The following is a 56,935-nucleotide window of genomic DNA, read 5'->3' on the forward strand; positions in this document are numbered from 1 at the left end:
ATTAAACAGACTCTAAATGATATCCGTGTTTTTTTGTATTTTTGTAAAAATGTAAAGGCATGAGATTCTATATCTTCTTTTTATTCGTATATCTGTGTTGTTCGCTTCGTGCCCAACCTTTGTGTCGGATTCAGCATTATTCGGTGAATGATGGTTTATCGCAAGGTGTTGTTCAGCGTGTTATCCAAGATCATAGAGGATTTATCTGGTTAGCTACATGGAACGGCTTGGACCGGTATGACGGTTATGGTTTTAAAAATTATAAGATGTCAGCTGACGGGAAAGACCCTTTGACTTCCTATCGTATGGTTGATATTGTGGAAAACAGCAAAGGTGATATTTGGTGTCTTACTTATGATGAACGGGCTTTTGTATTCGATACGGAAGAAGAATGTTTTACCGATGTGCTCTCTTCTTTGGAAAAACGTTTAAAGAAGCGTTTGTATGTGACTGATATTGTTACTTTATCAGGAGGAATCTCTTGGATTCTATGTAAAAACGGATATGCTTGCAGGGTTGACGAGAATAAGATGCCGGAAGAAGAAGGGCTGGTTTTGTATAGTACTGCTGATGTATTGAAAGGCGAGCAGATTTACACGGTGTTCAAAGATTCGGAGGGGGATGAATGGATTCTGACAGATAAAGGAGTCACGATTTTAGGAAAGAAGAACGTAGAAAGTGATTGCCCGTTTAAATTTATCATGGAATCGGAAAAGCGGATATATTTGATTTCTACTTCGGATAAATTGGCGATTTATGACATGCAGATTGGAAAATTGTCTTTTTTCCAGCCTTCGTATGCTTTGGGAGAAATTTCCGGTTTGGATAAGCTTTCTGCTGATACATTGGCACTTTCTACCGAGCAAGGCTTGACGCTTTATCTGGCAAGAGAGAAGCGTTTCATTCATCTTGATATAGGAGAACGGGGAACTTTGTCGAATGCGGTGCGCAATCTTTATCTGGATTCTTCTTATCATTGTTGGGTGATTCCGCAAAACGGAGGAGTGGTAAAGATTGATTTGCATTCTTTAGCGCAAAAGGTCTATCATATTGATGCGACGGTACCTGTCCAGCCTGACCGCAAGCCTACTACTTTCTTCTATGAGAAGGAGGGAGTATTATGGATATTGCCTTCAAATGGTCAATTATGCTACTACGATTATATGGCTGACAAACTCTCCTATTATTATCAGGATGAAAAAGAGAAGTCTTCGGCTTACAGCCCCTTTGTGCGGTATATGACGGTAGACCGTCAAGGCAATATGTGGCTGGTTTTGGATTGGGGGGTAGATCAGGTGATTCAACTTCCCTATAAGATGCAATTGTACGATATTGATAGCGGAATCGAATTGCGTGCTTTCCTGATTGATGACGAGCGGCGTTTGTGGGTCGGTTCTAAAATGGGAATCATCCGTTTGTATGATGAACAAAAGCGTTTTATAGGCTATTTAAGTCCGAAAGGAAAGATAGTGCCTGTTGAAACTTCATTTGCAGGGGGGATTTATGCGTTGTTTCAAGACAAAGACGGCGATATTTGGATTGGGACAAACGGTGATGGATTGTATTGGTTCAGAAAAGACGGGAAAGGGGGCTATGAGGCATCTCATTACCGGCATGACGATGCCGGCCGGTATAGTGTGTCGGGAAATCGGATATTTTCTTTCTTTCAGGACAGCCGTCATCGCTTGTGGGTAGTATGTTATCAGAACGGAATCAATTTGGTGAAGAAGGAAGCCGATGAGAAACTTTCGTTCTTGAATTATAATAATGAGATGAAAAGTTATCCGATGGAGATTGGTGCCAGGGCACGCTGCATGGATGAGTCGGATAACGGTACATTGCTGGTGGGTACGACAAACGGCTTATTGTCTTTTAGCGGTGATTTTCGCCAGCCTGAAGAAATCAAGTTTTATCACAATGCTAAACATGCCGGGTGCGACTCTTCGCTGGTGGCGAATGATGTGATGGATATTGTGAAAACGAAACAAGGCAATCTTTATCTTTTCAGTTTTACTGGAGGCATGAGTTGCGTTGCTTCCCGGAATTTGTTGTCCGATGAATTGCGGTTCAAAACCTATACGCGGAAAGACGGACTGATTTCCGAACTGGTGCAGGCGGCGGTAGAGGATAGCTTGGGAAATATTTGGATTATACAAGAAAATGCAGTGTCGAAATTCGACCCTGTAACCGGTCGCTTCGAGAATTACCGTAGCAATTTGTTTCGTACAGCGATGAAGTTTTCAGAAGCGGTGCCAGTTATTGATGCCCGTCGTAATTTGATAGCTGGCACGAATTTGGGCATGCTCGAACTGGATATTTCCAGGTTGAGGAAAGCGGCGTATGTCCCTCCGATTAATTTTACGGACATACGGGTGCAAGGCGGAAGAACAGTAGCCTGGTCTGACAATAAGCGGGAATTGGTCTTGCAGCCAGAAAACCGGAATGTGACTTTCCGGTTTGCCGCAGCCGACTATATTAATACAAAAGACATTCAATACGCTTATCGTCTGAAAGGATTGGAAAAGGAATGGAACGATGTCGGTCATGGACGTTCTGCACGTTACATGAATATTCCGGCAGGTTCATACGTGTTCGAAGTGCGTTCTACAGATAGCGATGGTGTGTGGCTCAACAATGTCACTTCGTTACGTGTGACGGTTCGTCCATGGTTTCACGAAACTTTTTGGGCATGGTTGGTGTATGCTTTGACGGCTTTCATTTTCATTGGCATAGTCGTTTATATATTGTTTTATATTTATCGCCTGCGCCATAGCATCAAGGTCGAACAGCAGTTGGCAGATATCAAATTGCGCTTTTTTACCGACATATCCCATGAGTTGCGCACACCGCTTACTTTGATTATTGCGCCCTTGTCGGCGGTGCTTGCTCACGAGCAATTGTCGGAGAAGGCGCGTCAGAATCTTGTGACCGTAGAGAAAAATGCTCAGCGTATGTTGCGTATGATGAATCAGATATTAGATTTCCGGAAAATCCAAAAAGGGAAGATGAAGCTCTTTATGGAGCGTATCGAAATCGTTGGGACATTGCGTTCTGTTTTAGACAATTTCTCATCGCTGGCAACCGAGAAGCACATCCGGATGTCCTTGCAGGCCGATGCGGACGAGATGTATATATGGACAGACCCTGATAAGTTCGATAAGATTTTCTTTAATCTTTTGTCCAATGCGTTCAAGTATACTCCCGAAGGTAAATGTATTACCGTCTGTGTGAAGTTGGAGAAAGAATGCTTGCAAGTCCGGGTTTCAGATCAAGGCGTGGGCATAGACGATTCGGTAGTGAAGAATATTTTTAACCGTTTCGAGACTTTGGGGACACTTATCGGTCAACCTTCTTCGGGCATCGGCTTGGCGTTGGTAAAAGACATGGTGCAATTGCTTCACGGTACGATTCAGGTCGAAAGCCGGGTAGGGAAAGGGAGCGATTTTATCGTGACGCTTCCGTCTGATAAACAAGTTTTCTCGGACAATAAGCAAATAGAATGGGTTTTGAAAGACGAATGCGATAAGGCTGTGCCTGCTTCAATGTCTGCAGGGCTTGAAAAAAAATCCGAAGAAGAGATGCAGGACGGTCGCCTCTCTATTCTGATAGTAGAAGATAACGATGAGTTGCGCACCTCTCTCGCCGATATTTTATCCGTCCGTTATCGTGTCCTGACCGCCGTTAATGGAGAAGCCGGATGGGATATGGCACGCAAGGAATTGCCGGACATGATTCTTACCGATGTCATGATGCCTGTGATGGACGGGTTGGAAATGGTCCGGCAGTTGAAAAACGATGCTGAAGTCTGCCATATTCCGATTATTGTATTGTCTGCCAAAGCATCGTTGGACGACCGCATTCAGGCGTTAGACCAAGGCATTGATGACTATATTACCAAACCTTTCAGCGCTGCTTACCTGGAGGCGCGCATCGGGCAGGTTTTCAGGCAACGCGAACGTTTGCAGGAGGCTTATTTTTCACGCTTTTCCGGGAAAAAGGAGGACGAAAAACAGAAGTCTCTGCTTGAGTTGGCTCCTTCTCAGCCTCAGGTGACCCGTTTAGATGAAGCCTTCATGCAAAAGGTGGTCGACTTTATCGAATGTAATATGGACAATGCCAATTTGGAAATCGAGGAAGTGGCAGCCCATGTATGTTTGAGCCGTACCGTATTCTATCGGAAACTGAAGTCCATTGTAGGGATGACTCCGGTCGAATTTATTCGTGGAATCCGCCTCAAACGTGCCGAACAGTTGATAGTGTCCTCCGATTACACTTTTTCTCAGATAGCCTATATGACCGGCTTTGCCGACCCGAAATATTTCGGCAAATGTTTTAAGAAAGCCACCGGAATGACACCTTCCGAGTATAAACAGGCAAAAAGTGAATGACGGAGCTTTTGAAGTTATGTTGTTTTTGCATCGAGTATCAAGTTTTTTTCATACCTTTGTCCCATTCATTTACAATAAATAAAAAAGCAAGAGACGATGAGTATATTTTCAAAGCTTTTCAAGAAGAAAACAACGGAAGAAGAAGCTGCGGCCGTAGGCGGAGTAGAAGATTTTATGACTTTGATACGGGTGTATTATCAGGCGGTTATGGCAGCGCAACTGGGTATCAGTAATATTAATGCCTTGCCCGACATGGCTGTGTTTAAGCGTACGCTGAAAATCCCTACCCAAAATAACAAGTTGGGGCTGGCGGAACGTTCGCGGTGTAAGAAAATGCTGACAGACATTTACGGCATCAATGATTTCTTCTTCAAAGAGATAGACGCATCCATCAAGAAACATTGCAAGAATGTGAATGCGGTCCAAAATTATTTTTTCATGTTCCAGGGATTCAGCCAGGACCTGATGATGGTGGTGGGCAATCTGATGCAATGGAAATTCCGTATGCCGGGCATTTTCAAAAAAGCCCTGCGCGGCATGACCGAAAAGACCGTTCACGATATTTTGACCCGCACGAACTGGAAAGACGATAGTGTGCGCAAGACTTGCCTTAACATCCGCCAATACCAGCATGCGCTGGGATATAGCGAAAGCTGGATGTCAGAATACGTCTATAACATCGTTGTACTGGCGAAGAAAGAGCCGAAACCCAAAGAGTAACGGATGGAAGGCATTGTTGAAAGCCATCCGCTTGAACCGTTCCTTCCCGGCAACGCAGTCTTGTTGATGCTGGGAAGTTTTCCGCCCCAAAAGAAACGCTGGAGCATGGATTTCTTTTATCCGAATTGGAACAACGATATGTGGCGGATTTTCGGTCTGGTCTTTTTTAATCAGAAAGACTATTTCGTCTTGCCTGATAAGAAGTCATTCGACAAAGAGCGCATTGTTGGATTTTTGGTAGAAAAGGGAATCGCGCTCTACGATACGGCATGTGTGGTGAAACGCCTGCAGAATAATGCTTCGGACAAATTCTTGGAGGTGGTAGAACCAACAGATGTTGATTTGCTCTTGAAACGGCTTCCTGCATGTCGGGCAATAGCCGTTACGGGGCAGAAAGCTACTGATACGATTTGTGCGCGAATGCGGATTGAAGAGCCGCCTATGGGAGGTAAAAGCCGGTTTGAGCATGGAGGCTTGCCTTTTCACCTTTACCGGATGCCTTCTTCCAGCCGTGCTTATCCGCTTAAATTGGAGAAAAAAGCCGAAATCTATCAGACGATGTTTGAAGAAACCGGGATTTTATGAACCGGATAAGATAAAAAATCCTTGAAGCATTTGGAAGATTCAAAAAATATCGTACCTTTGCACTCGCAATTACGGGAATAGCTCAGTTGGTAGAGCATCGGTCTCCAAAACCGAGTGTCGGGAGTTCGAGTCTCTCTTCCCGTGCAGAATGAGCTGTAACTGATTTCAAGTTGCAGCTCGTTTTTTGTCTGAAAACGTCCAAATTCTAACTTTTTCAAAAATAAAAGCGCAAAAATTTTTGTATTTATATTCAATCCATTATATTTGTGTAGAATTTGGTAAAAATGACAGAAGAAGACAAAAGGCTATTGAAGACGTTCGAAGGCAAATTGCAAAATCTGATTTATCTGTTCGGGGAACAAAAGAAAGAAATAGCAATGCTGCGTCAGCTTCTTGTAGCAAAAGAAGCGGAAATCGTGCGTCTGGAAGAAAGCCGGAAAGAATTGGAGTCAAAATATGCCAACTTGAAAGCGGCCCGCATAATCAGTATCAACGATAACGAACTCCGAGATACCAAGAAACGGTTGGCGGACCTCGTGCGTGAAGTCGACAAATGCATCGCTTTGCTGAATGAATGACATAAAGGTGAACGAGTCATGGAGGACGACAAATTTAAAATACATCTGCTGATTGATAATGAACGGTATCCGTTGACCATCTTCCGGAAAGACGAGCAACTGTACCGCGATGCAGCCAAACAGATTGACTATAAACTAAACAAATACCGGAGTATGTATCCGAGCTTCAGCGCGACGACACATTGGGCGATGGCAGCCTTGGAGTTGTCGTTCGAGAATATCTCGATGAAAGACCGGAACGATACCCAGCCGTACACAGAGAAAATCCGGCAGCTGATGGAAGACGTAGAAACGTGTATCCGTCCGCAAACGGACGAATAAAGTGTTAGGAACGTTTAGTTTTGTTGAATAAAGAAAGATTTTGCGCACAAACCGATATGCCCGTGTACGGCTGGCGGTCTGTGCGTTTTTGTTTATATATAAATTTAATTTGTAATAATGAATACAGTAATATTTACGGTCATTGCCTTCCTGATAGGAGGAGCACTTTCGTACGCATTCTTCAAGTATGGCTTGAAATCGCGTTACGATAAAATTATAAAGGAAGCTGAAACTGAAGCAGAAGTCATTAAAAAAAATAAGCTGCTTGAAGTAAAGGAAAAGTTTCTGAACAAGAAAGCTGAGTTGGAAAAAGAAGTGGCTGCACGCAACCAGAAAATCCAGCAGGTCGAAAACAAACTGAAGCAGCGCGAAATGGTGTTAAGCCAGAAGCATGAAGAACTTCAGCGCAAACGCAACGAAACGGAAGCCATCCGTGAGAACCTGGATGCTCAGTTGGTAGTCATCGACAAAAAGAAAGAAGAGTTGGACAACCTTCAGATACAAGAGCGCAAAAAACTGGAAGCTTTGTCGGGGCTTTCGGCGGAAGAAGCCAAAGAACGCCTTGTGGAATCGCTTAAGGAAGAAGCCAAAACGCAGGCACAATCGTATATCAATGACATTATGGACGATGCCAAAATGTCTGCCAACCGGGAAGCCAAACGCATCGTGATACAAACCATTCAGCGGATTGCCACTGAAACGGCTATCGAAAACTCCGTAACGGTGTTCCATATCGAGTCTGATGAAATAAAAGGACGCATCATCGGGCGTGAAGGACGCAACATTCGTGCCCTTGAAGCTGCTACAGGAGTGGAAATCGTAGTAGATGACACCCCCGAAGCCATCGTCCTTTCGGCGTTTGACCCTGTGCGTCGCGAGATAGCGCGGTTGGCGCTTCATCAACTGGTGACCGATGGGCGTATCCATCCCGCACGTATTGAAGAAGTCGTGGCGAAGGTGAAGAAACAGGTGGAAGACGAAATTATCGAAACGGGAAAGCGTACCACCATCGATCTTGGCATTCATGGCTTGCATCCCGAACTTATCCGCATCATAGGAAAGATGAAATACCGTTCGTCGTACGGGCAGAACCTTTTGCAACATGCACGTGAGACCGCTAACCTCTGCGCCGTCATGGCTTCTGAACTGGGATTGAATCCAAAGAAAGCCAAACGTGCCGGCTTGCTTCATGACATTGGTAAGGTGCCTGATGAAGAGCCCGAATTGCCACACGCATTATTGGGTATGAAATTGGCAGAGAAATACAAGGAAAAGCCTGATATATGCAATGCCATTGGCGCTCACCACGATGAGATAGAAATGACCAGTCTTTTAGCGCCTATCGTACAGGTATGCGATGCTATTTCAGGAGCACGTCCAGGTGCACGCCGTGAAATTGTAGAAGCTTATATCAAGCGTTTGAACGACCTGGAACAACTCGCTATGTCTTATCCAGGTGTTACGAAGACATACGCTATTCAGGCAGGGCGTGAACTCCGTGTCATCGTAGGAGCTGATAAGATTGATGATAAGCAGACAGAAAGCTTGTCCGCCGAGATAGCAAAGAAAATTCAAGACGAAATGACTTATCCGGGACAAGTGAAGATTACGGTTATTCGCGAAACGCGTGCTGTAAGTTTTGCGAAATAAGACGTTTTACTACATTAGAGAGTAAAGTCAAGATAAAATTTGATTATTAAAAAGTAATGTCATAGAAATGGGATGGCATTACTTTTTTTGTATCTTTAGGGATTCAATCTTTGGTGAAAATAAAGAAAAAGCGTATCTTTGAGCGTTTTAAATAAAAAAAACTCTCATGAAACGAATTTTTTCCACTTTATGCTTTGTGGCAATGATGGTAGCAGTGCTTGCGGCTGGTACTGCTGAAATTAAATTCGACCAAACTTCGCATAGCTTTGGTTCTTTCTCTGCGGATAGTCCTAAAGTGACTTGTAAATTTAAGTTTACGAATACTGGGAATGGCCCCTTGGTAATCCATCAGGCTATAGCCTCCTGCGGATGTACGGTGCCTCAATACCCCAAAGAACCGATCAAGCCAGGCGAAAGCGGGGAAATTACCGTGACCTATAATGGTGCGGGCAAGTTCCCCGGACACTTCCGCAAAAGCATTACGTTGCGTACCAATGCCAAACAAGAAGTTGTTCGTCTTTATGTCGAAGGCGACATGACTCCGGCTTCTGATATTGACTAGAAGATAACGCCAAGACGGAAACCCACGTTGTTTTGCCCGTCTATGCCTTCGCCGGTTAAAGTTTGGGCCTGGTTGGTCATATAACTGTAATAACCGGCTACATGGAATCCCATGCGCTTGTTCGTGAATGGGAAAATCTTCAGGCCTATTTCGGGTGAGGCATAAAATCCCCACGGGTTATCATATACGCCTCCGGTTCCGTAATAGGTCGTATAGCGGGTATAGACCGCACCCGCTTTCACGCCAATGTAAGGCTTTACACCCTTGCTCGGGTAAACGTTGTATGCGGTGGTAATGCCGAAGGGCAATTGATAAGCAGAACGCTGTTGGTCGGTTGTAAGCGATTCGGTAGGCGAGAGGGAGATGGTTTGTCTTCCTATATACTTATGGTTGGTATGGAAGTTGATGAATGCACCTACCGACCAGCGTGGAGCAATATCATACGTTCCTTCAAAGTTCATTCCCCATCCGCTTATTTTGTCGGCAAAGTCCGTTGAATAAGGAGCGTTCATCTGCCAGTCGATGGTGAGATGCATTTTGTCCGAATCCCATTGTGCATGGCTTTGTAAAGCGAACATCGAAAATACACAAAGTGTAAGCGCTATTTTCTTATAAAATGTTTTCATTGTTTTTCCTCCTGTCATTTATCAGTACTTAAATAAGCGGATTGGCTGAACGCTTGGTTAATGCCTTCCGTCAATAATTGCATATTTACCCGGTTGTTCCCGAATTGGAATCCCGATGCACTGGCATACCATACGACCGGAATCGAAGGCTGCTCCTCATTGTCCCGTCCGGTCAGGTCTGCCATCTCGAGAATCAACGCTTGTGTGTCGTAGCTGTACGTCACCGGATACGGATAATACCATCCGCCCCAATAACCTCCCCAATAGAAGGAATCCCACCAGCCGTTCCAATATCCGCCGGATATCACGGTCTTGGTTTGCGCAAGGTAAGAGAGCTGTATGCCCACGTCCGCCTCGTCCTTTTGGGAAGGGTCTGTGATGCGCTGATATCCCAAACGGGTCATTTGGCTTTCTACCTCATCGATAAGCGTCTGTGCATTTTCGTCAGTCCAATAAGAAGCACGTACGCTTCCTGCCTCTAAAATGCTGTCGGGCAAGTAATAAGTGGCATATTGGCTGAAATCCACACTGTTGTCATGGTTCGTATATACAACCAAATCGGTGTCCAATTCCCCCATATCGGGGTCTTTTTCACATGCTGCCAAGAATAATGCGGTTATGCCTGCAAATAATAAAAATTTCTTTTTCATATTGCTTTTCGTTTTTTTAAGTTGATTATGTGTGTCACTGATACTTCTTGCGGCATTTATTTGTGCATTTTGTGGATGCGATTGCAGCACACAGAATGCACAAAACCATACCGCTCATGGACAGGCTCTTAAAACGAACGCCCCTTGAATACCGAGCTTTTATGCGATGGAAGCAATACTCCATTCAGGCTCAGGCGGTTCGAATTGAAATTGGGAAAAATGTCTAACGAAGCTTTGTTTGAATCCTTTATCAATTCAATTTCCACCCGTGCCGAAATACCGGCTCCCATTACATTCATGCTCAAACGCAGGTTCCCCCGCTTGTCCTCTTCCAGTTTGTACGATGAAACCTTTCCGTCCACCGTTACGCCTCCCAAACCGTTCGGGCCGCTTACCGGAATATTAAATGCAACCTGAACTACGGCATCATCTCCATTGACCGACACGAAATTGGTGTTCGAGTTGACGTATGCCATTTGTCCGTACTTAAATACCACCTGGTCGGCTTCTAAGGTGAACTGTTTTTCATTCATCGCTTGTTTTGCCTCTTCAAAGAGCAGGCTATCCAGTTTTGCCTGCATTGCCTTTTTCTCTTCGCGTGTCAATTCTTTCTCTGTTTCCTGTGCCTGAACAGCACTTGTACCTACTAATAATAGCATGAATAGCATCATGCCTGATAAAATCTGTTTCATAATTCTTCTTTTTTCAAATTTACATCTATAAAACAAATCCGCATCCCTTTTGCTGCATGGTTTTGAATTAAAAAAGTATAAAAGAAGCCCGAAGCTTAATCTATATCAAGATTATTCGTATCTTTAGGTGTGTTAACTTCAAATTCACCGGCTTATGAACAACATTACCGACATTACCGTCTTGATAGCCGTCATTGCATTGGCATTGTGGCCTGTCGTATTGTTCCTCTTGCGTTTTATGCACGAGCGCCGCAAGCGGATGGAGCATCTGGACCAGATGACCAAAGATGAACTGGACGAAATCAGTACAAAGGACTTGGTGGTCAATGTCTTGAAAAAGATAGGATGCCAGCCCGAAGAAAACGAAGAAGGGCAAATCGCTTTTAAGTACCAAGGGGATGACTTTTACATCGCCGCCGAGGAGGAAAACCGTTTCATCATGATATGGAATCCCTGGTGGGGGTCCATTAATGCCGATAACGAGGCTTTCCCTGTCTTGAAGGAAATTGTCAACTTGGTGAACGTCAATTCGTTGGTTACTACGGTCTATATGGCTGACGAGGACGGGAAGACCGTCGGGCTGCACTCGCGGTGCCATACGTATTTCTCGCCCAATGAAGGTGAACTGGAAGACCATCTGAAGATGTTGCTCGACTTCTTCTTTGATACGCATAACGCTATCAAGGAGAATCTCAACCAATTGGGGAATGCAGCCGTGGCAGAAGAAGAGAAAAAAGAGCGGGTGAAGGTAAAAGGCTTTAAGGCGTACAAGGAAAATACGATGCCTATCGAGCCGAAGACCGAATGATTCTGAAAGCAACCGCTCTTTTATCCATGAGCGGAAACCTCTGATGACGTGTCGGCTGAAGTCAGGAAGAAAAACAAGCATATAGCCGCGTTGCTTGCAAGATTAATAATCTTCATGCTGTAAGATTATTAATCTTACACAATATGCGGCTATATGCTGTAAACGAAACGGGGTGTTTTCACGGATTTTCGGAGTGGCTTCAATTTATTTCAATTCCAACGGCACGCCCCGATAGAAGTCCAGAATCTTGAAACGGAACAAGTAGTTGTATTTGGCTTGAAGCTGATCGGACACTGCGCGCATCCATGCCGTGCGCGATTCGTTGTATTCCGTGGCGTTGGCTTTCCCGTTCAGGTATTTTTCTTTCATCAAGTCGAACGAAGCCTGTGCGGCTTCGGTAGCGGTACGGCTGCTGGCGTATTGCGTCTGCGCGCTCAAGGTGTTATAGTATGCCTGCTGTATTTCCTTATACAGGTTTTTCTTGCTGTCTTCCAATTGCCAGCCCAAGGTGGTCTGCTGGATGCGTGCGCTCCGTACCCGGTTCCGCGTTGCAAGGCGGTTGAAGATGGGGACGCTGAGCGTCAGCCCTACATACTGGCTGAAGTTATCGCGCAATTGCGAGCCGAAGTTGCTGTTTTCCCTTCCCGACATGTTGTAATAATTGGTGCTTAGCCCTGCTCCTAAGCTTAGTTGCGGGTAATACTCGCTTTGTGCGATGCGGATGCTTTTCTGCGCTCCTTCCAGACGGTATTGCGCCGCCTTTATCGTAGGCTTTATCAGCAGTGCCTCGGAATAGATATCGGCAGGCGGAAGCGGTGTGCCCAGGCTTTCAATCACGTCTGCCTCGGGAGAAGCGATGGTGAATCCGTCGGGCGAGGAGAGTTCCAGCAGCTGGCTGAGGTCGAGTAAAGACAAGCGGTAATCGTTATCGGCCTGTACAGCCGAAAGCTCGTCTTGCGCCACGCGCGACTTGGCTTCATACAGTTCCGACTCCGACGCTTTCCCGTTTTGGAAGAAAGCTTCTCTTTGCGCCAGCATTTCCTTGCTTAAACTGACCTGTTCGCGCGCCACTTCGGCAAGCTCTTCGTTGAAAAGCACCTGAAGGTATGCTGATGCCACCTGGATGCTTATGTTTTCCTTTGCCGCATTCAAGTCTTCTAACGCTGCCTGCAGGTTCAGTTTTGAGAGGGCGATGTTGTTGGGTATCTGCATGCCGGTAAAGAGCGGTACGCTGGTAGAGAGACTGAAACTTGTGTTTTGCGTATTGATGGTATTATAGGTATTGTCTGCCTGCAGGCTTCGCCCGAAGCTGAACGATTGGGAAGCGCTTCCCGCCAGGTTAGGCAGGCGGCTGTTCTTCGCCGTACTCAGTTCTACCCTGCTTTGTTCGGCATTGGCTTCTTGTTGCTTGATGGTCAGGTTATGTTCGATGGCATAATCGATGCATTGCTTCAGCGTCCATTCCTGTTGGGCGTGTAAAGGGAGGCATGCCATGGATGCCGCTACGAGTATGTATTTCGGTTTCATATCTTACGAAGTTATTTTTCAATTTTAAGTCCACGCACGGCTTCCCCGGCTTTCAGTCCTTGTTTCACTTCGGTATCAATGCCGTTGCTGATGCCTGTAACGACCTGCCGGCGTTCGAACTTCTGTACAGGGACGCTGTCGGTCAATACATAGACAAAGGTAGAGTCGTTGCTGAACTCCAATGCACTTTCCGGTATGGTCAGCGCGCCTTCTGCATGTTGAAGCACCATTTCGGCATTGGCACTATAGCCCGAACGGATGGTCACGCTATCGGGTACGGAAATAGCTGCCTTGATTTCAAACTGGTTGGCACCGTTATTTTCTGTGCTCTTAGGGGAAATATATTCCAATGTAGCATCGAATTTCATGTTTTGTAAGGCTCCCAGCGTAATTTTTACAGGGATGCCTTCACGGATGCGCCCTACCTCTGTTTCGTCTACATTTCCTCGGAATATCAGGTCGCTCATATCCGCTACGGTGGCTATGGTAGTGCCGTCATTGAACGTATTGCTCATGATGACGGAATTTCCGACTTTGATGGGGACATCCAGTATCAGTCCGGTAATGGTGGAACGTATCAGGGTGCTGCTGAACGATGCGCTGCTCTTGGTGATACCTTCCTTTACAATCTCCAGGTTGTCTTTTGCTGCCTGAAGTTCTTCGCGGGCTTGCTTGGCGGCAAGAAGCGTCTGTTCGTATTCTTCGTTGCTCACCAATTTGCCTTCGTATAGTTTTTCCATGCGCTCCAAGTCGGTTTCCGCCTGCTTTCCATTCATCTCTGCCAGGCGCACACGGCTCTCCGCCGAATTAAGCGTCCCCAATTCGGGAATCACTTTCACCTTGGCTATCACTTCCCCTTCCTGTACGGTTTGTCCTGCCTCTTTATACACTTCGGCAATGATTCCGGATATTTGAGGCTTGATTTCCACTTCGTCACGAGGCTCGATCTTGCCTGTAGCTACCGTGGTTTGTACCAAGTCTTTTGTTTCGGCTTTCAGAATCTGATAACTCACCTCTTCCGGTTGGGATTTCTGGTAAAGGAACACGAAGGTTCCGATAAATATAGCGGCTATCAGCACCAGTGCCGCTATTTTCATAAACTTCTTCATATAGCGTTCTGTTTTTATTAGTTTCTTTTTTATTCATCGCGGATGGCATCAATCGGCTTGACCGACATCGCCCGGTATGCCGGGGCAAGTCCGGCAAGCAATCCCAATACCAGTAACAGGAGGCAGGCTCCCACAGCTTCCCAAAAGCTGATGAGGAAATGCGTAGGCGCAGCCGGCTCGGAGGTGGCGGTCTCTACCACATTCAACAGGAAAACCGCAAAGGCAATGCCTGCCATTCCGGCTATGATGGTCAAGACCATGCTTTCCGACAATATCTGTTGCAGGATGTCATCCGGTTTTGCCCCGATGGCGCGGCGGATGCCGATTTCGGTAGTCCGTTCTTTTACCGTCACCATCATGATGTTGCTTACGCCAATGGCTCCGGCGAGCAATGTGCCCAATCCTACCATCCAGCCTAGTATGCGGATGCCTGAAAACAAGTTGTCCATCATGCTGAACATCGCTTCGGCATTGACCAGGATAGTTGCCTGACTATCGTCGGGATGGATGTAATGGGCTTGCTTCACCACCTGGTCTACTTTCTTTTCCACTTCGCTGATTGCATGCCCTTTCTTGGCGGTGTAGCACAATAATTGCACTTTCTGCCCGAAATTGTAGTTCTGCTGCATGGTAGAGAACGGAATAATGACCGAGGTCTCCGAACGTCCTTGTATGGAAATGTTTCCCGAAGACATGCTTACTCCGATAACCTGGTAATAGATGCCGTTGATTTTGACATACTTCCCGCAAGGGTCTTCATGTCCCGGGAATAAGGATTCATAAATGCGCTTGCCGATGATACATACTCTCCGCCGTTCCTGTATATCCATGTCGTTCAGGTACCTGCCATAAGCAATCAACGGTTCTTCTATTTTCCCGTATTCCGGATACAGCCCTTTCAATGTTCCGGATATCTTCTGTTCGTTATAGATGATGTCTATCCCCCATTTGGCGAGGCTGGGGGTGATGATATCTATTTCGTTCACGCTCCGGCGGATGCGGTCTACATCGCTGTTCTCCAGGTCCCAATACCGTCCCTGCTGGAATCCTTTGTAAGCCTTGCTTGTCTTGTTTGCTCCCATAAATCCCGAGTTGGTGGCGAATCCTTCAAATTCGCGCGAAAGCATATCCTGCATGCCTTGTGCGCCTCCCATTAAAGCTATCAGCATGAAGATGCCCCAAAAGATGCCGAAAGCCGTCAAGAGGCTTCGGGTCTTGTTCCGGGTAATGGTGACCAGTATTTCTTCCCAAACGTCTAAATCGAACTGTTTCATATCCTTTTCACATTAGCACATTAGCATATTCCCACATTAGCACATTAATACATTTCCACATTAATCTATTCTCATTCTGCCCTTAACGCCTCTATCGGACGGATTCTTACGGCTTTAAGAGCCGGGAAGAGACCGGCAAATGTTCCGGCGATGATTAAAGTCAAGGTCGCTTCGATGGCAACAGATAAGTCCACGGTAGGGTTCTCAAAGAATGTCATGGAGAATACGCCCATATCCATGGTCTGCTTGCCGGCTGCTACATTCATGTATTCGGTTACGGCAATGCCCGCCACCATGCCGAGGTATCCGAAAAAAGTCGTAATGGCTACGCTTTCCGAGATAATCAGCCAAAGGATAGACATCGGTTTCGCCCCCAATGCTTTGCGGATGCCGAACTCGTGCGTGCGTTCGCGCACCGTAATCAGCATGATGTTGCTCACCCCCACGATGCCGCTCAACAGCGTGAAGATACCAATCACCCAAATGGCGATGTGCAGGATTTGTGTCGCGGTCTGTTGCTGGAGGTATTGTGTAAAGCGGTTCCAAATCCAAATGGCACCGTCATCGGTCGGGTCGAACAGTTTTTGTCCTCCCAATACCCGTCGGTAATCGGCTTCGAAGCGTTCGTTATCTCCCTCGCTTGTCAGTCCTTGTGTGGTGAACGTGATGTTGTCGATACTGTCCCCCTTGGCATACACCGCCTGTATGGTGGTAAAAGGAGCCAGTGCCGAAGGGGAAAAGCTGTTCTGGTCTTCGTAGATGCCTACGATTTGATAGGCAACGCCGTTGGCGTTTACATATTTTCCGATAGGGTGTTGGTGGGGGAATAAGGTTTCTACCGTTTTTTTGTGCAATACGATTACCTTGCGCTCTTCCTCCATGTCGCGTTCGTTAATGAAACGCCCTTCTTTTAATTTGACGGCTTCCAGATCGGGATAGTTCGGGAATACTCCGTCTATGCTGATGGTCAGGAATTCTTTTCCGTTTATCAAGGTCACATCGTTTTGGCTGATGGTGGCACCGGTCGTGATGACATGTTCGGGGAATGCCGTTTCGCTCAGCTCCCGATCCCGGTTATCCAAGGAAATATTCCGTCCTTCCTGCATGCCTTTATAGACTTTCGACGTATATCCGGGATAGATTTTCATCGAATTCATTTTCATGTCTTCCGATTGCCCTTCGAACGCATGGATCAGTCCGTTGCCTGCACCCAGCAAGACGATAAGCATAAAGATGCCCCATGCTACCGAGAAGCCCGTCAGTGCCGTGCGCAATTTGTTGCGCATGATGGTGCCGTATATTTCTTCTATTAAGTCAATCATAGCCCTGTTATTTCATAAATCCGCCCTTGCCGAATGGAGAGGCGTTGTGGTCGATGTTGTCTTCTATCCGTTCGATAATGCCGTCCTTGATGTGGATAATCTTGTTGGTCTGGTTGGCTACTCCGCTTTCGTGCGTCACCACTACGATGGTCAGCCCTTCCCGGTCGTGCAAGTCTTTTAGAATGTTCATCACCTCTACGGAAGTCTTGCTGTCCAATGCTCCCGTAGGCTCGTCGGCAAGGATGATTTCAGGTTTTGATATCAGGGCACGGGCAATAGCTACGCGCTGCTTCTGCCCGCCCGAGAGTTCGTTGGGCATGTGGTGCGCCCATTCTTTCAGCCCCAGTTTATCGAGGTATTCCATGGCAAGCTCGTTCCGCTTCTTGCGTCCTACTCCTTGATAGAATAAAGGCAATGCCACGTTCTCCATGGCATTCTTGAACGAAATAAGGTTGAAGGACTGGAAGATGAACCCAATCATCCGGTTCCGGTATTCCGCCGCACGGGTTTCGCTCAGGCCTTTGATGAGCACATCGTTCAGGTAATATTCGCCCGAATCGTAATTGTCCAGAATACCTAATATATTTAATAAGGTGGATTTTCCCGACCCCGACGCTCCCATGATGGATACGAACTCTCCTTTTTCGATGGTCAGATTGATGCCTTTCAACACATGGAGCGGTGCCCCGTTATGGTATGTTTTGTTTATATCTTTTAGCCGTATCATGTCGTTTACTTTGATTTCTGTCTCTTTAGACGTCGCAAAGCTATAAAAAGTTACATTACAATCTAAATAAATCCGTTAAAAATTTGCTCCGTTGTTTCCGATTGCTTACTTTTGTTCTTTATATAAATAACCTTTAAACAATTTAATAACATGGCAGAAAACATAGAAAAGCCCTATGTAGTGGGTATGGACATCGGCGGAACGAATACGGTGTTCGGTATTGTAGATTCACGCGGAAACGTATTGGCATCCGACTCTATTAAGACACAGCAACATGAAGACGTGAACGAATATGTAGAAGCAGTATGTGCCAAACTGGTTCCGATGATTGAACAATTCGGAGGTCCGAGCAAGATTAAAGGCATGGGCGTAGGTGCTCCTAACGGAAATTATTATAGCGGCACTATCGAATTTGCTCCTAATTTGCCTTGGAAAGGCGTTATTCCTTTGGCAGCTATGTTCGAGGAACGTTTGGGCGTCCCTACCGCACTGACTAATGATGCCAATGCGGCGGCTATCGGTGAAATGACCTATGGAGCAGCCCGCGGCATGAAAGACTTTATCATGATTACCCTCGGCACAGGTGTAGGAAGCGGTATCGTTATCAACGGCCAGCTGGTTTACGGTCACGACGGATTCGCAGGTGAGTTGGGACACGTTATGGTAGAAAAGGACGGGCGTATCTGCGGATGCGGACGCAAGGGCTGTCTGGAAACTTATTGCTCGGCTACGGGTGTGGCACGTACCGCGCGCGAATTCCTTGTGGCACGTTCCGAACCCAGCTTGTTACGCAATGTTCCGGCAGAAGAAATCCAGTCGAAAGACGTGTATGACGCGGCGGTTAAGGGAGACAAGCTCGCTCAGGATATCTTCCAGTTTACGGGCGACATGTTGGGACGCGCACTTGCCAACTTCATCGCTTTCTCCAGCCCCGAAGCGATTATCCTGTTCGGAGGCTTGGCTAAATCAGGCGACTATATCATGAAGCCTATCCAAAAAGCGATGGAGGATAATGTATTGAATATCTATAAAGGAAAGACCAAGCTGCTCCTCTCTCAATTGAAAGATGCCGATGCCGCGGTATTAGGCGCCAGCGCATTGGGTTGGGAAGTAAAGGAAAGTTGATAAGAAGGATTCATGATTTATGAATATTCGCAAACATCCCATGTAGGGTCAGAATGCGGACATTCATGATAATTATCCAGAAACGAAGTGAAGGGGCTTGAATGCATCCGCATAAATGCATTCAAGCCCCTTCATTTCGTTTCTCTTAGAAGCTGTTTAAATTCGCAAAAGAACCCGATAGAATATTACTTTATTGGAAAATTTAAACAGGCTCTTAGACAATGCTTTGTTACTTAACGCCTTCTTCCTTTACTTTCTTCAACAGGTCGGAAGCGAAGATAAAGTCATTCAATCTTTTATTCGTGGATGCAAACACATCGTTTTTCGTGCCTTCCCATTCCTTGTGCCCCCGGTCAATGAACAAAATGCTTTCGCCGATGCCCAATACCGAGTTCATGTCATGCGTATTGATAATCGTGGTCATGTTATATTCGGCGGTGATGCTATGCACCAAATCATCGATGACCAATGAAGTCTTCGGGTCCAGTCCGGAGTTTGGCTCATCGCAAAACAGGTATTGAGGCTGGAGGGCGATGGCACGGGCGATAGCTACACGCTTCTGCATTCCCCCGCTAATCTCGCCCGGATATTTGTTTTGGGCGTCCAGCAAGTTCACGCGGTCTAAGCAAAACTGCGCCCGCTTTACCCGTTCACGATACGTCTTGTTCGAAAACATGTCCAGCGGAAACATTACATTCTCCAGTACGGAAAGCGAATCAAACAGGGCTGCGCTTTGGAAAATCATGCCCATCTCACGCCTTAGCGCCTTCTTCTCGTCCTTGTCCATGGCGATAAAATCACGCCCGTCGTATAAGACTTCCCCTTTCTCCGGCGTGAGAAGCCCTACGAGGCATTTCATCAAAACGGTCTTGCCCGAACCGCTTTGCCCGATAATCAGGTTGGTCTTCCCGTTCTCGAACGTAAAGCTGATGTCATCCAATACGTTACGGTCCTCGAATGACTTATAGATGGATTTTATTTCTATCATGTCGGTTAGCTAAGTAATTTGGTCAGGATTAAATCAGAAAACAGAATCAGCACGCTGCTCGACACCACGGCGTCGGTGCTTGCCTTTCCCACCGCTATGGAGCCTCCTTCCACCGTATAGCCGAAGAAAGCCGATACGCTGGATATGATAAAGGCAAAGAAGAATGATTTGATGAAGCTGCACCATACATACCATTCCACAAAACAATATTGGATGCCGTATTCCAAATCGGTCGCGTTCATGATACCGGCAAACCAGGCGGTGCAAAACGCGCCGATAACTCCGGCAAAGATACTGAATGTCACCAATACAGGTATCATGGTGATAAGCCCCAGTATCTTAGGCAGAATCAGGTACGAAGCCGAGTTGACCCCCATTATCTCAAGGGCATCGATTTGCTGGGTGACACGCATTGTCCCCAATTCGGAAGCGATGTTCGAGCCTACTTTCCCCGCCAGAATCAAGCACATGATAGAGGACGAGAACTCCAGTAAAAGGATTTCGCGGGTGGTATATCCTACCACAAAGCGGGGCATCCACGGGCTTTCGATGTTCAGTTTAATCTGGATGCAGATGACGGCACCGATGAAAAAAGAAATAAGCAAGACAATCCCGATGGAATTGATGCCCAATTGCGCCATTTCATTGACGTATTGCTTGAAATACATGCGTACCCGTTCGGGGCGGGAGAAGACTCTTCCCATCAGCATGATGTATTTCCCTAAAGTTGAAATTGGCTTTACCATAATCTTATTCAAGTCTAATTTTTATGCAAAAGTACGGTTTTTTAGCTATATTATAATAAAAGGAGGGAGGAATTTCGGATGAATGACCACATAACCCAAGTTTTTTACTACTTTTGCCGAAGATTTTTATCACGGAACGAAATTTAAACGATATGGCAGAACAGGAAAACCAGCAACAGACCACGGATACGTTTGAACTTCCGGAAGACGGACGCATGGTGCTCCGCACGGAAAACTTGGTGAAGAAGTACGGCAAGCGTACGGTGGTAAGTCATGTGTCTATCAACGTGAAGCAGGGTGAAATCGTCGGGCTTTTGGGACCGAACGGTGCGGGAAAGACCACTTCTTTCTACATGACCACGGGCTTGATTGTGCCCAACGAAGGACATATCTACCTGAACAATCAGGACATTACGAGCTATCCGGTATACAAGCGGGCGCAAAACGGCATCGGATACCTGGCGCAGGAAGCGTCGGTATTCCGCAAGATGAGCGTGGAAGACAACATCGCGTCGGTGCTGGAGCTTACCAAGACATCGAAAGAGTATCAGAAGGAAAAGCTGGAAAGCCTTATCGCCGAGTTCCGTCTGGAAAAGGTGCGCAAGAATTTAGGTGACCAGCTCTCGGGAGGCGAGCGCCGGCGTACGGAGATTGCCCGATGCCTTGCCATCGACCCGAAGTTTATCATGCTGGACGAGCCATTCGCGGGAGTCGACCCGATTGCGGTGGAAGACATCCAGCACATCGTATGGAGGCTGAAAGACAAGAACATCGGCATCCTTATCACCGACCACAACGTGCAGGAGACACTGAGCATCACCGACCGTGCATACCTGTTGTTCGAAGGGAAAATCCTGTTTCAGGGAACGCCCGAAGAGCTTGCCGCCAATAAGATTGTGCGCGAGAAGTACTTGAGCAACAGTTTTGTGCTCCGCCGGAAAGATTTTCAGTTGAAGGACGTCCGCGAGTGATTCCTGACTTCCACCTATATGCGCCGGGCTTCGCATATAGCTTCGCCGGGCAATGCAGATAAATGCATGAACGGATGAATATGGGAAGGGGAAGAAAAGAGTTTTTTTGAAATTTTGGTGCGACATTTGGTTATTGCAAGAGAAAACACTATTTTTGCACCCTCATTAATAAATTCGAAATATAGTAGTAATTAAAACAATAAGTCGGAAATGAATATTTCATTGCAAAATGTAGACAAGGTGAGCGCGGTGCTTACCGTTCAGATTGAAAAAGCTGACTATCAGGAAAAAGTAGAGAAAGCGTTGAAGACTCTCCGCAAGAGAGTGAATATGCCGGGTTTCCGTCCGGGAATGGTGCCCATGAGCCTGGTGAAAAAACACTATGGCACATCTGTATTGGTAGAAGAAGTTGACAAACTGATGCAGGAAAAAGTGAACGAGTATATCCGTGAAAACAAGGTGGATATGCTGGGCGCGCCGCTTCCGAAGGAAAGCAATGCAGACTTCGTGAATGACGAAAACTTTGAATTCGCTTTCGATATCGCTTTAGCTCCCGAATTTACGGTAGACCTTTCGGCGGACGACACCATCGATTATTACGATATAAACGTGACCGATGAAATGGTAGACCAGCAGGTGAAGATGTACACCCAACGTACAGCTAAATACGAGAAAGTGGAGGATTACCAGGACAATGACTTGCTGAAAGGTCTGCTTGCCGAACTGGATGAGAACGGCAATACGAAAGAAGGCGGACTTCAGGTAGAAGGCGCCGTAATGATGCCCTCTTACATGAAGAACGATGACCAGAAAGCCATCTTCAACGGTGCGAAAGTAAATACGGTGCTGACATTCAACCCGTCGGTTGCATTCGACAATAACGAGGCTGAGCTGGCTTCTCTCCTGAAAATCAAGAAAGAGGAAGTAGCTTCTTATACCGGAAACTTCAGCTTCCAGATTGAAGAAATCACCCGCATGATTCCGGGCGACCTGAACCAGGAACTGTTCGACCAAGTATTGGGAGAAGGAAAAGCGCATAATGAAGAAGAGTTCCGCGCGCAAATCAAGGAAACAATCGCCAAACAATATGAGGCGGACAGCGACTATAAGTTCTTGATTGATGTACGTTCGTATGTATCGGGTAAAATCGGTAAGCTGCAATTCGCCGATGACTTGATGAAGCGCATCATGCTGGAAAACAACAAGGACAAAGGCGAAGAGTTCGTTTCGGAACACTACGAAAAGAGCCTTGAAGAACTTACCTGGCACTTGATTAAGGAAAAGCTGGTCGCTGCACACGGCATTAAGGTGGAACAAGCCGACATTACCGAAATGGCAAAAGAAGCTACGCGTGCCCAATTCGCTCAATATGGCATGATTAACGTGCCCGATGAATTGCTGGAGAACTATTCGAAGGAAATGCTGAAGAAGCGTGAGAGCGTAGAAGCATTGGTGAACCGTGCCGTTGAGGCTAAATTGTCTGAAGCCCTCAAAGCCCAAGTAACATTGAATCACAAAGCAGTATCAGCAGAAGAATTCAATAAAATGTTCGAGTAACTCGGTTCCTCAAGCGAGATTGAATTGCTAAAACATGCTAAAAGAGGAGCTTTTAATTTGGCATTCCGTTAAGTGAATGGAAGTTTTTGTACATTTGCCGGTCGGAGGAAGAAGCCAGTTTAAAAGCTTCTCTTTTTATTCACAACTAAAAAACAAAAGACGAATGGACGATTTTAGGAAATATGCTGTCAAGCATTTGGGAATGAGCAGCATGGTGCTTGACGATGTAATCAAGTCTCAAAGCTATCTGAACCCTTATATCTTGGAAGAACGCCAGTTGAACGTAACCCAGCTCGATGTATTCTCGCGGTTGATGATGGACCGCATCATCTTCCTCGGGACTCAAATCGATGATTATACCGCCAATACGTTGCAGGCACAATTGCTGTATTTGGATTCGGTGGATTCGGGGAAAGACATCTCTATTTACATCAACTCTCCGGGCGGGTCGGTATATGCCGGTCTGGGCATCTACGACACGATGCAATTCATCGGAAGCGATGTAGCTACGATTTGTACCGGCATGGCTGCTTCGATGGCTGCCGTATTGCTTGTAGCCGGGAAAGAAGGCAAACGCTCTGCCCTTACGCATTCGCGGGTGATGATTCACCAGCCGATGGGAGGCGCGCAAGGCCAGGCTTCCGATATCGAAATCACCGCACGCGAGATTCAGAAACTGAAGAAAGAGCTTTATACCATTATCGCCGAACATTCACACACAGACTTCGATAAGGTATGGGCGGATTCTGACCGCGATTATTGGATGACGGCTCAGGAGGCGAAAGAATATGGGATGATTGATGAGGTGCTGTCGCGTAAGTCGGCATTATAATATTAACGAGTTTGACGAGGAAACAAGTTGACGGGTTGGCAAGGTTTTAAATCGTATTTAAGGATCTTGTCAACTTGTTATCTGATGCCTTGTCAACTAAAAATAGAAGAAACATTGGAAGACAAGACAAACCCAAAAGGCAAGCGCCGTTGTAGCTTTTGCGGGCGTTCGGAGACAGAAGTAGGTTTTCTTATTACGGGAGTCAACGGATGCATTTGCGACAGTTGTGCCGAACAGGCACACGAAATCGTGCAGGAAGCTACACGCCAGAAAAAGAGCGGCATGAACCTGAACTTGGCAGACCTGCCCAAGCCGAAAGACATCAAAGAGTTTCTCGACCAATACGTTATCGGTCAGGATAGTGCGAAACGTTATCTTTCCGTAGCGGTGTATAACCACTACAAGCGTTTGCTCCAGCCCGAATCGAAAGACGATGTGGAAATCGAGAAATCCAATATAATTATGGTAGGAAGCACCGGCACGGGAAAAACGCTGTTGGCACGGACCATAGCCAAGCTTCTGCATGTTCCTTTTACCATCGTGGACGCTACGGTGTTGACCGAAGCCGGCTATGTAGGCGAGGATATCGAAAGCATTCTGACCCGTTTGCTTCAGGTGGCGGATTATAATGTGGAAGAGGCAGAGCGAGGCATTGTGTTCATTGATGAAATCGATAAGATAGCCCGCAAGGGAGATAACCCTTCCATAACCCGCGATGTGAGCGGCGAAGGCGTGCAGCAAGGCCTGCTCAAGCTTTTGGAAGGCTCTATCGTCAATGTGCCCCCTCAAGGCGGACGCAAACATCCCGAACAAAAGCTGATACCGGTCAATACCAAAAACATCCTGTTCATTTGCGGAGGAGCTTTCGACGGCATCGAACGGAAAATAGCCCAACGCTTGAATACGCATGTGGTAGGATACGGAGCCGCAAAGGAAACGGTAAATATCGACCGTAAAAACCTGATGCAATACATTGCTCCGCAAGACCTGAAGTCGTTCGGACTGATTCCGGAAATCATCGGACGCCTTCCGATTCTGACCTACTTGAATCCGTTGGACCGTACGGCATTGCGCAATATTCTGACCGAGCCGAAAAACTCTATCATCAAACAATACATCAAGTTGTTCGAGATGGATGGAGTGAAACTGACGTTCGAGCCGGAAGTATTCGAATACATTGTCGATAAGGCTATCGAATATAAATTGGGCGCACGCGGACTTCGCTCCATTGTAGAAACCATCATGATGGATACGATGTTTGAGGTCCCGTCGCATAAGATCGATACCTTTACGGTGACATTGGATTATGCAAAAGAGCAGATGGGAAAGGCAAATATATCCCGTTTACAAATGGCTTGAGGCAAAAAGTGATGAAAAATGTTGCTTTTCATAGAAATTCTTCCTGATAAATTTGCATAATATCAAAAGTTGTTTATAACTTTGTTAGAAAGAAAGAGAATTATTTCCTTGAAAAACATAAATAACATCACTTAAAACAAAGAGACAATGACGGAAAACATCAATTTAGCGGCACAATTGAAAAAGTATTTCGGTTTCGACACGTTTAAGGGAAACCAGGAAGCTATCATTCGTAACCTGCTGGCAGGGAAAGATACGTTCGTGCTAATGCCCACCGGAGGGGGAAAATCGTTGTGTTACCAGTTACCCTCCCTATTAATGGAGGGGACGGCTATCGTGATATCTCCGCTTATTGCTCTGATGAAAAATCAAGTCGATGCGATGCGCAACTACAGTGAAGAAGACGGAGTGGCGCATTTCATCAATTCTTCATTGACCAAGTCGGCGATTGACCAGGTGAAGGCAGATATATTGGCTGGAAAAACCAAGCTGTTGTATGTGGCTCCCGAATCATTGACGAAAGAGGAAAATGTGGAATTTCTGAAGCATGTGAAAATATCTTTTTACGCCGTAGACGAGGCGCACTGCATCTCGGAGTGGGGGCATGACTTTCGTCCCGAATACCGCCGCATACGGCCGATTATCAACGAAATAGGAAAGGCACCGGTTATAGCTCTGACGGCTACGGCTACTCCGAAGGTGAAGATGGATATTCAGAAAAACTTGGGCATGACCGATGCGGTCGAGTTCAAGTCTTCGTTCAACCGTCCGAACTTGTATTATGAAGTACGCTCAAAGACCGTTAACATAGACAAGGATATCATCCGTTTCATCAAGCAAAATCCTGAGAAGTCGGGCATCATCTATTGCTTGAGCCGGAAAAAGGTGGAAGAACTGGCAGAGATTCTTCAGGCGAACGGCATCAAGGCACGCCCTTATCATGCCGGCATGGATTCGGCTACGCGGAATGCCAATCAGGATGCGTTCTTGAAAGAAGACATTGACGTGATTGTAGCCACTATCGCTTTCGGCATGGGCATTGACAAACCGGATGTGCGTTTCGTTATCCATTATGATATGCCAAAGAGCTTGGAAGGCTATTATCAGGAGACCGGACGTGCGGGCCGCGACGGAGGGGAAGGCCAGTGCATAACGTTCTATTCGAACAAAGACTTGCAAAAGTTGGAGAAATTCATGCAAGGCAAACCTGTGTCCGAACAAGAAATAGGCAAGCAATTGCTTTTGGAAACGGCTGCATACGCCGAATCGTCTCTATGTCGTAGAAAGGTATTATTGCATTACTTCGGAGAAGAATATACAGAAGATAATTGTGGTAATTGTGATAACTGTTTAAATCCGAAGAAACAAGTGGAGGCTCAGGATTCATTGTGCGCGGTGATTGAAGCAATCATTGCGGTTAAAGAAAATTTCAAGCAAGATTATATTATCGACATTCTTTTAGGAAAGGAAACAAATGAAATATTGGCGCATAAGCACGAAGATCTGGAAGTGTTCGGCTCAGGTATGGGCGAAGAAGAACGCTTATGGAATGCTGTAATCCGCCAAGCGCTCATAGCCGGCTATTTAAGCAAGGATGTAGAAAACTACGGTTTGCTGAAAGTAACGCCCGAAGGACGTAAATTCCTGAAGAAGCCGAAATCATTCAAGATTGTAGAGGATAACGATTTTGAAGAAGAAGACATTGAAGAAGTCCCCATGCGGGGAGGCGCTTCGTGTGCGGTCGATCCGGTATTGTTCTCAATGCTGAAGGACTTGCGCAAGAAAATGTCGAAGAAATTAGACGTACCGCCATACGTTATCTTCCAAGACCCTTCGTTGGAAGCTATGGCAACCATCTATCCGATAACATTGGAAGAACTGCAGAACATTCCGGGAGTAGGCGCAGGCAAGGCAAAACGTTACGGACAGGAGTTCTGCGATTTGATTAAGAAGCATTGCGAGGAAAATGAAATCGACCGTCCGGAAGACTTGCGTGTGCGTACGGTTGCCAATAAGTCGAAACTGAAAGTGTCTATTATCCAAAGCATCGACCGTAAGGTGGCGCTTGATGACATAGCCGTGGCAAAAGGAATCGAATTTAACGAACTGCTTGATGAAATCGAAGCTATCGTTTATTCTGGCACGAAATTGAATATCGATTATTTCCTGGAAGATGTAATGGACGAAGACCACATGCTCGACATCTACGATTATTTCAAGGAATCGACTACAGACAAGATTGACGATGCCATGAGTGAATTGGGAGGTGACTATACGGAAGAAGAAATTCGTCTGGTACGTATCAAGTTCATTTCGGAAATGGCAAATTGATAGAAAGATTATATCTGCATTGTATAAAGAAGAGAATCATGAGGGAAGCAACATACCGTCTCCCTCATGGTTCTTTTTTATTTTCAATCCCCCCGATAATAATAAAGCAAGGCATGGCGGGCTATGAAATCCATGTCTGCCCGCGTGAGTGCATGCTCCGTTTCTCCCGGAATGGAAGCGTCAGGAAGCAGCCCCTTTTCGATGCAATAAATGAGCAAGTCGGGTGGGCAAAGGGTTTCTTCCGTCAAGAGCCGGAATGCATTCGCCTGCGCTTTCTCACGATTGTACATCGGATTATCCCTATCGGCAATGTACTCACAGATGTCTTTTGCCAGTAAAATCCCTTTCTTTGGATTGCTCATCAGAATGAAATTGCGATGCGCTTTCATCTGAGGCAACGTGTGGCTTTCATCATCCTGCCATTTGAGAGTGCGGACCAGAAAATCTTTCAGTTCCCCGTATCCGTTCAGGTAAACCATGTGCTTTCCTTCTGTACCTTGAGTGAAGTTCTGATAGATGTTTTTGTTTGTTTCCAGAATGTGGAAAGGTATTTCGGGCTCTTTAAGATAAAGCCCCTGCACCTGTTTCCAGCAAGGTTTTCCGGACAGCAGCTCTATCCATTCATAGAGGAAAAGAGCCAGCGGACCGGTAGGCATAATAAACCGGTCGGAAGGAGCGATATGCGTAATGTAAGGATACATCGAAGGCTCTGTCAGATACGTATGCCCGAAAAGCCATGTCAGCTTATGTTCCGCGTCGGCTTCGTTTTCAAATGTGTCAAAGTACCCGGTCAGAATGTCATTTTCAGGGGCTTCCTCGTATGCCTTATCCAATAAAGCATAAAAGGCGGATGCCTGTTCCGAAACTTGAGACGCATAAGGAGACAGGTAATGCGGCGCAAGTCCCGACTTCTGCCAAGCGTTCCATATCAGGAAACGGAGGTCTGCTTCGTTCACCTCATCCGGATAATAACCGGAATCCGCCGGATAAAACGGAAGCATGGAGCCGTAAAGCTTTTGATGCTCTGTGGTAAAGCTTTTCCAAAGTCCCAGTCCGGAAACCTTGTCTTCAAGGTAAGCGGCCGCGTAAAGCGCCAGCTTCTTGCGGAAAGATTCCGGAAGTCCGCGCAGGATGCATGCGTCGAAAAGCCGGTTGGCAAGTGCGGTAAAATAAGCGTCCGAAGGTTGGATGGCAGTATACGGATGTATTTGCAACCAGTCTTTTGTGTATATAGTTTTTGCTTTCATAATACGTGATTTTTGATAGTCACTCTTCTTCGTAAGAAATCTCACCGCTGTAGCGGATGGACTGCCTGTTACGCATCGTGACGGAAATAGAGGCAGCCCCCTCATCGGCTATGTCGATAAAGAAATCAAATGTGTCTTCTTCCGTTTTCGAAGTAAAGCTTATCGCATACCCTCTTTTTTTCTTTTCTACGTTCAGTCCGGTAGCGGGCGAGTGGAAATGCAGTCCGTTCCCTCCTCCGTAGGGGATTGAATAAGCCCTGCCGAAATAGGGCAGGAAGACATCTGCCGAGTCTTGCTTCAGCTCCAGGCTATAAGGGCTGGTCAGCGGAATGCTGTTTCCGCCCATGGGATAAGCCATGGATACGTCAATCTTGAAATGCCGGTCGGCAATCCGCTTTTCAACAAATGCTTTTCGCTCAGCTTCCTTTTCCTCCCGTGTTTGGGCGGATAGGTTTGCGGCAAGAATCAGGCTTGCCAAACACATAAAAATCCATTTCATTTGTTTCATTCGTATGCTCTTTTGATTCAGAAGCCAAGTTACGCAAAAAGCGGTTTGCCGTTTCATAAAATAAGATAATAGCTTGAATAAAACAATAAAAAAGCCAGTGTTTGAAATGACGGTTAGCTCCTCAGAAAGAAATATTTATAGTTTCATGTTGTTGTAATATGCTGAAACTAAAGTTTTATGTTGCTGAAACTTTAGTTTACATATACTGAAACTATAGTTTCAGTATATGTAAACTGCCTGAACAAATGCACTGGGAAGTCAAAGGCATTGGTCTTCTCTCTCCACCCGGCCTTTTGTCTCCTTTATTCCAAATGCAAATACACCTTCAGTGTATTGACGTACTCCTCAAACGCGCCCCTTCCTTCGGGGGTGATGCGGCATGTGGTGCGTGGGCGTTTCCCTTCAAAGCCTTTTTCGATGGCGATATAGCCTGCTCCCGCCAGCTTGTCGAGCTGTACGCTCAAATTGCCGGCGGTGGATTCGGTCTTTTCTTTCAGGTATACAAAGTCTGCCTCCTCTTTCACCATCAGGATAGACATCACGCCAAGCCTTAGTTGGGAATGCAGTAAGGGATTCAGTTCTTTCGGCATAATTTCTTGGCTTTATGGTTAATGATATGTCCGGGGATAATCATCATCACGATAAAACAAAGGATATACAAAGGTATCGCCCAAGTGATGTAAATCGGTATGTCGCAGATGGCGCAGCTTGCCACAATTCCTCCCGCGGCTATACTGAACAACCCTCCGAATGTCAGACTTTGTTCACGGATGATGACCCCTTGCGCTATGCTTCCGAATCCGATAATGATGAAAGCGTATGCAAACATCAGTACCCAGCAGTTGTATCCGCAAAACATAAAAGCCATGCAAATAGCTGCAAACAAGCAGGCAATAATGCCTACGCTCTTCCAGATTCCGGCGGAAACCTTATCAACGTAGCTGGACGAATGTGGCTTTACGTTGGCTTCTTTCCTTTTTTGTTTTTGCGTAACCCCATACCCGATGAGGGGAATCAGGAACCAAAGCCAGTTGACTTGCGGGGTTTGAACCCATAAAAGCAGGGCATAGACAAGGATAGCCGTGCATACCGACACATATCCCCATAGTAACAACATATTCCCGTCGCCTACTTCCAATTTGTTTTTCGTTTCCTGAATCATGCGTGTGATGATTTCCAGACTTTCTTTTTCGTTTAATGTCTTTTCTTCCATAGTCTTAATAAAATGGTTTATGTTATAAACTTTATGCGGAAAAATAAAAGCAAGAAAACGAGGACTTGCTTTTGCTTGCAAATATAAAACGGTTTCATCAATCTGCCAAACGGTTCCGCTGGGAAAATTTGCCTTTTTCCACTTCCGTCTTTTTCGCTTGTTTCCCTTTTCCGAAGTTCCATGCGATTCCTATTTTCCATGTCCTCCCTTGCGAAGCTGTGTGGATATGTATGTCTCTCTCGTAGTCTTCCGTATGGCATGCATAGCTGGAAGAACGGTCGAACAGATTGTCTATGCCCAGCGTGAGTATCCATTTCCCTTGATTGAATTTTTTCTGCAAGCGGATGTCTGCCGTGTGATAGGGATTGATTTCGCTATTCCCCGAATGTAAGCGTGAAGTTCCGCTGTATTTCATTTCAAGTGAAAGATCCCAAGGCAGGAAGCATTCGGCTTGGGCGCGGATGAAATAAAGCCAATGGCTTTGCCGTTCCTCTTCGGGATTCATATAGATGTCTTGCCTGGATCCGATAAAGTTGGCGGTAAGGTTTAGCCAGCCTGTGGGTTGCCAAGGAGCGGAAATTGCAACGAACCAATGATTTTCCCGATGGTGGTTTTCGTAGGTGACGTATGCGATGTCCGGATTTGCTTCGTCTTGCTTGGTAAACTCGCGAATCAGGTTTTTATGCAGATTGCCTCCTATGGTTAAGGTGTAGCGGTATTTGTAGATTAGCGTCAGGCTGAAGCGGTTGATGTAAGTAGGCTTCAGCCAAGGGTTTCCTATCTGGTAGCTATAGTCGGAGGTTTGTGTCCGGTTCGGGTTTAGTGCCGCGAATGCCGGGCGTTCGATGTACTTGCCATATTGTCCTGCCAGCATCCAGTGTTGGAGAGGGTCGAACGCATAGCTGACATCCATGTGCGGAAACCAGTCGAAATATCGTTGGTTTACGTTGTTTTCCCGGTTAGAGGTATGGGTATATTCCAACCGGAGTCCGGCTTTTACCGACCATTTCCTTCGGGTAAATGTGTATTGTGCATACCAGGCGGCTATCTGTTCCCGGTAATCCCGTGTGTAACCGAAATCGGGCAGAGGCGTCCACGTGGTTCCGCTACGGAATCCTTCGTATGCCGAAGTGTTATCGGTATAGGTTTGTGTGTATTTGGCACCTGTTTGGAAAGATTTGCTATTCCATGACACATCTGCGTTGATAATCCGGTAATCGGCTTTTGTTTGCGACCGGTATAAAGTATCCTTTTTGTAATCCCCGGCTTGGCGCAGGATGTTGTAGCGGTTTTTTCCTTTTGCATGTTTGCCGGTATAGTCTGCCAATATTTTTAATGTCGAACAGGAATGTGACAGGCGGTGCTGGTAGCTGAAATTAACGGATGTCATGTCGTAATCAGATTTTTGGTGATAATTCCCATGGCTATAGACCGTTTCATGTCTGTTGCTTATTGCGTCACGGCTATGCGACGGGTTATCGGATGAATGGCGGAAGTATTCCACTTCCAGTCCGAACGTATTCAGCGTGTCGGGCGAGAAGATGATGCCCGAGCGGAACGTCTCATAATCTGATGTTTGCTTTCGTGCTCCTGTGCTTTGAAACTGTTTGACAGTTTGGCGATAGATGCGGTCTTCGTTCCAATCGCTTGCATCTTCCGGTTTCCAGATTATGGAAGCGGAAGCGTACCAGTCCCATTTGTCCCAATGTGCATGCCAACTTCCGTTAGGCTGATATTGCTGGACGGAATGTCCTATTGTGGACATCAGCGAGAAATGCCCTTGCCAACCTTTCTGCTTGGGTTTTCTTAACAGGATATAGACAGCGCCGCCTTGAGCGTTTGCATCTTTTTCAGCTCCGGAGAAGGGAAGTATCTCGATGCGCTGGATGTCTGCTGATTGCAAGGATTGCAGGCGGAAGTACAGAAGTTCTCCTTCCAGCCTCACTTCCTGTCCGTTGATATAGACTTTGGCTCCAGACGCTCCGTTGATGGAAATCCCTTTGTCGGAAAGCCATACACCGGGCGCTTCTTTCAACAATTCAATTCCGTTTTTTCCCGAGGATGGTGTCACTTGCATGATAAACCGGTCGGCATTCCGCTTGATTTTACTGCTTCTCACCGTTATCTCTGGCAGGTCGTAGGTTTTCAATGTAGCATGGATGCTGTCCGTCAATGCCGGTGGGGCGGTGGGCATCGCATATAGAAGTGCGATGCTTCCTATATATAATAGGTAGAGAAAGACCAGGCGTTTCATCGTTCTAAAGGATTATCGAAGTAAAACAATTTCAACTTACATGCATCTTCTTTTTTCTTCGGATGATGCTTTTCCCGTGCAAAACCTTCTACAGGTTTTCCCTGTTCGTCTGTATCTATTTGCCAATTCTCGTTTTCATCGTGAAAGACAGAAATGGTAAAGTGATCCCAAGTCACTTCTTCTATTGTGATGGTCACCTCTCCCTTTTGTGCTTTTGCCATTCCATAAACAGGTTTGCTTTGTCCGTCTGCTTGAAGCATGACCAAGATATTTCCGTTATCATTGCGGATATTGCCGATGGAGATAGAAAATCCTTTGGCTGAAGCAGATACAGACAAGCTTAACAGTGCGATTATAAACCAGATTGTTTTCATAATCATTTATTGTTTTTAAGTTTATAAATAAGTTTATAGTATAAACCAAATGCGTTAAATAAAAGCAAGAGTGCGCGCTTTCCCTTGCTTCTGTTTTGCAAATATAGAATAGTTTATTTTATAAACCAAATATAGCCTGCAATTTAACCTCAATTAATAAAATGAAGAATCGCTATGCTCGCATGAGAATCCTCATTCTTCATTTTTCATTTATAGTAGAACAAAATTGGTTTGCGAAAATACGGAATGCAGTAGAGACGTCACATTGTGGCGTCTCCCCAACCGCAGGGATGCTATATGTTTTTGTATGTGAATGTCTTGCGGATGCATTCAGAGACGCCACAATGTGACGTCTCTACTAAAAACAGGCTATAGTTTTTCGCAATTCATTTCTGATTGACTATATCAGACTCCGCTGAATGCGCTGAATCCTCCGTCTACAGGCAATACCGCTCCTGTAATGAAGCTTGCGGCATCGCTGCACAGGAATTGTACGGCTCCGTTGAGTTCGGAAATGTCACCGAAGCGGCGCATCGGCGTCTTGGCGATGACTTTCTTGCTGCGGTCGGTGAGCGAGCCGTCGGGATTAATCAGGATGGCACGGTTTTGGTTTCCGATGAAGAAACCCGGAGCGATGGCATTCACGCGGATTTTCTCGCTGAACTGAATAGCCATTTCCTGAGCCAGCCAGCGGGTGAAGTTCTCTACTCCGCTTTTTGCCATAGAATAGCCTGGCACACGGGTGAGTGATTCGTAAGCCGCCATGGAAGATACGTTTACGATTGCGCCACTTTTTTGTTGTGCCATAATCTTTCCGAATACGAGGCAGGGGTATACCGTTCCGTTCAGGTTCAGGTCTACTACCTTGTCTAAGTCCTCTACTTTCATATCAAATATATTCTGGTCGGCGGTGAGCGTTCCTCCCGGAATATTCCCTCCAGCCGCATTGACCAGAATGTCGACCCGTCCCCATTGGGCAAGGACTTCTTCTTTTACGGCTTCCAGGCTTTCGATGCTTAATACGTTGCATACCACGCCTTTGATTTCGCTTCCTGCCGCTTTCAGGCGTTCTACTGCTGCATTTACACGCTCTTGATGTGCGCCAATGATGATGACTTTTGCGCCTGCCCGCAAGAAGCCTTCTGCAATGTTACTTCCTAACACGCCGGAACCGCCGGTTATGACGGCTGTTTTCCCGGCAATACTGAAATTTTCGTTCATATTGTTTTTTATTAAAATAGATACTTACTCATTCATTTTCATTTTGTAGGAACATTCCTTGCAAATTCCTTTTATCATGTAATTGATACTTTGCATATTGAAACCTTCCGGCAAATGGACTATGGGCACATGAATCCCATGGAAACAAAACGTACGGTGGCATCTTTCGCAATAAAAATGCGTGTGCATATCATCGATGCTGCATGTATCTTCATTTGAGCACACCTCGTATTTCAACGAACCGCTTCCGTCTTCGATAGCGTGAATCAAATGGTGGGCAAGAAAGGCGTTCAGCGTGCGGAATATGGTCGATTTGTCTACTGTCTCTAACAAGTTTTCCAGATCGAGCAATGAAACCGGAAGTTGCGCTTCTTCCAGTGCTCTGAATACCAAGATGCGGACAGCTGTAGGCTTTACTCCTTTTTTCTCTAGCCGGGTGATGTAATGCTGGTTTGTTCCCATTTTGCCGTTGTTTCTCAATTCGGAGGCAAGTTAAGCAAAAAAAATGAGAAAAGATACGTAAATCCGCAATAGTTTGAACAAAGCACAAAAAATGCGTCCGTTTCCGGACGCATTCCTCTTATATAAAAAACCGTTTTGGATTTCTAAAAAGTTCTTGTATAATCAACGCACTTGAATTACCAGATACCGCGATACGCTCCAGAATTGGTTCGGATTCGTAATCTTCAGGGTTAACTGGCCTTTATCATCTTTTACCAATTCGTATGAACCTTCCGGATGTGTGGTCAGCAATTCAGCGCGTTTTGAGTACAACTTGATTTCTTTATCTTGACGGATGTCGATTTCGGTAAAATAATCTTTATTGAATTCATTGTCTTTCAATACGTCGCCCCGCTTCAGGATTTTCTGGTCTTTCAGTTCCGATTTGGTTCCGAATACATACCATGCCGTATTCAAGGCTTTGTCTTGAGCGGCTACGGTTTCGGTTTTGGCAACGTTTTCGGCGGTCAGTTCGTCTACGTTCTTGTTCAGGTCGGCCACAGCTTCATCCAACTCGGCGATTCGGATGTTTTTCGAAGCCAGTTCCGCCTGCAGGGTCTCGATTTGCTTTTGTTTCGATTCCAGTTCGGCGGTCAGGTTCTGGATGGCTTTCCTCAACTGCGCCGATTGGGATTTGCTGTTCTGCAATTGCTTTTCCAGTTCTGCGATACGGGCACGGTTGGCTTGAAGCTTCTGGCTGATAAACCGGATGTCTTCCTTGATTTTTTCCGCACTCGACTTGCTTTCCATAGCGTTTCCTTGCAAGTCTACCCGGTTTTCGGCTTCGTTGATTTCGCGGAAGCCTTCCTGTATTTCGTTGAACGCGCCCATAATCTCGTCCAGTTCGGCATCGCGGTTAGACAATTCAAGCATTAATGAATCGTTTTGCACCTGTAACGCATCTTGCTTTTGCCCTGTACCTGTACATGAAGCCAACAAGGCAGCTGCACACATCGAAAATAAAACAACTTTCTTCATAGTTCTTGATCCGTTTAGAATTTATACTTTTAGTTTTCTTTTCCTGCTAAAACAATGACAATCTCTCCCTTCGGTTCTGATTCGGTGAAATGGGCAATCACTTCGTCCAACGTCCCCCGGACGCTTTCTTCGTGTATCTTTGATATTTCCCGGCATACCGAAACCTTCCGTTCTCCGCCGAAGAGTGCGGCAAACTGAACCAGTGTCTTGACCAACCGGTAAGGAGATTCATAGAATATCATCGTGCGTGTCTCTTCCGCCAAGGCGTTCAGGCGTGTCATCCGCCCTTTTTTCTGAGGCAGGAACCCTTCGAAGCAGAAACGTTCGTCGGGCAATCCTGATGCTACCAGTGCCGGGACGAAGGCGGTCGCGCCGGGAAGGCATTGCACTTCAATTCCGTTTCGCACGCATTCGCGCACTACCAAGAAGCCCGGGTCGGAGATGCCGGGAGTGCCCGCATCCGAGACCAAAGCGATGGTTTCGCCTGCCTTCAGACGTTGGATAATGCTGTCCAGCACCTGATGTTCATTGAATTTATGGTAAGACTGCATGGCATTCTTGATCTCGAAGTGCTTTAACAGGACGCCCGAGGTGCGCGTGTCTTCCGCTAACACCAAATCGGCTTCTTTCAGCACCCGAATGGCACGCAAAGTCATATCCTCTAAATTGCCTACCGGAGTAGGAACCACGTACAATTTTCCCATATCATTCATCATAATAGAAGCAAAGGTAGAAAGTTTTTGTTTCCACGGGCTAAATCTGCCCATTATTTAACAGATGTTGTATTATTTCATCCCCCTATATTGTTTTTTTATCAGGATAGTTGCATGAATAGCTCGGTTTTTTTATGTAGCTTTGCCTCATATTGATAATACGGAGAAGAAGATATGAAGATATGGACTTGGATAGGAGTTGTTGTAGGATGTTTTCTGCTGGCTCCTCTGAAAGCGGAAAACGGAGCCTTGTGGCAAGTGTGTGCCGATAGCTTGCATGCCTCTTATGCTCCGGCTCCGATGGCAAGCGGATGCATCGGCATTTTGCCGGGTAAAGGGCCGTTCAGGATAGAACAGGTGGTACTGAACCATGTGTTTGACGCTGCCGCTCCGGGTGTGGTAAGCCGGGTGATGCGAGGCATAAATCCGTTTGGGCTGAAGATGAAAGTGGACGGTGAAACCGTAGATACGGTGCGGATAATGGACTGGAGGCAGGTGGTGGATATGCGCAGGGCAGTGCACCATACAGAATTCCGGATGGGCCAGAAAGTGCGTGTGGCTTCTGACTTGCGTGCCTTGCGAGGGCTGCCTTATTCCGGACTGATATCGGTGTCGGTCGAAGCGTTGTCAGATGTCAGCATAGAAGTGCGGTGCGGAATGGAGATTCCCGGTGATTACGGAAAAGGAACGGTGTATTACCGTGAACTGGATGCCGATGGCACCCGCTTGCACCTGGTGGAGGCCGAGGCTGTTTCGGAACGTGGGGCGAAGCAGGTTGCGGCGGTTTCGGCTTTCTTGTTGGATGACGGTGCTATGTCCGGGCTTTCGTATGAGAATGATACGGAAGAGCTTTGCCTGAACGTATCTGTAAAGAAAGGGGAGGTCTTTTCTTTTTCGCTCGTGGGCAGCATCTGTTCTTCCCGTGACTTTTCCGACCCTTACAATGAAGCCGAACGCCAGGTGGTCTATGCCGTCCATGAAGGGCAGGAGCGGCTGGTGCGGACACATGAGCGGTTATGGGATGAATTGTGGCAAGGCGATATCCGGATAGAGGGGGATGACGATGCCCAGCGTCTGGTGCGCTTTGCGCTATTTAATCTGTATGCTTCGTGCCGTGCCGGAAGCCGTCTGAGCATTCCGCCGATGGGGCTTTCTTCGCAAGGCTATAACGGTCATATATTTTGGGATACCGAACTTTGGATGTATCCGCCCATGCTTCTGCTGCAGCCCGAACTGGCGAAGTCGATGTTGGATTATCGGATAGACCGCATTGAGCCTGCCCGAAGGAAAGCAATGGCATACGGCTATCGGGGTGTGATGTTTCCGTGGGAGAGTGATGACACGGGCGAGGAAGCTACGCCGACTTTTGCCTTAACCGGTGCGTTTGAGCATCACATTACGGCAGACGTGGGCATTGCTTGCTGGAATTATTATGGCGTGACGCGCGATACCCTGTGGCTGGAGCGCGAAGGTTTCCCCTTGCTTCGGGAAATAGCGGATTTTTGGGCAAGTCGTGCGGTGCGGAATGCCGACGGTTCTTATTCGATACATGGTGTGACCGGAGCGGATGAGTATGCTAATGGTGTGACGGATAATGCTTTTACCAATGCTTCCGCCTCGTTGGCATTGGAGTATGCTTGCCGCGCTGGAGCGGTTTGTGGAGCACATGTTCCTCCGGTATGGAAGGAGGTGAGCCGAGGTTTGCGTATCTTGCAGTTTGAGGACGGAGTAACGCGTGAACATGCAGCCTATCAAGGCGAGACCATCAAGCAGGCAGACGTAAACTTGTTGGCTTATCCGCTGGGAAAGATTGCTTGCCCGGAACAGCAACGGAAAGACTTGACGTATTATGCCGGACGTATCGACCAGCGGGATGGACCGATGATGTCATACGCCGTGTTCTGTGTGCAATATGCACGGATGGGCGATGCTGGGAAAGCGTGGGAAATGTTCCGCCGGTGTTATTTGCCCAACTGGCGTCCTCCTTTCGGTGTGTTGTCGGAAACGCCTTCCAGCAATAATCCTTATTTTATGACTGGTGCCGGCGGTCTGCTTCAGGCTGTATTGAATGGTTTTTGCGGGCTTCAAATCACCGAAGAAGGAGTTGTGCAATTACCTTCGGTTCTTCCTCCGCACTGGAAGAAAGTAACGGTAACAGGAGTAGGCAAGGAAAAAAAGACATTTATACGGGCGCAAGAAGCCGAAAAGTGATTGTTTCGCGGAAAAAATGTATTTTTGCAAATTATACTAAAAATCAGATTGTTACGGAACTCTTCCTCTACTATACAGCCATTTAGACTGACTATTGGAACTACAAAAATAGTAATTCTTTTTATTATAATAGAACTTTTCCTGCTCAATTTTCCGCCCACAATCACCCGAAAGCCTTATCTATGAAGAAAAAGAAAGAAGCCAATAGAACATTACGTGAAAGTAGTGCTTATGGCTTCAAATACAATAATGAAAAATATGCCGGGTTGAGCCTGAATTTCAGAAGATGGTCAGGAAAATCAATTCGAGGGCTGGGAAATCAGGAGTAGCCATAGCAGCTTTCGTCTCTATGGTTGAAACGGATGGAACAGTGAAGAGCTGAGTCAGAGCGAGGAGTTCTGATGACGGCTCTTCTTTTTTATTCCTTCCAAAGAGGTTCCAGTTCCCATCCTCTGGTAAACCCCATAGCAGCAAGGTCTATAGAAGGATATTGTTGGAATAAGTTAACCAATTTCTGTTTCAAATCATTGGCGGGATTGATCACATTCAAAAAATATCTAATAAGGCATAAGTTGTAATACACTTTCTGTTGGTTAGGTTGTTCATTCAGCCAGTTTCTCAACATCTTTTTCATGCTAAGGGTCGTGATAGCATTTGTTTTATTCCATACCCTTGAATGATGGCAACAAGCATTTCTCGTCAGAGTTATCAAGGTAAGCCATGATTGCAGGACAGGCACATTCAGATAGAATTCTTTGGCTATCTTCTTTTGAGTTTTGAAGTCCCGCAAATTTTCATAAATGCGTGTCACTACCCCTAAAGGCAGAATCTCGATTAGTTCCCATGCCGGAGGATAGTCATTGTCATATTTAGCCTTGAAATGCTTGATAAAATCTTCGTTTGACCTCTCATACTCTTTGTTTATCAGTCCCATCATGTAGTTATACTTCTCCCTTTTGGCAAAAGTCTCCGGATTCGTTATCCAAAACGGATCATGATTGGTCTCACATACTGCGTTTACAATGGCCTGACGTACTGCTATCTCTATTTTCTCTATTTCATTGAACAATAAGAGACGTAATTTCCGGTCGAAACGATAAAGTTGCATGACTTCCTCAAAACTTGAACCGGGCTTGAATTTATGTTCATTTTTAGGATGTTCAAGGAATGGATAGAAATAAGCACTCAACCGATAATAACCGATATGTCTGATATAATCCTCCGCCTTGACAGGATTATAAATTTCCAAACCTCTTTGCTGTAATAATTGTACTAATTCTGATGGAGTATGATATTGTTTCTGAAAAGCTTCCATAGGTATATATAAAAAACGACCCACCGATTTAAGCATCGTTGAGAGGCTTGGTGGGTTCTAGCGTTGCAAAGATAAACATAGTATTTGACTTTGCCAAACCTTTATCAAAGAAATTCTAATTTTCCTGCTTTTATAATCCTGATTCATTGTTTTTCCATGCCTTCTCCTATCCCCCCAAAGCCTTATATATGAGAAAAATAAGAATAAGAAAAGAGAAAACGAGAGAAGAATAACAATAGTATTAACAACAAAAATCAAAAGAGAAATGGGAAAAATAGTAGAAGGAATCAAAATCGCAGCCTATGTGGCTGAGGTTGTCGTAGCAGGTTCAGTTGTGATTGAGCTTGTATCGAAATGGAATGAACGGCGGAAACTGAAATCCGCTGTACGTGTAAAAGCCGCAGCGGAGGAAGTTGCGGAAACGGATTGAACGTCATGGGTTATGAGAAGAACCAGGACGTGGTTATAACGCTCCTTGAAGTGGCCGTATCGGTACTCAAGGGAATAAAGAAGCTAAGAAGTTTATTTGTAAAGTCAAAGAAATAAACCTCTTGGCTTTTTTGTTTGTCAAGAATATCATTACCAATCATTTAAAAACATTTACAGTATGAGAAGAACAACTGAAACGGCTTTGAACCGCAGCGGATTCATAGAAGACGCAGTAACCGTACCGGAAGAAAACAGGAAAGGTATAAAGAACCATCCTAATTTCATTGAAGCGAACACATCCGGAATCACGCTAAGAGAACTGACGGAGAAAAACATCATTCCGACCTTCAGCGACAACAGCCTGACGATTTCACACCAGAATTTCATCGGTGCAGTAGCCAAAGCGGCAGAGGAAGTATTCGGAGAACTTACACCTGTTGAATGCAGGGTTTCACATCCCATTATCGGGCGTATCCCATCGGCGCAATATAAAAAGACCGGTGAACTGACGGAGGAAGAAAAGACGGTATTCTATCAAAGGCTTGCGTGGGTATGTCATGTAAGCCATCTTGTAAGAACCATTAACGGGCAACCCACCCATTTATGTATCGGCGGTGTCCGTGCTTATAATGAGGACAAGCTCTACAGCAAGCGAAGCCCCATGAAATTCAAGATTTTCGTGGGCTGGCAGGTAAGGGTATGCAGCAACCTAATGTTGACCACAGACGGTTTCACAAAAACAATCGAGTGTATGACAGAAGCTGACATTATGCAAAAGTCCATGGAACTGTTCGGGGCTTTCAATCCGCATAAGGAAGAAACCTTGGAACTTTTAGGCAATCTGAAAGAAACTTCATTTACCGAAGAACAGTTCTGCAAGATAGTAGGGCGGCTGAGATTATACCAGTTCCTGCCCGCATCTGAACAACGAAGACTACCCTCCCTGCAAATCGGTGACCAGGCTGTGAATGCGATGGTAAAAGGTTATGTTTCCAATCCCGATTTCGGAAAGAAAGAAGGGGAAGAGTTCACCTGCTGGAATCTGCTCCAGCTTGCAACCGAAGCCGTAAAATCAGCCTACATCAACTGCTGGCTGGAACGCAACCAGAACTGTACGGATTTCGCTGTAGGAATCCAAAACGCACTCCGTGGCAACGATACCGAAGGTTACGGATGGTTCTTGAGTTAAGCCTATACATATATAGGTATATAAGAGAGGTACACATTATCAACTGAATCAAGATTTTGTGTGCCTCTCCTTTTTGTTTCACCCCAATAATTTTTTAGAAAATGCCAACCGTGAATATCGAACTTTTCAAGAGGACATCGCCTGCAAGAAAGATTGAGATTATAAGGAATCTTACACAGGTGGAATTGGCAGGAATATCAGAAGAAACCATACTCCGAATCGTCAAAGAAGTGGGACGCAGAAATTCCGGGACAAGGAACTATGAGTTTTATATCCACCCTGACAGAAGAACCGGAAACCGATGGAATTCCGAAGTGGAAGGATTATGGCTCTACAAAGGAAAACTTCATGTCATGGTTTATATCCAGCTTGACCATACGGACTGTGAAAAGACAGTTCCCTACGATGATTTTTTCAGGAAAGAAGAATACAGAGGTGCGGTTATCCGGGAAGACCGCTACGGAAATCCCCAAACCTGTTACTATGTATATGATGAGAAGGACAAGGCGGAGGTCATTAGAAGCATCTGCCTTGAATACATCCATACGAAGTATAAATCAAAACTTAACCGTTAAAAACATTATCAACTATGTGTAAATTTCAACAACCGCAGATTCCTGCCAACGTAACGGCAGACGAAAGGAGAGCCATCTATTTTGACGCTCTCTATTCCCTCGACCTCAGTGACAAGGTTGAGAAGTACAATGACCTGACTTACTTGAGTTGGGCGAATGCCTGGGCTGAGTTCAAAAGATGCTATCCCTCAGCCACCTACCGGATTATCAAAAATCCGGAGACCAACCTTCCATATTTTGCAGATCCTTGTATCGGTATCATGGTCTATACAGAAGTAGAAGTGGAAGGAATCACCCATGAAATGTGGCTCCCCGTGATGAACGCATCCAACAAGGCGATGAAACTTGAGGCATATACTTACAGCGTGTATGACAAGTTCAAGAAACAGCATGTAGAAAAGACGGTGGAAGCAGCAACCATGTTTGATATTAACAAGACGATCATGCGTTGTCTGGTGAAAAACCTCGCCATGTTCGGTTTGGGGTTATATATCTATGCAGGGGAAGACGTGCCGGAAAATGATTCAACAGATACACAACAGACAGATTCCCCCAAGAAAACAATACGGAGAGCAAAGACAATCAGTCAGGCACAGCAGGCGACTGACAAGTATGCGGGTATAAAAGCTGCCTTGAAAGCTTGTCCTGACCAGCAGTCATTGATGAACCTCTATCAGCAGCACAAGAATGAGGTGGACGGCAACAGTGAAATCAAGGCACTCTTTACCGAGCGCAAATTACAACTTCAAAAAGCGGCGTGATTATGAAAACGAAAAGAATTGAACTGAAAGAATCGGGTGTGCTTTTCAATGAAGAAGAACACTCTTACTTGCTCGATGGAAAAGAATTGTCAGGCATTACGGGGATGTTGCAGAGACAGCTGTTCCCTGACGAATTTGACGGAATACCAAAATACCTTATTCAAGGTGCGGCGGATTATGGTGCAGGTGTACATCTTTCCTGTGAGGACTTTGACAAGAACTGGATCAATGACGGGACACAGGAGGTGATTGATTATATTCAGCTATGCAAGGACTATGGATTAGTCCATGAATGTTCGGAATATACCATAACTGATGGAGCAAACTGGGCTTCGAAGATAGACAAGGTATATCGTGTTTCAGAAGACACGTTCAGTCTGGGGGACATTAAGACTTACGGACATATGACCCCTGTAAAGCTGGAGAAAGCGAGATGGCAACTAAGTATCTACGCTTACTTCTTCGAGCTGATGAACAGGAAAGCGAAGATTGACAAGCTGTTTGTCATCCGGCTTCGCAACAAGATGAAGAAAGACGGTTCGTTTGACCATATCAAGGAAATCATCTTTGTAAACCGGATCCCTTCAGATGTATGTAAAGAACTGCTGGATTGCGACCTTCGGGGAGAACGGTTCAATAATCCCTACAGCATACCGGAAGAAATCAGAAATCAAGAAGCGGAAATTAGAGAGCTGATCCAGACAAAGAATAAAGCAGAGGAAAAACTCAGCACTCTCAAATCAAATATCCTGTCAAAAATGGAAGCAATGGATGTCAAGTCTTGGCTTACAGACACCATGAGACTTACCAGAAAACTACCGGGAATAAGAACCTCATTTGATTTTCAGGCGTTCAAAAATGATCATCCTGATATCGATTTTGAATCCTACATGAAGACCTCAAAAGTTGCAGGGTCTTTGGTAATATTAATTTGACGACTTGGAATCTGACCGGGGAGATAATCATCGAATGATAAAAATATGATGGTGTCTCCCCGGCCTTTTCCCTTTATGTGTAACAGGCTAAATAATAGGAGAATCAACAATGAAAAAACTTATATTACAATTCATAGCGATAGATGATTGGAACCGTCCTGTATTCAAAGATAGGAAAGGAAGATATTTTGGTGATACCGAAAATCTGTTCAATTATGGCGCAGACAAGAATGAGATTTATGACTTCTATCGTGACAAGCAATTGAATGAACATATATGCTATTTCGGAATGTGCTTTGACTGTGATCCCATAGGAGGCAGAATTAATGAAGATGTGAAAATTATTCTGGAATAATGATATGCATCTGGAACGGTCATGTGTTCAAACCAGGAATGTGTTCAAATAAATCTGTGGAAGGTGTTTGGGCACGTTCCTTTGTGTTATGCTTTTAATCAAAGAATAAAATGGAAACAACAATGAAGAAAGCAGTTATCTACGCCCGTGTCAGTTCTACAGGAGACAGACAGGACACAGACAGACAAATCAAGGACTTGGGAATTTACGCCAAGTCACAGAATATAAGAATCGTGAAAATATACGAGGAACATATCTCAGGCGCGAAAAAAATTGAGGAAAGACAGGTTCTGACAGAATGCTTGGAATATTGTAAGAAGGAATCTGTGGACTTCCTTCTTTTATCAGAACTGAGCAGATTAGGAAGAAGTACCCTGCAAGTGCTTCGTTCTTTGGAGATACTACATGAAGCAAAAGTTTCGGTATATATCCAAAACTTAGGACTATACACACTTCAACCCGATGGAAAAGTGAACCCGATAGCCAGCATTATGGTTACTGTTCTGGCTGAAATGGCGAATATTGAAAGAAGTAATATTCAGTATAGGCTAAACTCTGGAAGGGCTAACTATATCGCTAACGGAGGAAAACTGGGAAGAAAAAGAGGAAGTACCAAACCCGAAGAAAAACTGAGGGAAGAATATAAGGAAACTATCCTGCTCCTGAAGAAAGGCTACTCAATCCGGAATATTGCCAAACTTCAAGGCATTGGAATCTCTACGGTACAGAGAATCAAGAAGCAGTTTATCAACAACAATCAGAAGTAATTATGGAAACGAACTACATTATTATCTTGGATTACTCAGTGGGTGAAGTTATAAAGATTAAACTCACCAAAGAGCAGATTGAAGAATCAGAGAAGTATGATGACTTTGAAACATTCCTGAGCACGCTGGAAGAAGTGTATGATTTCAGGTTAAAGGATTGCTTATGGATGTGTACTGAGAGTTATCAGGAAAGGAGTTTTGGATTCTGATTAGTGCATTATTATATGAGAAGGAGGACAAAAACAGTCCTCTTTCTTAATTTTTTCTCATTTCTCCACCTGAAAAAGTACCGAAAGCCTTATATTTGAAGAAATAATACTCACAATAAGAGCGTCATATTGAACAAAAAACGTATATTTGCAGTGTCCGATTGGAGAAATGGTCGGATTTATATAGAAAGCGTTTTTTGCTTTTATCCTAAGATCAAAGTCTGGAAAATTTTGAAACTTGGAAGGATAAGAGACAATGTGACGCTCATTTCTGTTTGCATGTACATGGTATAGCCGATGCTGTATCATTTTACATAGCTAACGGCGTGAGTATTGTTTCTTCATATTCATTTCCAAGTAGGTATTTCCAGACACCAGATCTTGATGAATAGCAGGACAAGCCTCGCGCCTTCTTTTTGTTAATCTAATTACTACTTGGAGGCTTGTAGTAGATAGGAGAAAAAACTATGAGTCCAGCATTATCTCAATTAAAAAATGAACTGTTAAATCCAATAACAGATGCACATGAAGTTTTATTAGTATTCTATATCGCTCCAAATGCTTTTTTATGGAAAGCCTTATTAGAAAATCCATGTAGTAGCGTTTATTTTATCAAGAAAAGTGATCAAAATAGAGCACTTCTCGATAACCTATTTGAAGCATTTGCGTGTACAGATAATAGCGACCAAATGTCACCCCACATTTTACGGTTGATTGTCAACCCAAGGAGTAATGACTTTTTTCAAGAATTTATAGATTCAACTTATACAATTCCTCCAGGCTTAAATGGTGGAACAATCCAGGAGTTTATTGATGTATTTATAAATCAACTTGACGCATATATTGTGAAAATATGATATTAGTGACTATGAGAGTTTTTATTTCTTTATCATTCATGCTCGGTTTCCTTTCATTATCGCTTTTTGCCCAACAAGCGAAGAAACCGACTATTATGATTCTTCCAAGTGATAACTGGTGTTCAGCCCGTTACTTTACCAAAACTTACGATAATCAGGGAAGTAAAGTTGTAAGTGCCGATTATCGCAGAGCTTTTCTGGAAGATAGCGAACTAAATCCTGTCATTAGTAAGATAGGAGAGTTGCTTACGGAACAAGGCTATAGCCTGAAAGATGCGGAACAGGCAGCCAAATCCTTAGATACCGAAATGGCTGAAAATGATGTTACCTTCAGCAGCACAAGTCATGCAGGACTGGCCATGTCACCCTTGGATATGCTGAAACAAAGGGTGAAATCAGATATCCTTATTCAGATAAATTGGAACGTCACAAGGGAAGCTATCACCTTCACGATGGAAGCCTTTGATACTTATACAGATAAGAGAATTGCGACTGCTACGGGTACTAAAGAACGGAACAAGGATATAGTACCTGTCCAGATAGAATCCATCATAAAGGGGCATATCAAGAAGTTCGATGAACAGATGGACGGTTTCTATCAGGAAATGCAGGCCAATGGCAGGGAAATAGCCTTGAACCTGCAAGTCTGGGATAACTCGGATGTGAACTTGGAAACAGAGTATAACGGGGATGAATTGCTCTGGCACATTCAAGAATGGCTATCAGAGAACACCGTAAACAGTCAGTTCAACCTGAGTGACGCTACCGAGAATTTTGCACGGTTTGAGCAAGTACGCATTCCATTGGTTCAAAGAGGAATGGCTTTGGATGCAAGAGGCTTTGTCAGAGGATTACAGAAACATTTGCAAAAAGCCCCTTACAATATTACTTCCAAAATAGTGATGCAAGGGCTGGGAAAAGCAACATTAATCATAGGAGAAAAATGATGAAAAGGATTGTATCAACATTCTGCTTATTGGCATTGTTTTCATTGGTTGTTTATCCGAAAACAAGCAGAATAGCTATTAATGTATATATATCCGAAAATACATCCTTGTCGAAAGAAAGCAGGGACTATCTTTCGGACAAGGTTTCACGCCTGCTTTCAGATAATGATGTACTTGGGAAAAACTATAGCGACAGGTTCTATATAACAGCCAAAGTACACATAGCCGATAAGCATATAATAAATGGTATGCCCCAAAGGATTTCCCAAGAACTGGAGATAACTTACAAGATTGGCGATGCTGTGGACAATATCGTTTATTCCACTTATTCGGAAACCTATACAGGAATAGGCACGAATGAAACCAAATCTCAAATCAATGCTTTCTCACAAATAAAGTCCAATGATGCTTATTCCAAGTTTATTCAGGAAGCTAAGGATCGAATTGTACAATTTTATTCGGAACGTTGCGGAAGCATTATTCAGGAGGCAGAAATCAATGCCCAAAACAAGGAATATGACAAGGCAATTTATCAGCTTTCTTTGGTTCCTTATGGAGTGGACTGCTATAATGATGTCTTGGCTCAACTGAAAAGAATCTATTTCGAGAAAACGGAATATGAGAATCTTTCTTTGTTGTCTCAGGCTCAACAGGCTTGGAACAGTAACCCGACCAAAGACGGTGCTAAGAAAGCGGTCGGTTATCTCAGAGAAATAAAACCAAGCCCAAGTACCCAAAAACAGGTGCAGGAACTTTTGGATTCTATGAACAGAAAACTTCAGACAGATGAGGAAAGGGAATGGGAATTTATGCTGAAACAGTATGAACATGAGCAGGAATTGAAACTACAAGAAGAACAAAACAGCGCAGACCTGCTTAATACCTGTATTCAGTTAGGATATGACTTTTTATCAAGCAATTTTCAACCGATTAACTTAATAGGGAATTTATTATCATGGTAACATTGAAAAAACTTTTCTTTCTCATTATTATGAGCTTAGGTGTAGCACTATATTCGAGTGCTCAGGAAGCATTAAAAAATTCAGACGAAGTAACTTTAGTAGTTTCAGGTGATGGCTATAACAAGGAGGAAGCCACCAATGTAGCCTTACGCAGTGCTATTGAACAAACTTTTGGAACATTTGTTTCCAGCAACTCAGAAATTCTTAATGATAAGCTGGTAAAAGATGAGATAATAACTGTATCTTCTGGTAGTATTAAGAATTTTAGCTATGTCACAGAGTTCCAAAGGGATGGAAAATATTTTATTACGCTAAAAGCTATAGTTTCTATTGGAAAATTAGTTGAGTATACTAAATCTAAAGGTGGTCAGACTGAATTGGCTGGAGCCCTATTTGCTACAAAAGTTAAGATGAATAAATTGTATGCCGAAAATGAAATGAAGGCATTACAAAATTTGCGTAAAGAAATTAAATCATTTTTACCTTATATATTTGATTATGAAATTCAAGTGGAAGATCCTACAGAATATCAAGATTCTGATTCCACTGAATATCATTGCGATGCTCAAGTTGAAATAAAAGTAAATGATAATATTAACTTGATTCGGGATATTTTCTATAATACATTACAAGCAATATCATTGCCGTATATAGAGCAAGAAGAATATAGAAAAATGAAACTAAATATTACTAACATAGCAATACAAAATAGTAACGATGGTGGGTATTATTATTTACGAAACACAAGAGATGATTTATATAATTTCTTCTCTCTTTTACAAAAGGATATCCTTCAAGAAGTCTTGTCATTTAAAGTGATAGATAATATAGGAGAATATAAATTTATTTATAGCGATTTTTATGATTATAATTATACTTCTCGTAATCAATTTTTAATATCTGGTTTTGCCGTTGGTTATGATCGTCAATACTATTATTGTCATACAAAAGCAAAGCGTTTTTCTGAAATTGATGGGCTTTTTGGAAGTAATTCATCGCGTTTTATTATTGAAGGAAATTCTGGCACATATGATTCTGTCACATATTTGTTAGGTTTATTTGATAGGGATTTAAAGCTATATTCTACTATTGATTTAACTTTACGGTATTCATTAGATGAATTAATGAAAATCTCCAATATTAGTGTAAAACATTATTAGTGTTTCGCAGATAATTAATGAATATATAACAATCTAAATCTCAAATATTATTTTGCATTGGTTTATTGACTAAAATAAATTGAGCAAACAACCTATAGTTCGATTATATTATTGCAGAGAATATGTAGTTTTTTTACTTTTGAATATTCCATTGTGATGAAATATTAATTAATTTTGTACATATACTTATGAGAATTATTTTATTCATCTTATTCTATTTTTTGTTTTTAACCTATAGTTTTGCTCAGAATTTCAATCAAGAGCAGACAAGATTGAGAAACTTCTTAGTTAGAATGTATCAGAACTCTCCATTTGAAGGAGTTAAAATTGTATCTGATTATGAGAATGATTATTTATTGTCTGTGGTCTTAATTCCTGCATCCAATTCTCAAAGGGCTATGAATCGCATAGCGCAAATTAAAAATGCTCGTCAGGTCAGTCAATTTTCAAGTGGCTTAACATCAATCAAAAGTCAAACTATAATTTCAATAGGAAACGATTCTGTATCAAGTAAGAAAGTAATGGAAGTTACAGATATTATTCAGGAAAATTCAATCGGTTATGCCCAATCTATGGAAGTCTTAACGACTTTAAATGTAGGCAATAAGGAACGATGTTATATGTTTATTCGAAAGATTGATATACAATGAAATAATAAAATGAGACACTTTTTATAAACGCACTAAGACTTATTAGTAGGTTTTGGTGCGTTTCTTTTTTGTCCTCAAATGACGATTTCGCGTTTTTCATCCGCCCAAATCCTAATATTTGGAATAAATCAATGTTTTATGTTAGAACAATTTATAGCCAGAATATTAGGAATGGAACATTTTTCAGTTTCTAATCGCTTGGAAAACGCTGTGCCAAGTGTAAGCGTAAAAAAAGACAGCAACAAACCTATCCCTGAAAAATACAAGAAAGACATCGCCGCCCTTCAGGAAAAATACGGCAGTCTTTCTTCATTAGCCGGACTCTCTATTAATCTCACCCTCAAAGAAGCGTTGGAAATCATGCCACGGGAAAGAAAACGTGTGGACGCTTATGAGGGGTTGAAGAATTACCTGAAAAGGGAGTATGGGATAGAACTAATCATTAAATCACAAAAAACGAAGCAAGTACTATGAAGAATTACTTTATTGCGAATGGTGCATTACTTGATACGGGGATGAGTGCCGAAGAAATAGAAATGGCAGTACAGGAGAACTTGGATGAAAGCACTGGAGGATTAGTACAATTCAGGGTTCAGGAACTAAGTGAATCAGGCATCACTATGGTATTTATCCGTGACCTCCTGACAGATCCAAATGAACCCGTGATCTTTGACTGTGATATGAATCTTATCTTGAGCATTGGAATCGAAGCCTTTTTACCTGAGAAGTTTGGCGGATATCCTTTGCTCTATCCCCTAAACTTTGCCGGGAAAAATTTCTATACCGATATGAGTGCTTTTATCCGGTTCTATAAGACGCTACTCCTATTTTATCGGAAGCAGGAGGTGGAGTATATAGGTATCAGGTGTTATAGTGACAGGATAGTAATGAAGATTGAATTTTAACGGATGGAGAGATTGAACTATGAACGGAAATAACAACACTCAGACAACGCCACGACTATCTAAAAAGATCTTCGTAGTCGGCAAGATTTATGATACGGCTCTTATGACAGACCAGGAGATAAAGGATGTGGTACAGGAAAACTTGGATGATTATATTGGCGAAGGGAAAGTAAATTTCAGCATCCATACAGACTCCAATATGATTTCCCTGATTTTCATAAGATTTACGGATTATTACAAGCAGAATAATGTGGATCTGACCAAAGATATGATTGACGCTGATGCTTTTATGGTAACGGGAGAAGGATATAATGGCTTTCAACTTCCCTCTAAGTTTCAGATTGCCCCATTCGGTTATAGCCCTTATAAGCTGGGACAATCTGATTTCAAGATGGCTTATAAAGAATCGGCAGAACTGCTTGGGGCTGATAAAGTGAGGTGGATGAAGATGGAAGTAACGCCTCATTCGGTGGTGCTCAGAATCAAGTAACCTGTTTTCTACGTTTTATAATCATATTTCAAAACCACTATGCCAAAGATGAAAAATTAATGGTATAGTGGTTTCTTTCTTGTCCTTCTGCAATATATCCGTATTGCTGTAGTTTGTTTGTAATGACAAAAACGCGATTCGTACCGCTTGAAGACCTCATTTATGGAAAAAGGATTGCCTGTCATTCTAAAAAGAGTTTACAGACAAGGCTTATTCCTTATAACTGAAATTATATCAGAAAATAAAATCCTAATAATTATGAGAGAGAAAAAAGAAATCAAGAAAAAGTCAGAGCTGCTGGAACAGATCCGGCACGACCTGAAGGCTTGGGAAGAATGCGAGCCTGATTTTGATGAAGGCTATTTTGACGAATCCGATGTATGGTCTTTCTATGAATTTCTCCTTGAAAGGCATAGGGATGACTGGACGGTGATAGATGATCTGAAAGGGAAAGGAGGAACAAGAAAATGAAAGAGCTGTACCATATCACTCCCCATGAAGGAGGTTCCGGTTTCCTGATGTCCCTGAAGACGGGAGAGATAGATGTTCCCGATGAATGTGGAGGGTACATCATCTCTTCAGGTATGGGATCTGGGAAAACAGAATCCATCAAGAGTCTGATCCGGCAGAAGTATGATGAGGGTATTTTATATTGTGTCGACACCAAAGAAGAACTGGGAAAGATGTACCGGTGGATTCAGGAGGAACTGGTGAATGATCCGACCTGTGATTTGCGGCAGGATGAGGTAATGATTGTTTCCAGCGACAAAGATTATGCCTATCACCTTTCCCTGTACCGTGACAATCCCGATATACTGATGGAGAAAAAGGTTATCCTTATTACCCATGTACGGTTCTGGACCGACCTTATCAACTACTTTCTTATCTACCGCCCCCAAGGTAAAGTTGAAGCATTCGACGGAGACTTCAAAAGCCTTATGTCCAGAGAAGATTTGAGGAAGTATGTGGTCTTTGACGAGACTCCCACCTTCATCAGACCTTTCATCGAGTTCGGTAAGGAGATGCTGGGAATATTCGGGAAAACGGACGTGGATGGTCATATTGTCTGTAAGGATGCGAACGAACTGAATCTGTATTATGATAAATTCCTTCGAGATACCAGGTCGGATTTCTTCAGCGGCAATTTCAAGATCAACCGGATAAAGAGAGAAGTGGTGCTGAAACTGATCCCCAAGTATTATGATTCTTGGCTCTTATCGGGTAAAGAGAAAAACGGGATCACCTTTTACCCGGTTGATTTATGTCCCGAGGGAATAGGAATCAAGACCCATGTGCTGATCTTTGAAGGCGCAGGCAATCTTCTCTTTAAGGATTCTTCCTGCTTCAAGCTTTTGGATGTAGACAAGAAGTACAACACCGTCACCGAGTTCAAGGAGATAAAGTTCGGATTAGTCAGGGAAGCGAATGATCCCAAGCTGTTCAGTTCTTTCATCTCACGTATCGCCAGGCTCATAAAGAAACCGACCTTAGTGGTATGCTGGAAAGACGTGGAGGATAAGAAAGATAGTCCGGGGATTTCTGAGTATGCCGACAGGATGAGAAAAGCTCTGGTGAATAAGAAAGTGGATCCTTCTTTGTTCACCGTTACCTATTATGGAGCCACGGACAATAAAAGCACGAACAGTTACAGGGACATCGAGCAGATTATCCTTTGTGGCGACTGGAACCTTCCCAATACCGAATCTGCAAAGATCAGAAAAGCTTACGGGACAGAAACCTGTACAAGCGACCAGAAGGATTGGTTTTTCAGCCAGTTGATTACCCGTATAGGAATCAGGAAACACATAGAGGGAGAAATCTATACCGTTTATTATACCGATGATTTTGACAAGAAGTTTATCGGGAGAATGGATGACTATTTCAATGAGAACAGAACGGCTGTCAGGAAGTATAAGAAGAAACATGATGACTGGAAGAAGAAGCTGGAAGAAATGAAGATCAGGAGCAACACCAAGAAGGAAATCATCAAGCTAGCCCAGTATGACAAGAAGATGCAGGAAGCCATTATTCAGGGAAGGGAATACATAAAAGAAGTGACATTCCCTTATTTACAGCAACTTGGAATAACCCGGAATAAACAGGAAAGGGGGAGGTATAGAAGCCTGGTTGAAACCCTGAAGAAACTTAAAATCACGTTGACCATCAGAAGCTTAAAAGAAATACAAGCCCTTATGACGGATTAAGACGGAGGATAACAGGAAAGAATGAAGGATAAAGAGCTACCCCCTATTTTTTGATGAACACAATAATATATATAGAGAATAAGAAAAAAAGGGGGTAAGTATAAAATATAAGTTTTTAATATATTGAATATGAATAAGATAAGACATCCCGCTTCGCGGCAGCTAAAGTGATAGAAAAAAATCCCTCTTTTCTTATCACTTTGGAGAGGACGAAGTTCCTCCCTTCACTTGTTTATTTCATTTGTCTATATTCCCTTTCGTGACATCCTCAATGAATAGTAGGGGGTCTTCCAAGAGACGAAGCCGCTGAGAGGTGAGGCTTTCCTGTCAGAGGAAAAGCCGAACGATCTCTTGGAAGGTTCACTACTCAATTAAACTAATAATCAAACTAAAAGAAACAACCTATGGATAATTCAATAGAACAACAAATAACAGCCCTGCATCTTCATACAGATCATGCAGCTTATACAGCCTGTAAGGATGAGCATATCAATCTTGTCGAGACCCGGTTTAGAAAAACAGTCAGCTATTACAATAATTCGGAAGATTCAAGAAGCCGTCTTTATTATAACCTTGACTATATTCTTGAACAGATCCAGACAGGGCGTGGATTGAAAGAACAGACAGGAATCGTCCGGCAGCAAACAACGGAAGAAGATTATAAACGTGAGAAGAACAAATTGCCGATGATCGTAGCTTCGGGGATATTCAGATACAGGAATGATGACTTGGGGAATCTACAGGAATATTCCAATCTTCTGGTTCTTGACTTTGATAAATTCCCAGACCATGAAGCAGCGGAAGCATTTAAACAGAAACTCATCCGTTATGCCAATCCTCTTCACCTTTATGCTGTCTGGTTTTCCCCGAGCAATAAAGGGATAAAAGCCGTAATGATACATGATAATACCAATCCCGAATATCATTATAACCTCTTCCAGCAAGTCAAGCAGAAATTATATCCCCACACGGAAGAATTTGATAAGAAATGTTCCAATCTTACCCGTTCCTGTTTCCTGTGTTATGACCCGGAGATATGGGTTAATCCGGAGAAAGAAACCCTTGAACCTTATCATTTCGAGTATGACCCTTGTATTCCCGAACCTGCCAAGAAAACATACAACCAAGGAGGATCCAGTAAGTTCTTCATCCATACGCAGCAGGAAATAGAGCAGAACAGTTCCTTTCAGCTTCTATGGAAAGACAAGACGCTGGTGAATTACGTGAATAGCCGTTGGAGGAAAGATTACCCCGATTCCTATGAAGACGGGCACAGGCATCAGTCCATCTTATCCAGAGCCAAATGGTTATGCCTGTATGGAGTCCTGTATGAGAATGCCCTGGATTATCTCAAAGCTACATTTGGGAGACACGGAATTTCTGAACCTGACATCGAAGGCATGGTCATCAACAACTATAATGCGAACCGTTCCCTTTTCGGCAGCGAGCGTTCCAAGCTTTATGCGAAGAAACTGGAGGGACAAAAATACCGTATGAGGCAAGTGTTCGGAGAGTAAAAAACAAAAAAGGAGGCAAGTACCGTCAAAAGTACCTATCTCCTTTGCTCTCATTTCATTCAGGGCTTCTTTTTCGGGATAGGATAAGCCTGATATTCTGCTCCATCCAATAAATGCCTGTTAGCCTTGGTGCTTCTCTTTACTCCGTCCTCACCCCAAGTCCCCCATTGCTTGAAGAAGAAAGCTGTTCCAGAGGCATCACATTGGGCTTTGATGTTCAACACCCAGGATTTTTCCATCTTTCTGGCTTTATTCCCCGATTCTCCGCCAGCAATCACCCAATCAATGTTAGTATAGTCCAGCATACCCAAGTCTTCCAGTAGAGGTTCATGACTGATGAAGTTGACGGGAGCTTTCAGCTGTCTTAGACAATCCATCCTCCATTTAGTTGATTGATTCTCCACTGTGCATCCCAGCCATACATTTTCAAGAATTGGACGAGACGAAAAATAGTCATTCATCCTCTCCGCACGTTTGGTCAGGATCTGGAACGTATGCTGCGGACATTTCAAGATGACATCCATCACTTGATCAATAAAACTGAATGGAATATCTTTATGAAACAAGTCCCCCATGCTTGGAAGAAACACTAGTCTGGGATTTTTCCATTTCAAAGGTTCATTCAAACTTCCGGGATGAAGAGTTGGGGTAAAACCGTTCTGATATTTGGCTTGTCCCATAGCTTTCAATCTTTTGACCAATTGTTCAGCATAACAGTTCTTGCATCCGTCACTGGTTTTCTCACAGCCGGTAACAGGATTCCAGGTGGCTTGTGTCCATGCAATTTTACTGTTGTTACTCATTCCTGCAAATTTTATCATTAAATATCAATTTCCGAATTTCATCAGTGGATTGGGGTGGTTGGGATTCAATTCGATAGTCCTCCTCTCCAGATCCTCTTTCTTCTTCCGCATATATTCCTGGTACTCGGGAGAATCTTTTTCCACCCACTCCAGATTATCGTCACTGAAATTAAGATAGTCCCCGTCCTTGTGGAGTACCCCGGGGTTTCTCATTCCCGACTTGTCCCCGTTCACAAATTCAGCCATATCCATCAAATTATCCATTGAGATATGTTTGTCATCATAACCCCCATACTTGTTTTTGACTCGGTAGCTGATATAAGGTTCAGGAATAGGTACCATCCTATCAGTATCACTGTCACCGATGTCCTTTACAATCGGAATTCGGTTCTTCGCACTCTTTTCTTTCCAGACTGTGCCATCGAATTTTACCCATATACCTTTTAGAGCTTCCCTTATCGTGGAGAGCAGAGAATAGTTTTTGACTTCTTTCCACTCCAGGTTTGAAGCATTGCAGTTGCCTAAGTTTCCGTCTTTATGGGTAAGCCCGTATGTTTTCCCATCCACAGGTTTGGGAACATAGCAATCTGCCACGAGTTCATCCAGTTCAACTATTCCGGGAGATTTCAGGTTTAGGAATTTTGATCCGTCTGACCTGATATTAATCTTAAGGAAACGGTTTAAGGATGACTTATTATATTCACGATACACACGGTCTCCATTCCAGTTCACCCAAAGATTGTATTTGGATGAGTAACGCATCCAATAACCTTGGATGCTTTTGTCCGGTTTTGCTTTATATTTTCTCATAATTAGATGTGAAGAAGTTTATTTAAATATTTAACAAATTCACTCACGGGAGTAATGTTGCATTGTAGAAGCCTATGAAATACATAATAGCCTTGTTCAATTCTTCCAGTGACTTTCCCACCGTAAAATTCCCAAATGACCTCATTCTTTACGACATCGGTCTTGATCTTTGAATGGCTAATATCCATAGTCACATTTAATTGTAACAAATTAGAAAGATCCATCTTTGTGGCTATTTTCAATTGCTTGATGAGTACGTCTTCTATAAACACCAATGTTTTATCAGGATTTCCACTCACGGCAATTGGAATCAATGTCATATACCCGCTATTCACAATATAACACTCTTTTACTATATGGTACAGAAATGAGTTCTTTCGGTCATTGTGCTCAAACTCATAGTCTAATATGTACCCGTCAGTCAGTT

Annotated in this window: 59 protein-coding genes and 1 tRNA gene (1 of these 60 running past the window's edge); 36 read left to right on the top strand and 24 right to left on the bottom strand. The window is 44.2% G+C overall.

Annotation, left to right across the window (positions count from 1 at the left end; genetic code table 11):
* Window positions 1–59 precede the first annotated feature (59 nt).
* The 8 genes from BACSA_RS15360 (at window position 60) to BACSA_RS15395 (ending at window position 8,804) form a co-directional block, all read left to right on the top strand.
* Window positions 60–4,388, top strand: coding sequence for a hybrid sensor histidine kinase/response regulator transcription factor (locus BACSA_RS15360; protein WP_013618946.1), 4,329 nt, complete (start codon window positions 60–62; stop codon window positions 4,386–4,388).
* A gap of 96 nt (window positions 4,389–4,484) precedes the next feature.
* Window positions 4,485–5,108: a hypothetical protein gene (locus BACSA_RS15365; RefSeq protein WP_013618947.1), complete on the top strand. Its 624-nt coding sequence runs from the start codon at window positions 4,485–4,487 to the stop codon at window positions 5,106–5,108.
* A gap of 3 nt (window positions 5,109–5,111) precedes the next feature.
* Entirely contained in the window at window positions 5,112–5,693 is a 582-nt protein-coding gene (locus BACSA_RS15370) for a uracil-DNA glycosylase family protein (RefSeq protein ID WP_013618948.1), read from the top strand.
* A 71-nt stretch (window positions 5,694–5,764) separates the two neighbouring features.
* Window positions 5,765–5,837: transfer RNA gene (locus tag BACSA_RS15375), tRNA-Trp, on the top strand.
* Window positions 5,838–5,977: 140 nt separating this feature from the next.
* On the top strand, window positions 5,978–6,271 hold the full coding sequence (locus tag BACSA_RS15380; protein WP_013618949.1) for a hypothetical protein: 294 nt from the start codon (window positions 5,978–5,980) through the stop codon (window positions 6,269–6,271).
* Window positions 6,272–6,289: 18 nt separating this feature from the next.
* Window positions 6,290–6,592 carry a cell division protein ZapA gene (locus BACSA_RS15385; protein WP_013618950.1) on the top strand — a complete coding sequence of 101 codons (303 nt, stop codon included), beginning with the start codon at window positions 6,290–6,292 and terminating at the stop codon, window positions 6,590–6,592.
* Between the two features lie 117 nt (window positions 6,593–6,709).
* A complete protein-coding gene (gene rny, locus BACSA_RS15390) occupies window positions 6,710–8,242 on the top strand; it encodes a ribonuclease Y (RefSeq protein WP_013618951.1) in 1,533 nt (510 codons plus the stop codon).
* A 166-nt stretch (window positions 8,243–8,408) separates the two neighbouring features.
* Complete coding sequence (locus tag BACSA_RS15395; RefSeq protein ID WP_013618952.1) at window positions 8,409–8,804, top strand: DUF1573 domain-containing protein; 396 nt, start codon at window positions 8,409–8,411, stop codon at window positions 8,802–8,804.
* Here BACSA_RS15395 and BACSA_RS15400 read toward each other — a convergent pair.
* The 3 genes from BACSA_RS15400 to BACSA_RS15410 form a co-directional block, all read right to left on the bottom strand.
* The gene (locus tag BACSA_RS15400) at window positions 8,801–9,430 is read right to left on the bottom strand and encodes an outer membrane beta-barrel protein (RefSeq protein WP_041584074.1); all 630 of its coding nucleotides are present in this window, start codon (window positions 9,428–9,430) and stop codon (window positions 8,801–8,803) included. The two genes, BACSA_RS15395 and BACSA_RS15400, sit on opposite strands and share 4 nt — an antisense overlap.
* Window positions 9,431–9,444: 14 nt before the next feature.
* The gene (locus BACSA_RS15405) at window positions 9,445–10,080 is read right to left on the bottom strand and encodes a DUF4136 domain-containing protein (RefSeq protein ID WP_013618954.1); all 636 of its coding nucleotides are present in this window, start codon (window positions 10,078–10,080) and stop codon (window positions 9,445–9,447) included.
* 128 nt (window positions 10,081–10,208) lie between these two features.
* The gene (locus BACSA_RS15410; protein ID WP_013618955.1) at window positions 10,209–10,772 is read right to left on the bottom strand and encodes a DUF4251 domain-containing protein; all 564 of its coding nucleotides are present in this window, start codon (window positions 10,770–10,772) and stop codon (window positions 10,209–10,211) included.
* Window positions 10,773–10,935: 163 nt separating this feature from the next.
* Here BACSA_RS15410 and BACSA_RS15415 point away from each other — a divergent pair, with 163 nt between their 5' ends.
* Entirely contained in the window at window positions 10,936–11,580 is a 645-nt protein-coding gene (locus tag BACSA_RS15415; protein ID WP_041584459.1) for a YbjN domain-containing protein, read from the top strand.
* Window positions 11,581–11,784: 204 nt separating this feature from the next.
* On the opposite strand, the gene BACSA_RS15420 is transcribed toward BACSA_RS15415, so the two are convergent.
* The 5 genes from BACSA_RS15420 to BACSA_RS15440 form a co-directional block, all read right to left on the bottom strand.
* Complete coding sequence (locus BACSA_RS15420; RefSeq protein ID WP_013618957.1) at window positions 11,785–13,107, bottom strand: TolC family protein; 1,323 nt, start codon at window positions 13,105–13,107, stop codon at window positions 11,785–11,787.
* An 11-nt stretch (window positions 13,108–13,118) separates the two neighbouring features.
* Complete coding sequence (locus BACSA_RS15425; protein ID WP_013618958.1) at window positions 13,119–14,216, bottom strand: efflux RND transporter periplasmic adaptor subunit; 1,098 nt, start codon at window positions 14,214–14,216, stop codon at window positions 13,119–13,121.
* 29 nt (window positions 14,217–14,245) lie between these two features.
* Window positions 14,246–15,490, bottom strand: a complete 1,245-nt coding sequence (locus tag BACSA_RS15430) for an ABC transporter permease (protein WP_013618959.1) — start codon at window positions 15,488–15,490, stop codon at window positions 14,246–14,248.
* A gap of 71 nt (window positions 15,491–15,561) precedes the next feature.
* A complete protein-coding gene (locus BACSA_RS15435; protein WP_013618960.1) occupies window positions 15,562–16,812 on the bottom strand; it encodes an ABC transporter permease in 1,251 nt (416 codons plus the stop codon).
* A gap of 7 nt (window positions 16,813–16,819) precedes the next feature.
* Window positions 16,820–17,539 (bottom strand): ABC transporter ATP-binding protein, encoded by a 720-nt coding sequence (locus BACSA_RS15440; RefSeq protein ID WP_013618961.1) that lies wholly within the window; start codon window positions 17,537–17,539, stop codon window positions 16,820–16,822.
* 150 nt (window positions 17,540–17,689) lie between these two features.
* Between BACSA_RS15440 and BACSA_RS15445 the strand changes: the two genes are divergently transcribed.
* Window positions 17,690–18,664, top strand: coding sequence for an ROK family protein (locus BACSA_RS15445; protein ID WP_013618962.1), 975 nt, complete (start codon window positions 17,690–17,692; stop codon window positions 18,662–18,664).
* A 229-nt stretch (window positions 18,665–18,893) separates the two neighbouring features.
* On the opposite strand, the gene BACSA_RS15450 is transcribed toward BACSA_RS15445, so the two are convergent.
* The gene (locus BACSA_RS15450; RefSeq protein ID WP_013618963.1) at window positions 18,894–19,652 is read right to left on the bottom strand and encodes an ABC transporter ATP-binding protein; all 759 of its coding nucleotides are present in this window, start codon (window positions 19,650–19,652) and stop codon (window positions 18,894–18,896) included.
* 5 nt (window positions 19,653–19,657) lie between these two features.
* Window positions 19,658–20,398, bottom strand: coding sequence for an MlaE family ABC transporter permease (locus BACSA_RS15455; protein WP_013618964.1), 741 nt, complete (start codon window positions 20,396–20,398; stop codon window positions 19,658–19,660).
* A 152-nt stretch (window positions 20,399–20,550) separates the two neighbouring features.
* Here BACSA_RS15455 and lptB point away from each other — a divergent pair, with 152 nt between their 5' ends.
* The 5 genes from lptB to recQ all read left to right on the top strand — a co-directional run bounded on the left by lptB (window position 20,551) and on the right by recQ (window position 27,448).
* Complete coding sequence (lptB, locus tag BACSA_RS15460; RefSeq protein WP_013618965.1) at window positions 20,551–21,369, top strand: LPS export ABC transporter ATP-binding protein; 819 nt, start codon at window positions 20,551–20,553, stop codon at window positions 21,367–21,369.
* Window positions 21,370–21,579: 210 nt separating this feature from the next.
* The gene (tig, locus tag BACSA_RS15465; protein WP_013618966.1) at window positions 21,580–22,926 is read left to right on the top strand and encodes a trigger factor; all 1,347 of its coding nucleotides are present in this window, start codon (window positions 21,580–21,582) and stop codon (window positions 22,924–22,926) included.
* Between the two features lie 163 nt (window positions 22,927–23,089).
* Window positions 23,090–23,758 (top strand): ATP-dependent Clp endopeptidase proteolytic subunit ClpP, encoded by a 669-nt coding sequence (gene clpP / locus BACSA_RS15470; RefSeq protein ID WP_013618967.1) that lies wholly within the window; start codon window positions 23,090–23,092, stop codon window positions 23,756–23,758.
* An 84-nt stretch (window positions 23,759–23,842) separates the two neighbouring features.
* Window positions 23,843–25,117, top strand: a complete 1,275-nt coding sequence (gene clpX, locus BACSA_RS15475) for an ATP-dependent Clp protease ATP-binding subunit ClpX (RefSeq protein ID WP_085929098.1) — start codon at window positions 23,843–23,845, stop codon at window positions 25,115–25,117.
* A 147-nt stretch (window positions 25,118–25,264) separates the two neighbouring features.
* Window positions 25,265–27,448: a DNA helicase RecQ gene (gene recQ / locus BACSA_RS15480; RefSeq protein WP_013618969.1), complete on the top strand. Its 2,184-nt coding sequence runs from the start codon at window positions 25,265–25,267 to the stop codon at window positions 27,446–27,448.
* 83 nt (window positions 27,449–27,531) lie between these two features.
* On the opposite strand, the gene BACSA_RS15485 is transcribed toward recQ, so the two are convergent.
* The 10 genes from BACSA_RS15485 to rsmI all read right to left on the bottom strand — a co-directional run bounded on the left by BACSA_RS15485 (window position 27,532) and on the right by rsmI (window position 36,448).
* Window positions 27,532–28,695: a DUF3843 family protein gene (locus tag BACSA_RS15485; protein WP_013618970.1), complete on the bottom strand. Its 1,164-nt coding sequence runs from the start codon at window positions 28,693–28,695 to the stop codon at window positions 27,532–27,534.
* Between the two features lie 19 nt (window positions 28,696–28,714).
* Window positions 28,715–29,203 (bottom strand): DUF4251 domain-containing protein, encoded by a 489-nt coding sequence (locus BACSA_RS15490; protein ID WP_041584075.1) that lies wholly within the window; start codon window positions 29,201–29,203, stop codon window positions 28,715–28,717.
* A 302-nt stretch (window positions 29,204–29,505) separates the two neighbouring features.
* A complete protein-coding gene (locus BACSA_RS15495) occupies window positions 29,506–29,793 on the bottom strand; it encodes a winged helix-turn-helix domain-containing protein (protein ID WP_013618972.1) in 288 nt (95 codons plus the stop codon).
* Entirely contained in the window at window positions 29,778–30,416 is a 639-nt protein-coding gene (locus BACSA_RS15500) for a hypothetical protein (RefSeq protein WP_013618973.1), read from the bottom strand. The genes BACSA_RS15495 and BACSA_RS15500 overlap by 16 nt, the downstream gene beginning before the upstream one ends.
* A gap of 97 nt (window positions 30,417–30,513) precedes the next feature.
* Entirely contained in the window at window positions 30,514–32,670 is a 2,157-nt protein-coding gene (locus BACSA_RS15505; protein WP_013618974.1) for an outer membrane beta-barrel protein, read from the bottom strand.
* Window positions 32,667–33,044: a DUF2141 domain-containing protein gene (locus tag BACSA_RS15510; RefSeq protein ID WP_041584460.1), complete on the bottom strand. Its 378-nt coding sequence runs from the start codon at window positions 33,042–33,044 to the stop codon at window positions 32,667–32,669. The genes BACSA_RS15505 and BACSA_RS15510 overlap by 4 nt, the downstream gene beginning before the upstream one ends.
* Before the next feature lie 405 nt (window positions 33,045–33,449).
* Window positions 33,450–34,265, bottom strand: coding sequence for an SDR family oxidoreductase (locus tag BACSA_RS15515; RefSeq protein WP_013618976.1), 816 nt, complete (start codon window positions 34,263–34,265; stop codon window positions 33,450–33,452).
* A 24-nt stretch (window positions 34,266–34,289) separates the two neighbouring features.
* Window positions 34,290–34,727: a Fur family transcriptional regulator gene (locus BACSA_RS15520; RefSeq protein WP_041584076.1), complete on the bottom strand. Its 438-nt coding sequence runs from the start codon at window positions 34,725–34,727 to the stop codon at window positions 34,290–34,292.
* Window positions 34,728–34,889: 162 nt separating this feature from the next.
* The gene (locus BACSA_RS15525) at window positions 34,890–35,744 is read right to left on the bottom strand and encodes a Cbp1 family collagen-binding glycoprotein adhesin (RefSeq protein ID WP_013618978.1); all 855 of its coding nucleotides are present in this window, start codon (window positions 35,742–35,744) and stop codon (window positions 34,890–34,892) included.
* A 29-nt stretch (window positions 35,745–35,773) separates the two neighbouring features.
* Window positions 35,774–36,448 (bottom strand): 16S rRNA (cytidine(1402)-2'-O)-methyltransferase, encoded by a 675-nt coding sequence (gene rsmI / locus BACSA_RS15530; protein ID WP_013618979.1) that lies wholly within the window; start codon window positions 36,446–36,448, stop codon window positions 35,774–35,776.
* 183 nt (window positions 36,449–36,631) lie between these two features.
* On the opposite strand from rsmI, the gene BACSA_RS15535 reads away from it, so the two are divergent.
* Both BACSA_RS15535 and BACSA_RS20300 read left to right on the top strand, forming a co-directional pair.
* Window positions 36,632–38,668 carry a glycoside hydrolase family 65 protein gene (locus tag BACSA_RS15535; RefSeq protein WP_013618980.1) on the top strand — a complete coding sequence of 679 codons (2,037 nt, stop codon included), beginning with the start codon at window positions 36,632–36,634 and terminating at the stop codon, window positions 38,666–38,668.
* A gap of 182 nt (window positions 38,669–38,850) precedes the next feature.
* Window positions 38,851–38,997 carry a hypothetical protein gene (locus tag BACSA_RS20300; protein WP_169311464.1) on the top strand — a complete coding sequence of 49 codons (147 nt, stop codon included), beginning with the start codon at window positions 38,851–38,853 and terminating at the stop codon, window positions 38,995–38,997.
* An 89-nt stretch (window positions 38,998–39,086) separates the two neighbouring features.
* Here BACSA_RS20300 and BACSA_RS15540 read toward each other — a convergent pair whose 3' ends face one another.
* On the bottom strand, window positions 39,087–39,983 hold the full coding sequence (locus BACSA_RS15540) for an Abi family protein (protein WP_041584461.1): 897 nt from the start codon (window positions 39,981–39,983) through the stop codon (window positions 39,087–39,089).
* A gap of 265 nt (window positions 39,984–40,248) precedes the next feature.
* Between BACSA_RS15540 and BACSA_RS20305 the strand changes: the two genes are divergently transcribed.
* The 19 genes from BACSA_RS20305 (at window position 40,249) to BACSA_RS15635 (ending at window position 54,895) form a co-directional block, all read left to right on the top strand.
* A complete protein-coding gene (locus BACSA_RS20305; RefSeq protein WP_013618982.1) occupies window positions 40,249–40,413 on the top strand; it encodes a hypothetical protein in 165 nt (54 codons plus the stop codon).
* A 177-nt stretch (window positions 40,414–40,590) separates the two neighbouring features.
* Window positions 40,591–41,601: a DUF3871 family protein gene (locus BACSA_RS15545; protein ID WP_013618983.1), complete on the top strand. Its 1,011-nt coding sequence runs from the start codon at window positions 40,591–40,593 to the stop codon at window positions 41,599–41,601.
* A gap of 101 nt (window positions 41,602–41,702) precedes the next feature.
* Window positions 41,703–42,176 carry a tautomerase family protein gene (locus tag BACSA_RS15550; protein WP_013618984.1) on the top strand — a complete coding sequence of 158 codons (474 nt, stop codon included), beginning with the start codon at window positions 41,703–41,705 and terminating at the stop codon, window positions 42,174–42,176.
* Window positions 42,177–42,190: 14 nt separating this feature from the next.
* Window positions 42,191–42,937: a Sak single strand annealing protein gene (locus BACSA_RS15555; protein ID WP_013618985.1), complete on the top strand. Its 747-nt coding sequence runs from the start codon at window positions 42,191–42,193 to the stop codon at window positions 42,935–42,937.
* 2 nt (window positions 42,938–42,939) lie between these two features.
* Entirely contained in the window at window positions 42,940–43,872 is a 933-nt protein-coding gene (locus BACSA_RS15560; protein ID WP_013618986.1) for a hypothetical protein, read from the top strand.
* Window positions 43,873–43,981: 109 nt separating this feature from the next.
* Window positions 43,982–44,227: a hypothetical protein gene (locus tag BACSA_RS15565; protein WP_013618987.1), complete on the top strand. Its 246-nt coding sequence runs from the start codon at window positions 43,982–43,984 to the stop codon at window positions 44,225–44,227.
* A gap of 122 nt (window positions 44,228–44,349) precedes the next feature.
* A complete protein-coding gene (locus tag BACSA_RS15570; protein ID WP_013618988.1) occupies window positions 44,350–44,994 on the top strand; it encodes a recombinase family protein in 645 nt (214 codons plus the stop codon).
* Between the two features lie 2 nt (window positions 44,995–44,996).
* Window positions 44,997–45,203 carry a hypothetical protein gene (locus BACSA_RS15575; RefSeq protein WP_013618989.1) on the top strand — a complete coding sequence of 69 codons (207 nt, stop codon included), beginning with the start codon at window positions 44,997–44,999 and terminating at the stop codon, window positions 45,201–45,203.
* 467 nt (window positions 45,204–45,670) lie between these two features.
* A complete protein-coding gene (locus tag BACSA_RS15585) occupies window positions 45,671–46,060 on the top strand; it encodes a hypothetical protein (RefSeq protein ID WP_041584079.1) in 390 nt (129 codons plus the stop codon).
* Window positions 46,061–46,071: 11 nt separating this feature from the next.
* Window positions 46,072–47,007, top strand: coding sequence for a DUF6175 family protein (locus BACSA_RS15590; protein ID WP_041584462.1), 936 nt, complete (start codon window positions 46,072–46,074; stop codon window positions 47,005–47,007).
* Window positions 47,004–47,969: a hypothetical protein gene (locus tag BACSA_RS15595; RefSeq protein WP_013618991.1), complete on the top strand. Its 966-nt coding sequence runs from the start codon at window positions 47,004–47,006 to the stop codon at window positions 47,967–47,969. Before BACSA_RS15590 ends, BACSA_RS15595 begins: the two co-directional genes overlap by 4 nt.
* Window positions 47,963–49,129, top strand: coding sequence for a hypothetical protein (locus BACSA_RS15600; protein WP_013618992.1), 1,167 nt, complete (start codon window positions 47,963–47,965; stop codon window positions 49,127–49,129). The genes BACSA_RS15595 and BACSA_RS15600 overlap by 7 nt, the downstream gene beginning before the upstream one ends.
* Window positions 49,130–49,317: 188 nt before the next feature.
* Window positions 49,318–49,779: a hypothetical protein gene (locus BACSA_RS15605; protein WP_013618993.1), complete on the top strand. Its 462-nt coding sequence runs from the start codon at window positions 49,318–49,320 to the stop codon at window positions 49,777–49,779.
* A gap of 138 nt (window positions 49,780–49,917) precedes the next feature.
* Complete coding sequence (locus tag BACSA_RS15610) at window positions 49,918–50,253, top strand: hypothetical protein (RefSeq protein ID WP_013618994.1); 336 nt, start codon at window positions 49,918–49,920, stop codon at window positions 50,251–50,253.
* Complete coding sequence (locus BACSA_RS15615) at window positions 50,250–50,684, top strand: hypothetical protein (protein ID WP_013618995.1); 435 nt, start codon at window positions 50,250–50,252, stop codon at window positions 50,682–50,684. The genes BACSA_RS15610 and BACSA_RS15615 overlap by 4 nt, the downstream gene beginning before the upstream one ends.
* 103 nt (window positions 50,685–50,787) lie before the next feature.
* Window positions 50,788–51,174 (top strand): hypothetical protein, encoded by a 387-nt coding sequence (locus BACSA_RS15620; protein ID WP_052306001.1) that lies wholly within the window; start codon window positions 50,788–50,790, stop codon window positions 51,172–51,174.
* Between the two features lie 258 nt (window positions 51,175–51,432).
* A complete protein-coding gene (locus tag BACSA_RS15625) occupies window positions 51,433–51,645 on the top strand; it encodes a hypothetical protein (RefSeq protein ID WP_013618997.1) in 213 nt (70 codons plus the stop codon).
* Entirely contained in the window at window positions 51,642–53,378 is a 1,737-nt protein-coding gene (locus tag BACSA_RS15630; RefSeq protein WP_013618998.1) for a hypothetical protein, read from the top strand. The genes BACSA_RS15625 and BACSA_RS15630 overlap by 4 nt, the downstream gene beginning before the upstream one ends.
* Before the next feature lie 404 nt (window positions 53,379–53,782).
* A complete protein-coding gene (locus BACSA_RS15635; RefSeq protein WP_013618999.1) occupies window positions 53,783–54,895 on the top strand; it encodes a BT4734/BF3469 family protein in 1,113 nt (370 codons plus the stop codon).
* Between the two features lie 59 nt (window positions 54,896–54,954).
* Here the strand turns inward: BACSA_RS15635 and BACSA_RS15640 are convergent, their stop codons facing one another.
* The 3 genes in view from BACSA_RS15640 to BACSA_RS15650 are tightly spaced (at most 24 nt apart) and all read right to left on the bottom strand, a layout consistent with a single transcriptional unit that may run on beyond the window.
* Entirely contained in the window at window positions 54,955–55,698 is a 744-nt protein-coding gene (locus BACSA_RS15640; RefSeq protein ID WP_013619000.1) for a phage Gp37/Gp68 family protein, read from the bottom strand.
* A 24-nt stretch (window positions 55,699–55,722) separates the two neighbouring features.
* Window positions 55,723–56,508 carry a hypothetical protein gene (locus tag BACSA_RS15645; RefSeq protein WP_013619001.1) on the bottom strand — a complete coding sequence of 262 codons (786 nt, stop codon included), beginning with the start codon at window positions 56,506–56,508 and terminating at the stop codon, window positions 55,723–55,725.
* A gap of 2 nt (window positions 56,509–56,510) precedes the next feature.
* On the bottom strand, window positions 56,511–56,935 hold the 3' portion of the coding sequence (locus BACSA_RS15650; RefSeq protein ID WP_013619002.1) for a hypothetical protein. The gene runs 220 nt beyond the window's last position; the window shows 425 of its 645 coding nt (coding positions 221–645); the start codon falls outside the window, past its right edge; it ends in the stop codon at window positions 56,511–56,513.

This window comes from Phocaeicola salanitronis DSM 18170 (genome assembly GCF_000190575.1).
Classification (GTDB): domain Bacteria; phylum Bacteroidota; class Bacteroidia; order Bacteroidales; family Bacteroidaceae; genus Phocaeicola; species Phocaeicola salanitronis.

What these genes read in the sequence shown, in the direction of transcription:
- BACSA_RS15420 (WP_013618957.1), bottom strand. Translation starts at nt 13,107, where the DNA reads ATGAAACCGAAATACATACTCGTAGCGGCATCCATGGCATGCCTCCCT.
- clpX (WP_085929098.1), top strand. Translation starts at nt 23,843, where the DNA reads ATGCCTTGTCAACTAAAAATAGAAGAAACATTGGAAGACAAGACAAAC.
- BACSA_RS15435 (WP_013618960.1), bottom strand. Translation starts at nt 16,812, where the DNA reads ATGATTGACTTAATAGAAGAAATATACGGCACCATCATGCGCAACAAA.
- BACSA_RS15430 (WP_013618959.1), bottom strand. Translation starts at nt 15,490, where the DNA reads ATGAAACAGTTCGATTTAGACGTTTGGGAAGAAATACTGGTCACCATT.
- BACSA_RS15550 (WP_013618984.1), top strand. Translation starts at nt 41,703, where the DNA reads ATGCCAACCGTGAATATCGAACTTTTCAAGAGGACATCGCCTGCAAGA.
- BACSA_RS15585 (WP_041584079.1), top strand. Translation starts at nt 45,671, where the DNA reads ATGAGTCCAGCATTATCTCAATTAAAAAATGAACTGTTAAATCCAATA.
- BACSA_RS15370 (WP_013618948.1), top strand. Translation starts at nt 5,112, where the DNA reads ATGGAAGGCATTGTTGAAAGCCATCCGCTTGAACCGTTCCTTCCCGGC.
- BACSA_RS15555 (WP_013618985.1), top strand. Translation starts at nt 42,191, where the DNA reads ATGTGTAAATTTCAACAACCGCAGATTCCTGCCAACGTAACGGCAGAC.
- BACSA_RS15540 (WP_041584461.1), bottom strand. Translation starts at nt 39,983, where the DNA reads ATGGAAGCTTTTCAGAAACAATATCATACTCCATCAGAATTAGTACAA.
- BACSA_RS15395 (WP_013618952.1), top strand. Translation starts at nt 8,409, where the DNA reads ATGAAACGAATTTTTTCCACTTTATGCTTTGTGGCAATGATGGTAGCA.
- BACSA_RS15615 (WP_013618995.1), top strand. Translation starts at nt 50,250, where the DNA reads ATGAAGAATTACTTTATTGCGAATGGTGCATTACTTGATACGGGGATG.
- tig (WP_013618966.1), top strand. Translation starts at nt 21,580, where the DNA reads ATGAATATTTCATTGCAAAATGTAGACAAGGTGAGCGCGGTGCTTACC.
- BACSA_RS15545 (WP_013618983.1), top strand. Translation starts at nt 40,591, where the DNA reads ATGAGAAGAACAACTGAAACGGCTTTGAACCGCAGCGGATTCATAGAA.
- BACSA_RS15410 (WP_013618955.1), bottom strand. Translation starts at nt 10,772, where the DNA reads ATGAAACAGATTTTATCAGGCATGATGCTATTCATGCTATTATTAGTA.
- BACSA_RS15520 (WP_041584076.1), bottom strand. Translation starts at nt 34,727, where the DNA reads ATGGGAACAAACCAGCATTACATCACCCGGCTAGAGAAAAAAGGAGTA.
- BACSA_RS15360 (WP_013618946.1), top strand. Translation starts at nt 60, where the DNA reads ATGAGATTCTATATCTTCTTTTTATTCGTATATCTGTGTTGTTCGCTT.
- BACSA_RS15595 (WP_013618991.1), top strand. Translation starts at nt 47,004, where the DNA reads ATGATGAAAAGGATTGTATCAACATTCTGCTTATTGGCATTGTTTTCA.
- BACSA_RS15505 (WP_013618974.1), bottom strand. Translation starts at nt 32,670, where the DNA reads ATGAAACGCCTGGTCTTTCTCTACCTATTATATATAGGAAGCATCGCA.
- BACSA_RS15600 (WP_013618992.1), top strand. Translation starts at nt 47,963, where the DNA reads ATGGTAACATTGAAAAAACTTTTCTTTCTCATTATTATGAGCTTAGGT.
- rny (WP_013618951.1), top strand. Translation starts at nt 6,710, where the DNA reads ATGAATACAGTAATATTTACGGTCATTGCCTTCCTGATAGGAGGAGCA.
- BACSA_RS15620 (WP_052306001.1), top strand. Translation starts at nt 50,788, where the DNA reads ATGACAGACCAGGAGATAAAGGATGTGGTACAGGAAAACTTGGATGAT.
- BACSA_RS20300 (WP_169311464.1), top strand. Translation starts at nt 38,851, where the DNA reads ATGAAGAAAAAGAAAGAAGCCAATAGAACATTACGTGAAAGTAGTGCT.
- BACSA_RS15495 (WP_013618972.1), bottom strand. Translation starts at nt 29,793, where the DNA reads ATGCCGAAAGAACTGAATCCCTTACTGCATTCCCAACTAAGGCTTGGC.
- BACSA_RS15440 (WP_013618961.1), bottom strand. Translation starts at nt 17,539, where the DNA reads ATGATACGGCTAAAAGATATAAACAAAACATACCATAACGGGGCACCG.
- BACSA_RS20305 (WP_013618982.1), top strand. Translation starts at nt 40,249, where the DNA reads ATGGGAAAAATAGTAGAAGGAATCAAAATCGCAGCCTATGTGGCTGAG.
- BACSA_RS15570 (WP_013618988.1), top strand. Translation starts at nt 44,350, where the DNA reads ATGAAGAAAGCAGTTATCTACGCCCGTGTCAGTTCTACAGGAGACAGA.
- BACSA_RS15385 (WP_013618950.1), top strand. Translation starts at nt 6,290, where the DNA reads ATGGAGGACGACAAATTTAAAATACATCTGCTGATTGATAATGAACGG.
- BACSA_RS15575 (WP_013618989.1), top strand. Translation starts at nt 44,997, where the DNA reads ATGGAAACGAACTACATTATTATCTTGGATTACTCAGTGGGTGAAGTT.
- BACSA_RS15560 (WP_013618986.1), top strand. Translation starts at nt 42,940, where the DNA reads ATGAAAACGAAAAGAATTGAACTGAAAGAATCGGGTGTGCTTTTCAAT.
- BACSA_RS15380 (WP_013618949.1), top strand. Translation starts at nt 5,978, where the DNA reads ATGACAGAAGAAGACAAAAGGCTATTGAAGACGTTCGAAGGCAAATTG.
- BACSA_RS15510 (WP_041584460.1), bottom strand. Translation starts at nt 33,044, where the DNA reads ATGAAAACAATCTGGTTTATAATCGCACTGTTAAGCTTGTCTGTATCT.
- BACSA_RS15445 (WP_013618962.1), top strand. Translation starts at nt 17,690, where the DNA reads ATGGCAGAAAACATAGAAAAGCCCTATGTAGTGGGTATGGACATCGGC.
- BACSA_RS15365 (WP_013618947.1), top strand. Translation starts at nt 4,485, where the DNA reads ATGAGTATATTTTCAAAGCTTTTCAAGAAGAAAACAACGGAAGAAGAA.
- BACSA_RS15400 (WP_041584074.1), bottom strand. Translation starts at nt 9,430, where the DNA reads ATGAAAACATTTTATAAGAAAATAGCGCTTACACTTTGTGTATTTTCG.
- BACSA_RS15645 (WP_013619001.1), bottom strand. Translation starts at nt 56,508, where the DNA reads ATGAGAAAATATAAAGCAAAACCGGACAAAAGCATCCAAGGTTATTGG.
- BACSA_RS15635 (WP_013618999.1), top strand. Translation starts at nt 53,783, where the DNA reads ATGGATAATTCAATAGAACAACAAATAACAGCCCTGCATCTTCATACA.
- BACSA_RS15605 (WP_013618993.1), top strand. Translation starts at nt 49,318, where the DNA reads ATGAGAATTATTTTATTCATCTTATTCTATTTTTTGTTTTTAACCTAT.
- BACSA_RS15535 (WP_013618980.1), top strand. Translation starts at nt 36,632, where the DNA reads ATGAAGATATGGACTTGGATAGGAGTTGTTGTAGGATGTTTTCTGCTG.
- BACSA_RS15640 (WP_013619000.1), bottom strand. Translation starts at nt 55,698, where the DNA reads ATGAGTAACAACAGTAAAATTGCATGGACACAAGCCACCTGGAATCCT.
- BACSA_RS15450 (WP_013618963.1), bottom strand. Translation starts at nt 19,652, where the DNA reads ATGATAGAAATAAAATCCATCTATAAGTCATTCGAGGACCGTAACGTA.
- BACSA_RS15590 (WP_041584462.1), top strand. Translation starts at nt 46,072, where the DNA reads ATGAGAGTTTTTATTTCTTTATCATTCATGCTCGGTTTCCTTTCATTA.
- BACSA_RS15525 (WP_013618978.1), bottom strand. Translation starts at nt 35,744, where the DNA reads ATGAAGAAAGTTGTTTTATTTTCGATGTGTGCAGCTGCCTTGTTGGCT.
- BACSA_RS15625 (WP_013618997.1), top strand. Translation starts at nt 51,433, where the DNA reads ATGAGAGAGAAAAAAGAAATCAAGAAAAAGTCAGAGCTGCTGGAACAG.
- BACSA_RS15565 (WP_013618987.1), top strand. Translation starts at nt 43,982, where the DNA reads ATGAAAAAACTTATATTACAATTCATAGCGATAGATGATTGGAACCGT.
- BACSA_RS15515 (WP_013618976.1), bottom strand. Translation starts at nt 34,265, where the DNA reads ATGAACGAAAATTTCAGTATTGCCGGGAAAACAGCCGTCATAACCGGC.
- BACSA_RS15485 (WP_013618970.1), bottom strand. Translation starts at nt 28,695, where the DNA reads ATGAAAGCAAAAACTATATACACAAAAGACTGGTTGCAAATACATCCG.
- BACSA_RS15490 (WP_041584075.1), bottom strand. Translation starts at nt 29,203, where the DNA reads ATGAAACAAATGAAATGGATTTTTATGTGTTTGGCAAGCCTGATTCTT.
- BACSA_RS15405 (WP_013618954.1), bottom strand. Translation starts at nt 10,080, where the DNA reads ATGAAAAAGAAATTTTTATTATTTGCAGGCATAACCGCATTATTCTTG.
- BACSA_RS15610 (WP_013618994.1), top strand. Translation starts at nt 49,918, where the DNA reads ATGTTAGAACAATTTATAGCCAGAATATTAGGAATGGAACATTTTTCA.
- BACSA_RS15425 (WP_013618958.1), bottom strand. Translation starts at nt 14,216, where the DNA reads ATGAAGAAGTTTATGAAAATAGCGGCACTGGTGCTGATAGCCGCTATA.
- BACSA_RS15630 (WP_013618998.1), top strand. Translation starts at nt 51,642, where the DNA reads ATGAAAGAGCTGTACCATATCACTCCCCATGAAGGAGGTTCCGGTTTC.
- clpP (WP_013618967.1), top strand. Translation starts at nt 23,090, where the DNA reads ATGGACGATTTTAGGAAATATGCTGTCAAGCATTTGGGAATGAGCAGC.
- BACSA_RS15500 (WP_013618973.1), bottom strand. Translation starts at nt 30,416, where the DNA reads ATGGAAGAAAAGACATTAAACGAAAAAGAAAGTCTGGAAATCATCACA.
- BACSA_RS15455 (WP_013618964.1), bottom strand. Translation starts at nt 20,398, where the DNA reads ATGGTAAAGCCAATTTCAACTTTAGGGAAATACATCATGCTGATGGGA.
- recQ (WP_013618969.1), top strand. Translation starts at nt 25,265, where the DNA reads ATGACGGAAAACATCAATTTAGCGGCACAATTGAAAAAGTATTTCGGT.
- rsmI (WP_013618979.1), bottom strand. Translation starts at nt 36,448, where the DNA reads ATGGGAAAATTGTACGTGGTTCCTACTCCGGTAGGCAATTTAGAGGAT.
- lptB (WP_013618965.1), top strand. Translation starts at nt 20,551, where the DNA reads ATGGCAGAACAGGAAAACCAGCAACAGACCACGGATACGTTTGAACTT.